Source organism: Pseudomonas sp. B611, from assembly GCF_055407965.1.
Genome location: NZ_JBUZST010000006.1, coordinates 113,628 through 170,961, shown reverse-complemented (window position 1 = coordinate 170,961; position 57,334 = coordinate 113,628). Strand labels below are relative to the sequence as shown.

At 61.1% G+C, this 57,334-nt stretch carries 50 protein-coding genes (2 of these 50 only partly in view); 20 read left to right on the top strand and 30 right to left on the bottom strand.

Features of this window, described 5'->3' with window-relative positions:
* Both mprF and ACZRMO_RS15590 read left to right on the top strand, forming a co-directional pair.
* A protein-coding gene (mprF, locus tag ACZRMO_RS15595) for a bifunctional lysylphosphatidylglycerol flippase/synthetase MprF (RefSeq protein ID WP_463973393.1) crosses the window boundary here: on the top strand, positions 1 to 1,466 show its 3' portion. Its footprint begins 1,177 nt before the window's first position; only the last 1,466 of its 2,643 coding nucleotides appear in the window; the start codon falls outside the window, past its left edge; its stop codon occupies positions 1,464 to 1,466.
* The gene (locus ACZRMO_RS15590; protein WP_463973392.1) at positions 1,466 to 2,752 is read left to right on the top strand and encodes a virulence factor family protein; all 1,287 of its coding nucleotides are present in this window, start codon (positions 1,466 to 1,468) and stop codon (positions 2,750 to 2,752) included. Before mprF ends, ACZRMO_RS15590 begins: the two co-directional genes overlap by 1 nt.
* Before the next feature lie 139 nt (positions 2,753 to 2,891).
* Here ACZRMO_RS15590 and recJ read toward each other — a convergent pair whose 3' ends face one another.
* Positions 2,892 to 4,601 carry a single-stranded-DNA-specific exonuclease RecJ gene (recJ, locus tag ACZRMO_RS15585; RefSeq protein WP_463973391.1) on the bottom strand — a complete coding sequence of 570 codons (1,710 nt, stop codon included), beginning with the start codon at positions 4,599 to 4,601 and terminating at the stop codon, positions 2,892 to 2,894.
* A 189-nt stretch (positions 4,602 to 4,790) separates the two neighbouring features.
* Positions 4,791 to 5,333: a YaeQ family protein gene (locus ACZRMO_RS15580; protein ID WP_016977727.1), complete on the bottom strand. Its 543-nt coding sequence runs from the start codon at positions 5,331 to 5,333 to the stop codon at positions 4,791 to 4,793.
* Between the two features lie 148 nt (positions 5,334 to 5,481).
* Between ACZRMO_RS15580 and ACZRMO_RS15575 the strand changes: the two genes are divergently transcribed.
* Both ACZRMO_RS15575 and ACZRMO_RS15570 read left to right on the top strand, forming a co-directional pair.
* Complete coding sequence (locus tag ACZRMO_RS15575) at positions 5,482 to 6,681, top strand: CaiB/BaiF CoA transferase family protein (protein WP_463973390.1); 1,200 nt, start codon at positions 5,482 to 5,484, stop codon at positions 6,679 to 6,681.
* A complete protein-coding gene (locus ACZRMO_RS15570; RefSeq protein WP_463973389.1) occupies positions 6,681 to 7,568 on the top strand; it encodes a TIGR02285 family protein in 888 nt (295 codons plus the stop codon). The genes ACZRMO_RS15575 and ACZRMO_RS15570 overlap by 1 nt, the downstream gene beginning before the upstream one ends.
* A gap of 170 nt (positions 7,569 to 7,738) precedes the next feature.
* Here ACZRMO_RS15570 and ACZRMO_RS15565 read toward each other — a convergent pair whose 3' ends face one another.
* Positions 7,739 to 8,023: a DUF3509 domain-containing protein gene (locus tag ACZRMO_RS15565; protein ID WP_463973388.1), complete on the bottom strand. Its 285-nt coding sequence runs from the start codon at positions 8,021 to 8,023 to the stop codon at positions 7,739 to 7,741.
* Between the two features lie 312 nt (positions 8,024 to 8,335).
* Here ACZRMO_RS15565 and ACZRMO_RS15560 point away from each other — a divergent pair, with 312 nt between their 5' ends.
* Together ACZRMO_RS15560 and ACZRMO_RS15555 are read left to right on the top strand one after the other, a co-directional pair.
* Positions 8,336 to 8,536 carry a hypothetical protein gene (locus ACZRMO_RS15560; protein WP_124525018.1) on the top strand — a complete coding sequence of 67 codons (201 nt, stop codon included), beginning with the start codon at positions 8,336 to 8,338 and terminating at the stop codon, positions 8,534 to 8,536.
* 149 nt (positions 8,537 to 8,685) lie between these two features.
* Positions 8,686 to 9,339 carry a response regulator gene (locus ACZRMO_RS15555; protein ID WP_124525019.1) on the top strand — a complete coding sequence of 218 codons (654 nt, stop codon included), beginning with the start codon at positions 8,686 to 8,688 and terminating at the stop codon, positions 9,337 to 9,339.
* Here the strand turns inward: ACZRMO_RS15555 and ACZRMO_RS15550 are convergent.
* From ACZRMO_RS15550 to ffh, 12 genes are all read right to left on the bottom strand, one after another.
* Positions 9,308 to 10,552, bottom strand: a complete 1,245-nt coding sequence (locus ACZRMO_RS15550) for an EAL domain-containing response regulator (RefSeq protein WP_463973387.1) — start codon at positions 10,550 to 10,552, stop codon at positions 9,308 to 9,310. The genes ACZRMO_RS15555 and ACZRMO_RS15550 overlap by 32 nt on opposite strands.
* Positions 10,553 to 10,625: 73 nt before the next feature.
* Positions 10,626 to 14,183 carry a transporter substrate-binding domain-containing protein gene (locus ACZRMO_RS15545; RefSeq protein WP_463973536.1) on the bottom strand — a complete coding sequence of 1,186 codons (3,558 nt, stop codon included), beginning with the start codon at positions 14,181 to 14,183 and terminating at the stop codon, positions 10,626 to 10,628.
* A gap of 134 nt (positions 14,184 to 14,317) precedes the next feature.
* A complete protein-coding gene (gene thrC, locus ACZRMO_RS15540; protein WP_463973386.1) occupies positions 14,318 to 15,727 on the bottom strand; it encodes a threonine synthase in 1,410 nt (469 codons plus the stop codon).
* 67 nt (positions 15,728 to 15,794) lie between these two features.
* Entirely contained in the window at positions 15,795 to 17,099 is a 1,305-nt protein-coding gene (locus tag ACZRMO_RS15535; RefSeq protein WP_010207988.1) for a homoserine dehydrogenase, read from the bottom strand.
* Positions 17,100 to 17,228: 129 nt separating this feature from the next.
* Positions 17,229 to 17,960 carry a thioredoxin fold domain-containing protein gene (locus tag ACZRMO_RS15530; RefSeq protein ID WP_124525023.1) on the bottom strand — a complete coding sequence of 244 codons (732 nt, stop codon included), beginning with the start codon at positions 17,958 to 17,960 and terminating at the stop codon, positions 17,229 to 17,231.
* Positions 17,961 to 18,099: 139 nt separating this feature from the next.
* Entirely contained in the window at positions 18,100 to 18,996 is an 897-nt protein-coding gene (gene xerD / locus ACZRMO_RS15525; protein WP_124525024.1) for a site-specific tyrosine recombinase XerD, read from the bottom strand.
* Positions 18,997 to 19,148: 152 nt separating this feature from the next.
* Entirely contained in the window at positions 19,149 to 19,562 is a 414-nt protein-coding gene (locus tag ACZRMO_RS15520) for an acyl-CoA thioesterase (RefSeq protein ID WP_017736774.1), read from the bottom strand.
* Between the two features lie 82 nt (positions 19,563 to 19,644).
* The gene (gene rplS / locus ACZRMO_RS15515) at positions 19,645 to 19,995 is read right to left on the bottom strand and encodes a 50S ribosomal protein L19 (protein ID WP_003175895.1); all 351 of its coding nucleotides are present in this window, start codon (positions 19,993 to 19,995) and stop codon (positions 19,645 to 19,647) included.
* A 45-nt stretch (positions 19,996 to 20,040) separates the two neighbouring features.
* Positions 20,041 to 20,814 carry a tRNA (guanosine(37)-N1)-methyltransferase TrmD gene (trmD, locus tag ACZRMO_RS15510; RefSeq protein ID WP_177413985.1) on the bottom strand — a complete coding sequence of 258 codons (774 nt, stop codon included), beginning with the start codon at positions 20,812 to 20,814 and terminating at the stop codon, positions 20,041 to 20,043.
* Complete coding sequence (gene rimM, locus ACZRMO_RS15505; RefSeq protein ID WP_463973385.1) at positions 20,796 to 21,332, bottom strand: ribosome maturation factor RimM; 537 nt, start codon at positions 21,330 to 21,332, stop codon at positions 20,796 to 20,798. The genes trmD and rimM overlap by 19 nt, the downstream gene beginning before the upstream one ends.
* A gap of 5 nt (positions 21,333 to 21,337) precedes the next feature.
* Positions 21,338 to 21,589 (bottom strand): 30S ribosomal protein S16, encoded by a 252-nt coding sequence (gene rpsP, locus ACZRMO_RS15500; protein ID WP_003238923.1) that lies wholly within the window; start codon positions 21,587 to 21,589, stop codon positions 21,338 to 21,340.
* Between the two features lie 250 nt (positions 21,590 to 21,839).
* A complete protein-coding gene (ffh, locus tag ACZRMO_RS15495; protein ID WP_017736777.1) occupies positions 21,840 to 23,216 on the bottom strand; it encodes a signal recognition particle protein in 1,377 nt (458 codons plus the stop codon).
* Between the two features lie 234 nt (positions 23,217 to 23,450).
* Here ffh and ACZRMO_RS15490 point away from each other — a divergent pair, with 234 nt between their 5' ends.
* The 3 genes from ACZRMO_RS15490 to ACZRMO_RS15480 all read left to right on the top strand — a co-directional run bounded on the left by ACZRMO_RS15490 (position 23,451) and on the right by ACZRMO_RS15480 (position 27,185).
* Positions 23,451 to 24,263 carry a cytochrome C assembly family protein gene (locus ACZRMO_RS15490; RefSeq protein WP_463973384.1) on the top strand — a complete coding sequence of 271 codons (813 nt, stop codon included), beginning with the start codon at positions 23,451 to 23,453 and terminating at the stop codon, positions 24,261 to 24,263.
* 12 nt (positions 24,264 to 24,275) lie between these two features.
* The gene (locus tag ACZRMO_RS15485) at positions 24,276 to 25,514 is read left to right on the top strand and encodes a transporter associated domain-containing protein (RefSeq protein ID WP_463973383.1); all 1,239 of its coding nucleotides are present in this window, start codon (positions 24,276 to 24,278) and stop codon (positions 25,512 to 25,514) included.
* 357 nt (positions 25,515 to 25,871) lie between these two features.
* On the top strand, positions 25,872 to 27,185 hold the full coding sequence (locus ACZRMO_RS15480; RefSeq protein ID WP_463973382.1) for an MFS transporter: 1,314 nt from the start codon (positions 25,872 to 25,874) through the stop codon (positions 27,183 to 27,185).
* Between the two features lie 105 nt (positions 27,186 to 27,290).
* Here the strand turns inward: ACZRMO_RS15480 and purT are convergent, their stop codons facing one another.
* From purT to ACZRMO_RS15455, 5 genes are all read right to left on the bottom strand, one after another.
* Entirely contained in the window at positions 27,291 to 28,472 is a 1,182-nt protein-coding gene (gene purT, locus ACZRMO_RS15475; protein ID WP_124525028.1) for a formate-dependent phosphoribosylglycinamide formyltransferase, read from the bottom strand.
* Positions 28,473 to 28,541: 69 nt separating this feature from the next.
* On the bottom strand, positions 28,542 to 29,009 hold the full coding sequence (locus ACZRMO_RS15470) for a VUT family protein (protein WP_017736782.1): 468 nt from the start codon (positions 29,007 to 29,009) through the stop codon (positions 28,542 to 28,544).
* A gap of 165 nt (positions 29,010 to 29,174) precedes the next feature.
* Complete coding sequence (locus ACZRMO_RS15465; protein ID WP_463973381.1) at positions 29,175 to 29,390, bottom strand: DUF1289 domain-containing protein; 216 nt, start codon at positions 29,388 to 29,390, stop codon at positions 29,175 to 29,177.
* On the bottom strand, positions 29,387 to 29,911 hold the full coding sequence (locus tag ACZRMO_RS15460) for a gamma carbonic anhydrase family protein (RefSeq protein WP_463973380.1): 525 nt from the start codon (positions 29,909 to 29,911) through the stop codon (positions 29,387 to 29,389). Before ACZRMO_RS15460 ends, ACZRMO_RS15465 begins: the two co-directional genes overlap by 4 nt.
* 38 nt (positions 29,912 to 29,949) lie before the next feature.
* On the bottom strand, positions 29,950 to 30,552 hold the full coding sequence (locus ACZRMO_RS15455) for a CoA pyrophosphatase (protein WP_463973379.1): 603 nt from the start codon (positions 30,550 to 30,552) through the stop codon (positions 29,950 to 29,952).
* Positions 30,553 to 30,701: 149 nt separating this feature from the next.
* Here ACZRMO_RS15455 and ACZRMO_RS15450 point away from each other — a divergent pair, with 149 nt between their 5' ends.
* From ACZRMO_RS15450 to ACZRMO_RS15415, 8 genes are all read left to right on the top strand, one after another.
* A complete protein-coding gene (locus ACZRMO_RS15450) occupies positions 30,702 to 31,250 on the top strand; it encodes an NUDIX hydrolase (RefSeq protein WP_124525033.1) in 549 nt (182 codons plus the stop codon).
* A gap of 24 nt (positions 31,251 to 31,274) precedes the next feature.
* Complete coding sequence (locus ACZRMO_RS15445) at positions 31,275 to 31,778, top strand: L,D-transpeptidase family protein (RefSeq protein ID WP_017736787.1); 504 nt, start codon at positions 31,275 to 31,277, stop codon at positions 31,776 to 31,778.
* 263 nt (positions 31,779 to 32,041) lie between these two features.
* Positions 32,042 to 32,800, top strand: coding sequence for a GntR family transcriptional regulator (locus tag ACZRMO_RS15440; protein WP_463973378.1), 759 nt, complete (start codon positions 32,042 to 32,044; stop codon positions 32,798 to 32,800).
* A gap of 9 nt (positions 32,801 to 32,809) precedes the next feature.
* Positions 32,810 to 33,916 carry an N-acetylglucosamine-6-phosphate deacetylase gene (nagA, locus tag ACZRMO_RS15435; RefSeq protein ID WP_124525036.1) on the top strand — a complete coding sequence of 369 codons (1,107 nt, stop codon included), beginning with the start codon at positions 32,810 to 32,812 and terminating at the stop codon, positions 33,914 to 33,916.
* On the top strand, positions 33,909 to 34,919 hold the full coding sequence (locus ACZRMO_RS15430; RefSeq protein ID WP_463973535.1) for an SIS domain-containing protein: 1,011 nt from the start codon (positions 33,909 to 33,911) through the stop codon (positions 34,917 to 34,919). Before nagA ends, ACZRMO_RS15430 begins: the two co-directional genes overlap by 8 nt.
* Positions 34,920 to 34,955: 36 nt before the next feature.
* Complete coding sequence (gene ptsP / locus ACZRMO_RS15425) at positions 34,956 to 37,466, top strand: phosphoenolpyruvate--protein phosphotransferase (protein WP_463973377.1); 2,511 nt, start codon at positions 34,956 to 34,958, stop codon at positions 37,464 to 37,466.
* Positions 37,467 to 37,492: 26 nt separating this feature from the next.
* Positions 37,493 to 39,199 carry an N-acetylglucosamine-specific PTS transporter subunit IIBC gene (nagE, locus tag ACZRMO_RS15420; protein WP_463973376.1) on the top strand — a complete coding sequence of 569 codons (1,707 nt, stop codon included), beginning with the start codon at positions 37,493 to 37,495 and terminating at the stop codon, positions 39,197 to 39,199.
* A gap of 249 nt (positions 39,200 to 39,448) precedes the next feature.
* A complete protein-coding gene (locus ACZRMO_RS15415) occupies positions 39,449 to 39,697 on the top strand; it encodes an EF-hand domain-containing protein (RefSeq protein WP_463973375.1) in 249 nt (82 codons plus the stop codon).
* Between the two features lie 129 nt (positions 39,698 to 39,826).
* Here ACZRMO_RS15415 and ACZRMO_RS15410 read toward each other — a convergent pair whose 3' ends face one another.
* The 3 genes from ACZRMO_RS15410 to purL all read right to left on the bottom strand — a co-directional run bounded on the left by ACZRMO_RS15410 (position 39,827) and on the right by purL (position 44,532).
* Positions 39,827 to 40,111, bottom strand: coding sequence for a hypothetical protein (locus tag ACZRMO_RS15410; protein ID WP_463973374.1), 285 nt, complete (start codon positions 40,109 to 40,111; stop codon positions 39,827 to 39,829).
* A gap of 208 nt (positions 40,112 to 40,319) precedes the next feature.
* The gene (locus tag ACZRMO_RS15405) at positions 40,320 to 40,631 is read right to left on the bottom strand and encodes an NGG1p interacting factor NIF3 (protein WP_463973373.1); all 312 of its coding nucleotides are present in this window, start codon (positions 40,629 to 40,631) and stop codon (positions 40,320 to 40,322) included.
* Positions 40,632 to 40,635: 4 nt separating this feature from the next.
* Entirely contained in the window at positions 40,636 to 44,532 is a 3,897-nt protein-coding gene (gene purL / locus ACZRMO_RS15400) for a phosphoribosylformylglycinamidine synthase (protein ID WP_463973372.1), read from the bottom strand.
* A gap of 286 nt (positions 44,533 to 44,818) precedes the next feature.
* Here purL and mltF point away from each other — a divergent pair, with 286 nt between their 5' ends.
* A complete protein-coding gene (gene mltF / locus ACZRMO_RS15395) occupies positions 44,819 to 46,279 on the top strand; it encodes a membrane-bound lytic murein transglycosylase MltF (protein WP_257780321.1) in 1,461 nt (486 codons plus the stop codon).
* Between the two features lie 155 nt (positions 46,280 to 46,434).
* Here the strand turns inward: mltF and ACZRMO_RS15390 are convergent, their stop codons facing one another.
* From ACZRMO_RS15390 to treP, 5 genes are all read right to left on the bottom strand, one after another.
* Positions 46,435 to 46,707: a PTS transporter subunit EIIB gene (locus tag ACZRMO_RS15390; protein WP_463973371.1), complete on the bottom strand. Its 273-nt coding sequence runs from the start codon at positions 46,705 to 46,707 to the stop codon at positions 46,435 to 46,437.
* Between the two features lie 2 nt (positions 46,708 to 46,709).
* Positions 46,710 to 49,226, bottom strand: coding sequence for a phosphoenolpyruvate--protein phosphotransferase (gene ptsP / locus ACZRMO_RS15385; RefSeq protein WP_463973370.1), 2,517 nt, complete (start codon positions 49,224 to 49,226; stop codon positions 46,710 to 46,712).
* A gap of 188 nt (positions 49,227 to 49,414) precedes the next feature.
* Positions 49,415 to 50,635, bottom strand: coding sequence for a maltoporin (locus tag ACZRMO_RS15380; RefSeq protein ID WP_124525044.1), 1,221 nt, complete (start codon positions 50,633 to 50,635; stop codon positions 49,415 to 49,417).
* A 69-nt stretch (positions 50,636 to 50,704) separates the two neighbouring features.
* Positions 50,705 to 52,351 (bottom strand): alpha,alpha-phosphotrehalase, encoded by a 1,647-nt coding sequence (gene treC / locus ACZRMO_RS15375; RefSeq protein WP_463973369.1) that lies wholly within the window; start codon positions 52,349 to 52,351, stop codon positions 50,705 to 50,707.
* A gap of 124 nt (positions 52,352 to 52,475) precedes the next feature.
* The gene (gene treP / locus ACZRMO_RS15370) at positions 52,476 to 53,918 is read right to left on the bottom strand and encodes a PTS system trehalose-specific EIIBC component (RefSeq protein ID WP_463973368.1); all 1,443 of its coding nucleotides are present in this window, start codon (positions 53,916 to 53,918) and stop codon (positions 52,476 to 52,478) included.
* A 216-nt stretch (positions 53,919 to 54,134) separates the two neighbouring features.
* On the opposite strand from treP, the gene treR reads away from it, so the two are divergent.
* Positions 54,135 to 54,839 carry a trehalose operon repressor gene (gene treR, locus ACZRMO_RS15365; RefSeq protein WP_463973367.1) on the top strand — a complete coding sequence of 235 codons (705 nt, stop codon included), beginning with the start codon at positions 54,135 to 54,137 and terminating at the stop codon, positions 54,837 to 54,839.
* Positions 54,840 to 55,087: 248 nt separating this feature from the next.
* On the opposite strand, the gene ACZRMO_RS15360 is transcribed toward treR, so the two are convergent.
* Positions 55,088 to 55,342, bottom strand: a complete 255-nt coding sequence (locus tag ACZRMO_RS15360) for a helix-turn-helix domain-containing protein (protein ID WP_463973366.1) — start codon at positions 55,340 to 55,342, stop codon at positions 55,088 to 55,090.
* 160 nt (positions 55,343 to 55,502) lie between these two features.
* Here ACZRMO_RS15360 and ACZRMO_RS15355 point away from each other — a divergent pair, with 160 nt between their 5' ends.
* Positions 55,503 to 56,273, top strand: a complete 771-nt coding sequence (locus tag ACZRMO_RS15355) for an APH(3') family aminoglycoside O-phosphotransferase (protein WP_463973365.1) — start codon at positions 55,503 to 55,505, stop codon at positions 56,271 to 56,273.
* Between the two features lie 67 nt (positions 56,274 to 56,340).
* Here the strand turns inward: ACZRMO_RS15355 and guaA are convergent, their stop codons facing one another.
* Positions 56,341 to 57,334: the 3' portion of a glutamine-hydrolyzing GMP synthase gene (gene guaA / locus ACZRMO_RS15350; protein ID WP_124525050.1), read on the bottom strand. It continues 584 nt past the right edge of the window; the window shows 994 of its 1,578 coding nt (coding positions 585–1,578); its start codon lies off the right edge, out of view; its stop codon occupies positions 56,341 to 56,343.

The window sequence follows — 57,334 nt, the reverse complement described above, 5'->3', positions numbered from 1 at the left end:
GCCTGATTGACGCCTCGCACTTCGGCGCCAGCCTGATCGGTGTGTTGTGCCTGTTGCTGGCCCAGGGTTTGCGCCGACGCTTGTCGGCGGCCTGGATGCTGACCATGGTGTTGCTGCTGGTGGGCGCGCTGCTGTCGCTGCTCAAGGGTTTCGACTGGGAAGAAGCCAGTCTGATGACCATGACCGCGATCCTGCTGGCGATCTTCCGCCGCTCGTTCTACCGCGCCAGCCGCCTGACCGAACTGCCATTCTCGCCGCTGTACCTGGTGGCCAGCGTCTGCGTGCTCGGCGCATCGATCTGGCTGCTGCTGTTCGCCTATCAAGACGTGCCCTACAGCCACCAACTGTGGTGGCAGTTCACCCTCGACGCCAATGCCCCGCGCGGCCTGCGCTCGTTGCTGGGTGCTGCCGTGCTGCTGGTGATCGTGTCACTGACCTGGCTGCTGCGCACCGCACGCCCGATCATCCACCTGCCGACCCCGGAAGAACTGGAGCGCGCCAGCAAGATCCTGATGGCCTCGTCCCAGCCCGACGGCGGCCTGGCGCTGACCGGCGACAAAGCGCTGCTGTTCCATCCCAATGATGAAGCTTTCCTCATGTACGCCCGTCGCGGCCGCAGCCTGGTAGCCTTGTACGACCCGATCGGCCCGACCCAGCCGCGCGCCGAGATGATCTGGCAGTTCCGCGACCTGTGCGACATCCACCATGCGCGCCCGGTGTTCTACCAGGTGCGGGCGGAAAACCTGCCGTACTACATGGACATCGGCCTCACGGCGATCAAGCTGGGCGAAGAAGCCCGCGTCGACCTGAAACGCTTTGACCTGGAAGCCAAGGGCAAAGAGATGAAGGATCTGCGCTACACCTGGAACCGTGGCACCCGGGACGGTCTGTCCCTGGAGATCCATGAACCGGGCACGGCGCCGATGGATGAACTCAAAGTCATCTCCGACGCCTGGCTGACCGGCAAGAACGTGCGGGAAAAAGGCTTTTCCCTGGGACGATTCAGCGACGACTACCTCAAGCACTTTCGCATCGCGATCATTCGCTTCGAAGGGCGCCCGGTGGCCTTCGCCAACCTGCTCGAGACTTACAACCACGACCTGGCCAGCCTCGACCTGATGCGTGCGCACCCGGACGCGCCCAAGCTGACCATGGAGTTCATGATGGTCGGCCTGATTCAACACTATAAGAGTCATGGCTACGCCCGCTTCAGCCTCGGCATGGTGCCGTTGTCGGGCCTGCAACCACGACGCGGCGCCCCACTGACCCAACGCCTGGGCTCGATGGTGTTCCGCCGTGGCGAGCAACTGTATAACTTCCAAGGTTTGCGCCGCTTCAAAGACAAGTTCCAGCCTGACTGGGAACCCCGTTACATGGCCGTGCCCGCAGGACTTGATCCGCTGGTGGCACTGGCCGATACCGCCGCCCTGATCGCGGGCGGCTTGACTGGATTGGTGAAACGCTGATGATTCGACGTTCCTGGCGGTATGTATTGGTCGCTGTAGTGCTGCTCGCCCTGATCGCAGGGGGTGGCTTTGGGTACTGGAACCGCCCTGCCCCGCAGCCGACCCTGGCGCAGTTGCCCCAGGCCGATGGCTCGGTGATGACGCTCGTCACCCCGAACGGCACGCCCAAGGCCCGCGTCGCGGTGGCCGTGATGGCCGACGAAACCCTGACCGACAGCCAACTGATCGCCCTGAGCCAGGGCGGCAAGGCACAAATCGTTCAAGTCGTGTTGCCAAAGGATGACTGCAAGCTGCAGGAACAAGCGCTGCAAAGCGCCCTGGCTCAGCTCAAGGGCCCGGCAACGCTGGTCAGCGGCATCGGCCCTGGCGCAGGCCTTGCCTGGCGCTGGCTGGCCACCCAGAACGACGACAAGGCCAATGCCATCTCCGTCGGTTTCGCCCTGGTGCAGGAAGGCTGCAAGGACCCGCTGCCGAAAACCTCGGCCCATGGCAACTGGCTGGTGGCGTGGAACGACAACCCTGACGATGAAAGCGCCAGTTTCGTACGCGACACACCGCGCGCCACCACCAGCATCAGCGACTACGACATTCACTACCCGCAAGTGCTGAACAACGAACTGCGCAAGCAACTGGTGGGTTCGGACAACGGTGGCCTGGCAATCCCGGTGGTCGAAGTACCCGCCGGCCAAGCCAAGGACACCGTGACGCTGTTCCTCTCCGGTGACGGCGGTTGGCGCGACCTGGACCGCGACGTGGCCGGCGAAATGGCCAAGATCGGCTACCCGGTCGTCGGCATCGACACCCTGCGCTACTACTGGCAGCACAAGACCCCGGAGCAAAGCGCCAAGGACCTCACCGAACTGATGCAACACTACCGGCAGAAGTGGGGCACCAAGCGTTTCGTCCTGACCGGTTACTCGTTCGGCGCCGACGTGCTGCCCGCGATCTACAACCGCATGCCGGAAAACGAACAGCAGCGGGTCGATGCGATCATCTTGCTGGCGTTTGCCCGTACCGGCAGCTTTGAAATCGAAGTGGAAGGCTGGCTGGGCAACGCCGGCAAAGAAGCGGCGACCGGCCCGGAAATGGCCAAGCTGCCACCTGAGAAGGTGGTGTGCATCTACGGTGCGGAAGAAGTCGACGAGAGTGGCTGCACCGACAAGACGGCGGTGGGTGAAGCGTTGAAGCTGCCTGGTGGGCATCACTTTGACGAGAACTACCCGGCGCTGGCGCAGCGGTTGGTGGATATCATCGTGAAGCATCAGGCCAAGGACAAAGCCGAGTAACTTAAGGCCGTACGCGGATCAAAAATGTGGGAGCGGGCTTGCTCGCGAAAGCGGTGAATCAGTCACAGCAACATTGACTGACACTCCGTATTCGCGAGCAAGCCCGCTCCCACATTTGGTTTTGCGGTGTTAGTTAGATTTAGCGTGGCTCGATGTGAGCAATCATCAGTTGCACCGTCTCATTACCCCGAAACTCATTCACATCCAGCTTGTAGGCCAACTCCACCCACTTCACGGTCGGGTTCGGCCACACTTCACGGTCCACGCCAAACGCAATGCCATCGAGCTTCACCGATCCGCATTCGCTCTTGAGCACCACCTTCAGGTGCCGCTCCCCTACCACGCGCTGCTCCACCAACTGAAATACCCCGTGAAACAACGGCTCGGGAAAGTGCTGCCCCCACGGGCCGGCGTGACGCAGGGCGCGGGCCAGTTCCAGGTGGAACTCTTCCACCGCCAGGGTACCGTCGGACAATAGACGACCGGTGAGGTCTTCTTCACGCAATTGCCGACGCACTTCAGCATCAAAGGCTTCGGCAAACAGTGGGAAGTTTTCCTCGTGCAGTGTCAGCCCCGCCGCCATCGCGTGGCCGCCGTATTTGGCGATCAGGTCGGGATGCTGGCTCGCCACCACCGCCAGCGCGTCACGGATGTGAAAGCCCGGCACAGAGCGCCCTGAGCCCTTGAGCAAGCCATCACCGGCGTCGGCGAAGGCGATGGTCGGGCGGAAGTAACGCTCCTTCATGCGTGACGCCAGGATGCCGATCACACCCTGGTGCCATTCCGGGTCGAACAGGCACAAGCCGAACGGCATCGACTCCACCGGCAAGTCCTTGAGCTGGGCCAGGGCCTCGCGCTGCATACCTTGCTCGATGGATTTGCGGTCCTGGTTCATGCCGTCCAGTTGTGCGGCCATTTCCCGCGCTGCGGCGACGTCGGTAGTGAGCAGGCATTCGATGCCCAGGCTCATGTCATCCAGGCGCCCGGCGGCGTTGAGCCGTGGGCCGAGGATGAAACCGAGGTCGGTGGAGGTGATACGCGACGCGTCACGCTTGGCCACTTCAAGGATCGCCTTGATCCCCGGCCGTGCACGGCCGGCACGAATGCGCTCCAGGCCCTGGTGCACGAGGATGCGGTTGTTGGCGTCCAGGGGCACCACGTCCGCCACGCTGCCCAGGGCCACCAGGTCGAGCAAGTCACCGATGTTCGGCTGCGGTTTGTTTGCGTACCAGCCCAGGTCGCGCAAACGCGCACGCAGGGCCATCAGCACATAGAAGATCACGCCCACGCCGGCCAGGGCCTTGCTCGGGAAGCCACAGCCCGGCTGGTTGGGATTGACGATCGCGTCCGCCGCCGGCAATTCATCACCCGGCAAGTGGTGGTCGGTGACCAACACTTGCAGCCCCGCTGCTTTCGCCGCCGCCACGCCTTCGACGCTGGAGATGCCGTTGTCCACGGTGATCAGCAACTGCGGTTCGCGCTGCAAGGCCACGGCGACGATTTCCGGGGTCAGGCCGTAGCCGTACTCGAAGCGGTTGGGCACCAGGTAATCCACATGGGCCGCGCCCAGCAAGCGCAAACCCAGGGTGCCCACGGTGCTGGCGGTGGCGCCATCGGCGTCGAAGTCACCGACGATCAGGATGCGCTGGCGTTGCTCCAGGGCCGTCACCAGCAAGTCCACGGCCGCGTCGATCCCTTTGAGCTGCTGATAGGGAATCAACCGCGCCAGGCTTTTATCCAGCTCGGCTTCTGACTGCACGCCGCGAGCGGCGTAGAGACGGGTCAACAGCGGTGGCAATTCACCGAGAAACGGCAGGACGGCGGGCAACGGGCGGGGATCGATACGCATGGGGTGAGGAAGGCTTCTCTTCGATACAACGGTTAAACAGGAATAGTGAAACGATGCAGATCTAATGGGGGAGCTGGCTTGTGTGGGAGCGGGCTTGCTCGCGAATGCGGTCGATCAGTTAAAAATGCACCGACTGACACACCGCTTTCGCGAGCAAGCCCGCTCCCACAGAAGCCAGTTCCTACAGGGTCAGCCGCGCTCGCCGACCAGCCATTGCAGCTGCACTTCGTGCTGGCCACGGTCGTCGGTGACGAACATGGTGCCTTCGCTGATCATCACATCCCACTTGATCACGCGCGGCATGTCCTTGGCCAGGGTCTCCAGGACCTCCTGCGGCACCGCTGCGATATGCACGTTTTTCAGGTTGTTCGCCACCGGCACCACCTTGCCTTCCCACACGCGCAGGCTGCCGTAGGCCAGCAGGCTGGTGCGCTCGGTACGGCGTGAGCACCAGGTCAGGCGGTCTGCATCCGGCTGGCCGACTTCGATCCAATGCAAAACCCGATCATCCAGGCTTTTTTCCCACAGGGCTGGCTCGTCTACATCTGACAGGCCACGGCCGAACGACAACTGCTCGTTGTACCAGAGGGCGTAGGCCAGCAGGCGCACGGTCATGCGTTCTTCGGTTTCCGAAGGATGGCGGGCGATGGTCTGTTTGACGCTCTCGTACACCGAACGATCGAGGTCGGTGAGGTTGAGTTCGAATTTGTAGGTCGTGGACGGCTGGGCCATGAACGGGCTTCTAGAGACAGGGAAAGGCGGCCAGTCTAACCGATGGCGAGGTCATTCAACGAATACTGCGCTGCATCATCCTTATCCATGGGCCGCTCGCCTATGTTAAAAGGCATCACACCACCGTCCCGTGCTTGTAAGGATCCCCATGTCGCTGAATGCCAAACCACTTGCCGGCCTGAAAGTCATCGAACTGGGCACCCTGATCGCCGGCCCGTTTGCCTCGCGTATCTGCGCCGAGTTCGGTGCCGAGGTGATCAAGGTCGAATCCCCGGACGGCGGCGACCCGCTGCGCAAATGGCGCAAGTTGTATGAAGGCACTTCGCTGTGGTGGTTTGTGCAGGCGCGCAACAAAAAATCGCTGACGCTGAACCTCAAGCACCCGGACGGCCTGGCCATCCTCAAGCAGTTGCTGGCGGATGCCGACATCCTGATCGAGAACTTTCGCCCCGGCGTGCTGGAAAAGCTCGGCTTGAATTGGGAGACCCTGCACGCACTGAACCCGAAACTGGTCATGGTGCGCCTGTCGGGGTTCGGCCAGACCGGGCCGATGAAGGACCAGCCGGGGTTTGGCGCGGTGGGCGAATCCATGGGCGGGCTGCGCTATATCACCGGTTTCGAGGACCGCCCGCCCGTGCGCACCGGGATCTCCATCGGCGACTCGATTGCCGCGCTGTGGGCAGTGATCGGCGCGTTGATGGCCCTGCGGCATCGCGAGGTCAACGGCGGATTGGGCCAGGTGGTGGATGTGGCGTTGTATGAAGCCATCTTCGCCATGATGGAAAGCATGATTCCCGAGTTCGACGTGTTCGGGTTTATCCGCGAGCGCACCGGCAACATCATGCCCGGCATCACGCCGTCCTCGATCCACACCAGTGCCGACGGCAAACATGTGCAGATCGGCGCCAACGGTGATGCGATCTTCAAGCGTTTCATGCTCGCCATCGGTCGCGAAGACCTGGCCAACGACCCGACACTGGCCAGCAATGACGGGCGCGATAGCCGTCGTGACGAGCTGTACGGGGTGATTGATCGCTGGGTCAGTTCATTGCCGCTGGAGCACGTGGTCGAGGCCTTGAATAAAGCCGAGGTGCCTGCCAGCCGGATCTACAGTGCCGAAGACATGCTGGGCGACCCGCAATTTCTCGCCCGGGAAATGTTCCTCAAGGCGCAACTGCCCGGCGGCAAGGACTTCAAGATGCCCGGCATCGTGCCCAAGCTGTCGGACACCCCGGGCAGCTGCGAGTGGGTGGGCCCGCAGTTGGGTGAGCACAATGGCGTGCTGCTGGACAGCCTGGGTTACGACGCCGCCGCCATTGCCCGTTTGCGTGAGGAAGGCGCGATCTGATGGTGCTTCGGTGCAAACGCGTGTGGGTGCACTGCTGCCTTGTCGCCTCGATGCTCAGCGGCTGGCACCAGTCGGCCCACGCCGGCGAGACGTTGACCTGGTTGTTGCGCGACCTGCCACCGCTGACCATTTTCGACGGGCCGCGCAAAGGCCAGGGCGCACTGGACCAACTGTTACCGATCCTCATCGAACACCTGCCGGACTATCAACATCAGGTCCTGCACGTCAATCGCGCGCGTGGCATACAGATGATGCGCGAGCCAACAACGCTCACCTGCGATCCCTCATTGCTGTGGACGGCGGAGCGAGCCAAATACGTTGTGTTCTCCAGCCAGGCGTTTGTGGTCGCCAGCAACGGCATCATGATCCGGCATAGCCAGGAGGACACGATGGCGCCCTATATCGTCGATGGCCAGTTTGACCTGCAAGCCTTTTTCGACGCCCCTAAAGCACGGGCGGGCGCCATCGCCGAACGCAGCTACGGGCCGGTCGTCGATCAACAACTCAAGCAGGCCGATGCGCATAAGCTCGCCCTTCATTACGGCAACGATGCCCTGGGCAGCCTGCTGCAAATGCAACGCCTGGGGCGACTGGAGGCGGTGTTGGGTTATTGGCCGGAAATCCGCTATCACGCCATGCAACAGGGCATCCCGGCTGCGGACCTGAGCTTTTATCCGATCAAAGGCTCTGCGCCCTACCAACGCATCCATATCGGTTGCTCGGATACCCCTCGGGGGCGTCAGGTCATTCAGCGCATCAATCAGGTGCTGCTGGACATCCCACTGGAACAGGTGCAGCAGTCCTACGCTTCATGGCTGGACCCGGTGATGCGCGAGCATTATCTGCGGGATAACCCAAGCTTCTTCCAGGATTCGCCGCAACCCTGACAAATCTCAGGCAAAAAGAAACCCCGAAGAGTGGGGAGACACTTCGGGGTTAAACGTGGCCTACAAAGACCAGTACAACAAGGCACAAACACCGGAGCACAATGTTTGCTCTTGCTGTTACAAAATCTGACCGGCCATGCTGTAGGAAGTTTCCATGATTAAACAATTCTTCATGCAGCGGCGGCGCTGCGGGTCTGGGCAGCGTTGCGCAACGCCGCAATGACCGAGGGTTCCAGACGCCCTTCGGCAATCTTGATGTCACGCAGCAGGCAATCCACCACATCCACCAGCACGCGTTTATCCATCAACTGCGCGCGGTCCACTTCTCGCTCGACCACGATGGCGCCAGCAGGGTTCTTCACGGTGACCAGGCACTCGTCCTGCACACCGGAGGTGGTCAGCGTAACCTGATAAGGGCTCAGTGCTTCTTCGAGCAATAGGCTGATACTTTCCATCTCGATCACCACTCAATAGTTCAGGAACAATCGGTTCAACGGGAGCTGCATCTATCCTAAGTGACTGTTTGTGACGTAGGAAAGTTCGCTTTATCGTCTTTATGGGGCCGTTAGGGGTGACGGATTCCAGCATGCGCTTGCAACATGACAAGCAAAAAACGGCGCACATAAACGCTTACGCAATGGGCGACTGTTTTGCGGGTTGCCGACGGCTCGGATCAGAGGTGAATCCTATACTCGGTGAGCGCTGGAGACGCGGCTACGCAGATGAAAGCGCATGTCAAAAGGCCCTTATTGCGAAGGATGAAGACGATGTTGGAACACGACAAAGAGCAGGCAGCATTAGAGAAGATTCATGCTGACATATCACGCATCTATGCGGAGCAACGCAAACTCAACGCCGAAGCACACAAGATAACCCGTGAAAATTTCTGGTATCCCTTGGGTGTCGTCATGGCTATGTTTACAGTTTTCACCAGTGTTGTGGCCCTGGCAGTAAAAATACTCGCATAGCTCATTCGCGCCGCCCGGGCCTGCCAAAAACAAAAAACGCCGCTAACCCAAGGAAGGCAAAGCGGCATTTTTGTGCAGCGTTAAAACCCTACGTTCAACCATCCCAGGGTTAACAGGCTAGAATCCCCGAATTGCCCGGGGAACCTATCTTGAGAAGCGCACCTGAAAAACCCTTGCGCATCATCCTGGCCGACGACCATCCGATTTTCCTGATTGGTCTGCGGGCGGTCCTGGAGCGCGATGAACAACTGGAAATTGTCGGCGAAGCCAACTCTCCCCAATCCCTGACCCAATTGCTGCAACACTGCGCCTGCGACCTGTTGATCACCGACTTCATGATGCCTGACGAACCCCAGGCCGACGGATTGCGCCTGATCGACCAACTGCGCCGCCATCACCCGACGCTGCCCATCGTCGTGGTGACGATGCTCAACAATGCAGGGTTGTTTCACGCCATTCTGGAGCTGGGTGTCATGGGTTTGCTGAGCAAAGCCAGCCTCGCGAATGAACTGCCTGAAGCCGTCCGCCAGGTACGCCAGCAGCGCTGCTATGTGGCCCACACCATTCGCCAGGCGCTGAGCGCGCTGGGCACTGATCGATTGCAGTCCCACGAGCAGCTATCGCCCCGCGAGCTGGAGGTGATTCGCCTGCTGGCGAGAGGGCTGACCGTGGGCGAAATCGCGGCACATCTGCATCGCAGCAAGCAGACCGTCAGCGCGCAAAAAGTCAGCGCCATGCGCAAGCTCGGGCTCAGTACCGACGCGTCACTGTTTATCTACGTGCAGGAGCATGGGTTGGCCTGACCTGGCTGCCGATCCACGCTTTCAATGCCTGAGCGTCCATCGGCGCTGCAATCAGGCAACCTTGCAACCAGGCAGGGCCCAGCAAAGCGACCGCATCACGATCGGCAGGGGTTTCAATGCCCGTCACCACCACGTTCATGCCCATGCGGCTGGCCATGCTCATGGCGCCCGCGACGACAGCCACTTTGCGCTCATCACCGGCCATGCCACAGGCAAAGGCCGGGGGTATTTTCAGCTCCGTGAACGGCAGCTCCAGCAAACGCTGCAAACTGGTGCCGCCGACGCCGAAGTCTCCGATAGACAACTTGCAGCCGATCATCCGTAAACGCAGCAAGCTGCTGACATGCGCGCTGTCGGTGTTCAATCGCGTGGTTTCGACCAACTCCAGCGTGAGGCTATGGGCCGGCACGGCATGGCGTTGCAGCAAGCGCTGCAGCGCCTGGGGAAAATGCGCATGTTCGAGCATCCGCCCGGGAATGTTCACCGCCACCGGCAAGATCTCCCCCGTGTCCCACGCGATCTGGCTGACAAAGCCCAGGGCCTCTTCCAGCACATGCCAGGTAAACGCCTCCTCCATGCCGGCAAACTCCAGCACCGGCAGGAACTCATGGGGCAGTAACACTCCCCCGTCAGGCAGATACCAGCGCGCCAGCACCTCAACACCCTGCAATACGCCTGCCTGGCAAACGATAGGCTGGAAGCTGGCGCTGGCGTAACGCGCGATGGCCACCTGACAGGCATCCACCGAAGGTGGCAACTCATCCAGCTCATTCAAGCCCAGCAGTTGGCGCACCTTATCCCAGGACACGACCTGCGGCCCCGGACGCAAATGTTGCAGGCAAGCCGTCAGCAGTTGCCCAACCAACTGCGCCGAGGCTGGCTTGGGCAAGCACCGGAGGACATTCAGCCCAGCCTGGCGCGCCATGCTGGCGACCCCTTCCAATACGTCAGGTTGAGCACTGCTTAACAGGATCAGCACCTGAGCCTGGCGCAGTTCGCCCAATTCGCGAATCAGTTCAAGGGCATCGCCCTGTTCCAGATAGAGGTCGCAAATGGCAATGTCCACCGGCCCCTTGCTCGCCAACGACTGCCGGGCGGCCTCTACGGTTTCGGCGGTTATTACATTGAATACACCGTTGGCATTGAGCATCTGGTGCAGGGCCATCAGTTGGAATGGGTGATCTTCGAGGATCAAGACATTGAGGGAGCGCATGGCGAACTCTGAGACGCAGAAGCAAGACTGCGCAGGCTACGCAAAAGGTCATGCGCGCCCCATAGGACACGTCCTATTCTTGCGGACTCAAATGGGTGCCCAGCTCAACCCTGAAGGCTGCCAGCGCTTCATTCAGCACGCGCCACAGCGCTTCAACCTCGTCAATGCGCTGCTCACGCAGGCAGCCCTCAAGCCCCACGCACGCCTTGGCCAGCGGCAGCGCATCCACCAGGCAGCAAATCCCCTTGAGGCGATGCAGCGAGGCCATCACCCCTGGAAAGTCCTGACACGCCAACGCCGTCTTGATCCCATCGTGCTCATGTTCAAGACTCTTCGCCAACTCCTCCAGCATGCGCTGCAGGACCGGCCCATCGGCCTGGGTCATCGCCTGCAAGGTCTGGATATTGAAGGTGCGCAATGGGGCCACGCGGGCGAGGACCGTGGCCCACTGTTCAAGGGTCACCGGTTTGACCAGCAACTCATCCATTCCCGACGCCAGGCAACGCTGGCGCTCATCCTCCATGGCATTGGCGGTGCACCCCACCAGCGCAGTGCGCGATCGTTGCTCTTGGGTTTCAATACCGCGCACGGCTTCGCTCAAGGCGTAGCCGGACATGCCCGGCATGTTGCAATCCGTCACCAGCACGTCGAAGGCGTCATCGCGCCAGCGCTGCAAGGCTGACTCGGCCGAGTCGAAGGCCACCACCCGGTGGCCGAGGAATTGAAGTTGCTGAGCCAGCACCAGGCGGTTGGCCGGCAGGTCATCGACGATCAGCACCGACAAACGGCGACCGGCAGCCGGCAGGACCGCCGCAGGCTCAGTTGGCCTGTCGTCGCCTCTGACCCGCTGCAGATACAGGTCAATGCAAATCGTCGTGCCCTCACCTGCCGCACTGCTCAGGGAGATCGTGCCGCCCATCAACTCCACCAGTTGTTGGCAAATGCTCAAGCCCAAGCCGGTCCCGCCATGTTGAGCCGCCGTTAGCGGGCTGACCTGGACAAACGGCTTGAACACCCGAGCCTGTTGTTCAACACCAATCCCTGGCCCGCTGTCTTCGACACACAGGTGTAGGTATTCAGCCCCGCAGGCGTCACGCTGAGTCACGACGCTGAGGCGGACCTCACCACGCTCGGTGAACTTCAACGCATTGCCCACCAGGTTATGCATGACCTGCCGCAAGCGCAGCGGGTCGAACCAATAATCCCCTTGCGCCGCCGGGTCAAACGCCAGGGTCAAACCCAGGCCTTTTTTACTCGCCATCGCCGCAAACAGCCGCTGGATACCTTCGAAAAAAACCTTCAGGTCTGTGGTCTGCGGCACCAGTTGCAAATGACCTGCTTCGATCTTGGCCAGGTCCAGGCTATCGCCCATCAACTCAATCAGCTCACGTGCCGAACGATGGGCCACCTGCAAGGCTTCGGAGACGCGCGTGCCTTCAGCCTGGGCGCGTTCTTGTTCCAACTCAAGCAGGCCGATGATGGCGGTCATCGGGGTGCGAATTTCGTGACTGAGGGTTGAGAGAAACGCACTTTTTGCGTAGTTCGCGTCATCGGCGGCCTGGCGTGCGTCCATCAATTGATGTTCCAGGACTTTGCGCTCATTGATGTCGATCCAACCGCCCAGCAGCCCCTGCAATTGGCCGCGCGCATCGAAAAACGGCACCGTCCATTGGTAAACGTGGAAAGTCCCACCGTTGAACTCCAGTTGCCGATCAACAAACAACGATTGCTGTGTCGCCAACTGCTCCATGTGCCCGGCATGCAGGCGTGCGGCCGTGGCTTCTGGCAGCAAGCCGCTTTCCATCAAAGTCAGGCCCTGGATCAGCTCCCGTCGGGTGGCCAACTGCTGTTCGTAACGGGTGTTACAGGTCACCAACCGGCCAGCCAAGTCCCGTACGAAGACGGGGTTGGGCATGCCATCCAGCAGGGCACGCTTAAAGGCCAACTGGTCGCTCAACCGTTGCTCGGCCACCAGGCGCTGCTGGATCTGCCGCTTGAGCCGGCTATTCCAGACCAACGACACCAATACACACAACAGCGCCATGGCGACCGTCCAATAGGCCCATGGCGGCACACGCTGCCAAGCCGACGTCGGGATCGGCACCGTGCCCAGCCAGCGCAAACGCAACGCGCTCAACTCTGCCACCGGCATCGCTTCCAACGCCTTGTTCACAATGCTCAACAGCTCGGGCTGGTCTTTGCGCACCACCAGGCTGTTGGACGACCACTTGCCCTCCACACTGCGCCCGATGCGCAAGCCGTCGGCGGGGTAGCTCTGCACCTCCACTTCATTCTGGATCGTCGCCGCCGCACGCCCCTGGATCACCTGGTCACGGGCCTGGGTATAGTTATCGACGGCGAGAATCTCGATGTCCGGGTGTTCACGGCGAATGAAATTTTCCAGCACATGCCGTGCCGGCAACGCCAAGACCTGGCCAGAGAGCTCACTCAAACTGGCCACTAACGGCGTGTCGCTGCGCTGGACAAACACCCAACCGGCGCCGCCAAAACCATGGCTGAAATCCAGGAATTGCCTGCGCTCCCGATTCTCCGCCAGCGTGGTGTTCATATCCGCCCTGCCCGCTGCCAGTAACTCCAGGGTCTGCGCGGTGGAAGACACCTCCTCCATCACGAACTGCAAGCCCGTCATGCGGGAAATCCGGTTAAGCAGGTCGACGTTCAAGCCGACCCATTGACCGTCCTTGTCTTTGAAGATGTACGGCGACTGTTGCTGGGACACCACCACCACATGGGGATGCTGCAACAACCAGGCTTGCTCCTGGGCCGACAACACAATGTGGTCGGCGGCGATGCCCACTCCCAGGCCGGTGGTCCAGCGCGCGAGGATTTCACGTTGTATCGACTCGTCGATACTCGCCAGGGCCCGGTCCATCATGTCCCCCAACAGCGGGTCGGCCGTACGGGAAGCAAAGGCAAAGCCGATCGGCGCCAGCCGGCTCTCTACGTTGATCTGCAAACCCAGGTAAGGACGCAGTGATTTGTAGGCCCGCACAATCACTTCATTGCCGATAAAGGCGTCTGCATCCCCCTGGTTCAACGCTTCCAGGCCACTGTAGAGGTTCGGAGCCAGCATGATATGGCTGGCGGGATAGGCCCGATGCACGTTGCCGACATTGGCATAGCCCTCCAGCAAGACCACCTTCTTGCCCTCAAGGCCTTCGTTCTGCGTGGTGTCGTCGCGACGCACGACGACTACCGAACGATCCGGCATGTAGTCGCGAGTAAACCGCAACCCAGGCACATCCCGCTCATAGCCGTTGGCGCTGGTCAGAATATCGATGGCGCCACTGCGCAAGGCTTCCACCGCTTGCGCCCGCTCAGCGAAGCCCATCACCTGCATGGGCACATCGAGGCGCGCGCCGACCAGGCTCAGGTAGTCGGCGCTGATGCCCTGGTAGCGATTATGGTCACGGGTGATATCAATCGGCTGGTAATCATCAATGGAAATGCCGACCTTCAATGTTCGATGGCTCGTCAGCCATTGCTGCTCGGCGCCCGTTAAAGGCAAGGGTGCCAGCGGGGTAAACGCCGGCACCAGTTTGAACGGCAGGCTGACGGCGGCCAGGCTTGCCGGGGATTGACCAAGCAAGAGCAAACACAGCAGCCACACGCACCTTCGGCTCAATAAACGCACCGGGTTAGATTCCTCTGTTTTTGTTGTCGATTGCCCACTGGAGTATGGCGTGCCCCAATGAAAAAGCCCGTCACGAAGACGGGCTTGAGCAACCGCGCAAAGCCGTTGAATCAGAGCGGCTTGCCACGATTGCCGTGCTGGCTCACAAACGCCTGCACGGCTTTCAGATCATTGGCCAACACGGTGCAACGCTCTTCACGCTCAAACAGGTCTGCCAAATGCGCTGGCAATTCCAGTGCCTTGCCAACACCCGCCTTCTCCACCGCTTCCGGGAATTTGACCGGGTGCGCGGTGCCGAGGATCACCATCGGGATGTCCAGGCTGCGACGGCATTCGCGGGCGGCCTTCACACCGATAGCGGTGTGTGGGTCCAGCAGCTCGCCAGTCTGGGCGTAGACTTCGGCGATGGTTTCGCAGGTTTCTGCGTCGTCCACGGCCAAGGAGTCGAACAGCTTGCGGGTTTCGGTCCAGCGCTCTTCTTCAACGCTGAAACCGCCACCGCTCTTGAAGGTGTCCATCAAGCCGGCAATCGCCGCGCCGTTGCGCCCGTGCATGTCGAACAGCAGGCGTTCGAAGTTCGACGAGACCATGATGTCCATCGACGGCGACAGCGTGGCGTGCAGGGTTTCCTTGACGTACTGGTTGCCGCTCATGAAGCGGTGCAGGATGTCGTTGCGGTTGGTGGCGACGATCAACTGGTTGATCGGCAAGCCCATGTTGCGCGCCAGATAACCGGCGAAGATGTCGCCGAAGTTGCCGGTCGGCACCGAGAACGACACCGAACGCGCCGGCCCGCCCAACTGCAGCGATGCATGGAAGTAGTAGACGATCTGGGCCATGATCCGCGCCCAGTTGATCGAGTTCACCGCGACCAGACGCGTGCCTTTGAGGAAGCTCTGGTCAGCGAAGCTGTTCTTGACCATTTCCTGGCAGTCATCGAAGTTGCCTTCGATGGCGATGTTGTGGATGTTCTCGCCAAAGATGGTGGTCATCTGGCGACGCTGCACTTCCGACACACGCTGGTGCGGGTGCAGGATGAAAATGTCGACGTTTTCGCAGTGCTTGCAGCCTTCGATGGCGGCCGAACCGGTATCACCGGAAGTTGCACCGATGATCACCACACGCTCGCCGCGCTTTTGCAGCACGTAGTCCAGCAGGCGACCCAGCAGTTGCAGGGCGAAGTCCTTGAACGCCAGGGTCGGGCCGTGGAACAGTTCCAGCACCCACTCGTTGCCGTTCAGTTGGCGCAATGGTGCGATGGCGCTGTGGGAAAACACGCCGTATGTCTCTTCGAGGATCTTCTTGAAATCCGCATCCGGGATGCTGCCGGTGACGAACGGGCGCATCACCCGGAACGCCAGCTCGTGGTACGGCAGGCCGGCCCAGGACGCGATTTCTTCCTGGGTGAAGCGTGGCAGGTTTTCCGGCACGTACAGGCCGCCGTCGGTGGCAAGGCCTGCCAGCAGGACGTCTTCGAAATTCAGGGCCGGTGCCTGGCCGCGGGTGCTGATGTAACGCATGACTGGCTCCTCTAAAACATTCTCGAACAGGGGCCGCCGCACACACGGGGCCCCTGGAACAAATCGGTTAGTTCAAGTGCTCGACGCGGATGCGCACCACTGGGCCGACCACGCCTTGCAGGGCTTCCAGGGCGGCGATGGCATCGTTGATGTGCTGCTCGAGCACGCGGTGAGTCAGCAGGATCATCGGCACCTGGCCGTTTTGCTCCTCGACTTCCTTCTGCATGATCGACTCTATGTTGATACCGCGCTCCGACAGGATGCTGGCAACCTGGGCCAACACGCCCGGGTGGTCCTGGGCCTGGATGCGCAGGTAGTAGGCGCTTTCGCAGGCCTCAATCGGCAGGATCGGGTGGGCCGACAGCGAGTCCGGCTGGAAGGCCAGGTGCGGCACGCGGTTTTCCGGGTCGCTGGTCATGGCACGAACCACGTCCACCAGGTCGGCGATCACCGACGAAGCGGTCGGCTCCATGCCGGCGCCGGCGCCGTAGAACAAGGTCGAACCCGCAGCATCACCGTTGACCATCACGGCGTTCATCACGCCATTGACGTTGGCGATCAAGCGGTCGGCCGGGATCAGCGTCGGGTGCACACGCAGCTCGATACCGGCTGGGGTGCTGCGCGCAACGCCGAGGTGCTTGATGCGGTAGCCCAGGGCTTCGGCGTAGTTCACGTCGGCGGTGGTCAGCTTGGTGATGCCTTCGGTGTAGGCCTTGTCGAACTGCAGCGGGATACCAAAGGCGATGGACGCCAGGATGGTCAGCTTGTGCGCCGCGTCGATGCCTTCCACGTCAAAGGTCGGATCGGCTTCGGCGTAACCCAGGGCCTGGGCTTCGGCCAGCACGTCTTCGAAGGTGCGGCCCTTCTCGCGCATTTCGGTGAGGATGAAGTTGCCGGTGCCATTGATGATGCCCGCAACCCAGTTGATGCGGTTGGCGGACAGGCCTTCACGGATGGCCTTGATCACCGGGATGCCACCGGCCACGGCGGCTTCGAACGCCACGATCACGCCCTTCTCGCGGGCCTTGGCGAAAATCTCGTTGCCGTGCACGGCAATCAGCGCCTTGTTGGCGGTAACCACGTGCTTGCCGTTCTCGATGGCCTTGAGCACCAGCTCGCGGGCCACGGTGTAACCGCCGACCAGCTCGATGACAATATCGATTTCAGGGTTGGTGGCAACGGCGAAGACATCGTTGGTAATCGCAATACCGGTCGTTTCGAACTGAGGCTTTGGCGAACGCGTGGCAATTTGCGCCACTTCAATCCCGCGACCTGCGCGGCGGGAAATTTCTTCAGCATTACGCTGAAGTACGTTGAAGGTGCCGCCACCGACGGTCCCTAACCCACAGATGCCTACTTTGACCGGTTTCACTGAAGAACTCCCCATGAAACGGCCGACGCTAGGTCGGCCGTGGAAAACAGCCGCACGACTGCGGCTTGCAATTAACGACCCGCCGACGTGTCAGCGAGCCTTGATCGTCGATGCTTCGACGATGCTGGTTTATTTGGCACCGAGCGCCAGTTTGGCAACTTGTGGTGCCGGCTGGTAGCCCGGAATCACTTGGCCGTCAGCCAAAACGATAGCCGGTGTACCGTTCACACCGATGGACTGGCCGAGGGCGAACTGCTTGGAAACCGGGTTGGCGCATTTGGCCGCCTTGATTTCCTTGCCATCGACCATCTTGTCCATGGCCGCCTTCTTGTCGGCCGAGCACCACACGGCTTGCAACTGCTCGTCACCCGGCGAGCCCAGGCCCTGGCGCGGGAACGCTACGTAGCGTACTTCCACGCCCAGCTTGTTCAGCGCGGGCACTTCGGCGTGCAGCTTGTGGCAATACGGGCAGGTGGTGTCGGTAAACACGGTGATGTGGGTCTTGGTCTCGCCGATGGCCGGGTAAACCACGGTCTCGGCCACCGGAATACCATTGATCAGCTTGGACACGCCCAGGCGCTCGGCTTTCTCGGTGAGGTTGACCGGCTTGCCGTCTTTCAACTGGAACAGGTAGCCCTGGACGATGTACTGGCCGTCGGCACTGGCGTACAGCACACGACTGCCCTTGAGCTTGACCTCATACAGGCCGGCCATCGGGCTGGCGCTGATGCTTTCGATCGGCGTGTCGAGCTGCAGGTTGGCCAGGCTCTTGCGGATGGTCTGCTCGGCAGCGTCATCAGCGAAGGCAAAGGTGGAAACCAACGCAATGGCTGCGGCGGCAATAATCTGGGTCAAGCGCATGGGAACTCCTGAAGGCAGATGCAGGGACGGGCATAAACGCCGCTTGGAAACACAGGCCTGGGCCGTCCCCTTTGCTAACCGGCAAAGCCTACCACAGTTGGGCGCAAGGGCAGCCCGCAGCGGGACAAATTGGCGGTTTTCAGCCTCGCGGATGGTGCTTGGCGTGCATATCCTGCAAGCGCGCACGTGCCACGTGGGTGTAGATCTGGGTTGTGGATAAGTCGCTGTGACCGAGCAGCATTTGTACGACGCGCAAATCCGCGCCGTGGTTGAGCAAATGGGTGGCAAAAGCGTGACGTAATGTGTGGGGCGACAGGCTCTTGCCGATCCCCGCGACCTTGGCTTGATGCTTGATCCGGTGCCAGAACGTCTGGCGGGTCATCTGCTCGCCACGCTGGCTGGGAAACAGCACATCGCTGGGGCGCCCACCGAGCAACTCACTGCGCCCATCGCGCATGTAACGCTCGACCCATACGATCGCCTCCTCCCCCATCGGCACCAGCCGCTCCTTGCTGCCCTTGCCCATCACCCGCAACACGCCCTGGCGCAGGTTGATCTGTTCCAGGGTCAGGCTGATCAACTCCGTCACCCGCAGGCCGCAGGCGTACAACACCTCCAGCATGGCGCGGTCGCGCTGGCCGATGGCTTCGCTCAGGTCCGGGGCGGCGAGCAACGCATCGACGTCGGCTTCCGACAACGACTTGGGCAACGGCCTGCCGAGTTGTGGCATATCGACTTGTAGGGTCGGGTCGAGGGCGATCAGTTTTTCACGCAGCAGGTAGCGATAGAAGCCACGCACACCGGAGAGGAATCGCGCAGTGGAACGTGGCTTGTAGTTCTGCTCAAGGCGCCAGGCCAGGTGATCGAGGATCAGCTCGCGGCCAGCGTTGAGCAGTTCGAGGTTTTTTTCCTGTAGCCAGCCATTGAACAGGGCCAAGTCGCTGCGGTACGCCTGGCGGGTGTTGTCCGACAGGCCTTTTTCCAGCCAGAGGGCGTCGAGGAAGCGGTCGATCAAGGGGTGGTCGATGGCGGGCATGGGGGCTCAGGCGGGTTTCTGTAGTGTCTGTTAGATCCTATCGCAGGCAAGCCAGCTCCCACAGGGGTTTTGTGTTGGGCCAGTGATTTGTGCCCAACACCAATCAAATGTGGGAGCTGGCTTGCCTGCGATGGCCGCGACTCGGTCTCAAGTCAGTCAACAAACCCAGGCAATACCGGCACCGGCCGCTTATCGGCATCAATCGCCACAAAACTGAACACGCCCTGGATCGCCCTTTCACGGCCATCGGCACTCATGCTCTCGACAAACACTTCCACTTCAACCTTGAGGCTGGTGTTACCCACTTTGATCACACGGCCGATCAGCTCAACGATGGAGCCGGCAGGGATCGCATGATTGAAGTCGATACGGTCGGTGGAAACCGTCACCAGCGGCAATCGGCAAAACCGCGTAGCCGTGATGAACGACACTTCATCCATCCAGGCCAACGCCGTGCCACCGAACAGCGTGTTGTGGTGGTTGGTGGTCGGCGGGAACACCGCCTTGGTCACATGGGTTACGGAAAGGTCGGTGCGGCGCTGGATTTCTTCAAGGCGAGTGGTCATTAACAAATACCGGCAAATAGACAAATTTCAGGCACAAAAAAGCAGCCCGTAGGCTGCTTTTTTCTGCATCGGGAAGCTGGACTTAAGCCAGTTTTTCCTTGATGCGAGCTGCTTTACCGGACAGGTCACGCAGGTAGTACAGCTTGGCTTTACGTACGTCACCGCGACGTTTAACGGCCATGCTGTCGATTTGCGGGCTGTAGGTCTGGAAAGTACGCTCTACGCCAACACCGTTGGAGATTTTACGAACAGTGAAAGCACTGTTCACACCACGGTTACGCTTGGCAATTACCACGCCTTCGAACGCTTGCAGACGCGAACGGTCGCCTTCCTTCACTTTCACCTGAACGACAATGGTGTCGCCCGGGGCAAAGGTAGGGATCTCTTTGGTCATCTGCTCTGCTTCGAGTGCAAGGATGATTTTGTTAGTCATGCTGTGCTCCTAAGGTAAGTCAATGGACCTACCATCGATACGTTGTTAACTATCGTCCCGCGCGAGGATGTATTCCTCGAGCAGCTTCTTCTCTTCTCCAGAAAGCGAGCGGCTTTCCAGAAGATCGGCGCGTCGTTCATAGGTCCGACCAAGGGACTGCTGTAAACGCCAACGCCGGATGTGTGCGTGATTGCCACTTAGCAATACGTCGGGAACACGCTGATCCGCATACACCTCCGGTCGGGTGTAGTGCGGGCAATCCAGCAAACCATCCGTGAAGGAATCTTCCTCCGCGGAGTCCGCATGCCCTAAAGCTCCAGGCAGCAGTCGTGTAACCGCATCTATCAGGACCATCGCCGGCAGCTCGCCGCCAGACAGGACATAGTCCCCAATCGACCACTCTTCATCGACATGAGCATCAATAAAACGCTCGTCAATGCCTTCGTAGCGACCGGCAATCAGGATCAATGCTTCCTCATTCGCCATGTCGCGTACCGCAGCCTGTTTCAGCTGACGGCCTTGAGGGGACAGGTAAATTACCTTCGCCTTCTCCCCGGCTGCGGCCTTGGCCTGGGCCAACGCGTCTTCCAGGGGCTTGATCTTCATCACCATGCCCGGGCCACCGCCAAATGGGCGATCGTCCACAGTGTGATGTCGATCCGTCGTGTAGTCTCGCGGGTTCCAACAGGTGAGCTGCAACAGCCCCTGTTTCACCGCCCGACTGGTGATGCCGTACTCGCTGATGGCGGAAAACATCTCGGGAAACAAACTGATCACTTCAATGCGCAAATTAGCCACGCTTAGAAGTCCGCATCCCATTCCACCTTCATCTCGCCTGAGGCCAGGTCGACGGCCAACACGCATTGCTCCGTATAGGGCAACAGGCGTTCGCGATCATCCAGGCTGCCAGCGCAAGGCTTGACCACCATTACATCATTGGCGCCGGTTTCCAGAAGATGATCGATTTTCCCGAGCAATTGCCCGAGTTGATCAATAACCTTCAGACCTTCCAGCTGGTACCAGTAGTACTCGCCGTCGGTCAATTCAGGGAACAGGTTGCGCGGCACGCAGATCTCATAACCGGCCAGAAGACGAGCTTCTTCACGATCATCAAGACCCTTGAGCTTTGCGACCAGGAACTTGTCGCTCCCGCGTCCACTGACCAGCTCGACCTGTTTCACACTACCTTCGCGCTTGAGCGTCCAGGTTTTGTACTGCAACAGGTTTTCAGTCGGATCAGTAAAGGAATACACCTTCACTTCGCCGCGAACGCCATGAACAGAGTAGATCTTGCCGATAACGATCAAATCATCAGCAACAGCTGGCGTCGCGTTCATATTGCTCAGGCTGCGGCCTTAGCCGAGTCTTTCAACAGCTTGGCAACGCGCTCGGATGGCTGTGCGCCAACGCTCAGCCAGTAGGCTACGCGCTCTTGGTTCACGGACAGACGAACTTCTTGACCACGAGCGATCGGGTTGAAGAAGCCAACTTGTTCCTTGTGAGAGCCGTCACGTGGGTTGCGGCTGTCAGTTACGGTCAAGTGGTAAAACGGGCGCTTTTTGGAGCCGCCAAGGGCAAGACGGATTGTTAGCATGTGAACATCGTTCCTGTAGTCGGTGCTGCAAATCTAAATGCACAGCGGGCATAGGTGCCCGAAAGGCCGCATATTCTAAGGAATATCCGGACTTTTGCAAATGTCTTTTTCTGGCGCCTATCGGCGTGCCATTCAGATCTGCTATAGAGCCGTCGGTTAAAACGGCAAGTCAGCTCCCGCTAACCGCGGGTTTGCTGGAGATCCCACATCCCTGTGGGTCGGAGCAAAAGCAGGCTTTTGCTCGAATTCTTTACATTTTCGGCATGCCGCCGCCGGGCAACATACCGCCCATGCCGCGCATCATCTTGGCCATTCCGCCTTTTGCGGAGAATTTCTTCATCATCTTCTGCATCTGCTTGTGTTGCTTGATCAAGCGACCGATGTCCTGCACCTGGGTGCCGGAACCCATGGCGATCCGACGCTTGCGCGAACCGCTGATCAGCTCAGGGTCGCGGCGCTCGGCCGGGGTCATGGAGTTGATGATGGCTTCCATCTGCTTGAACTGCTTCTCTGCCGCGCCCTGGGCATTGCCCATTTGCGCCAGGTTCACACCGCCGATGTTCGGCAGCTTGTCCATCAGGCCGCCGAGGCCGCCCATGTTCTTCATCTGTTGCAGCTGGTCACGGAAGTCTTCGAGGTCGAAGCCCTTGCCCTTCTTCAGCTTCTTGGCCAGCTTGTCGGCCTTGTCCTTGTCGAGCGTGGCTTCGGCCTGCTCGATCAGGCTGAGCACGTCGCCCATGCCAAGGATGCGCGAAGCGATACGCTCCGGGTGGAACGGCTCGAGCGCTTCGCTCTTCTCGCCCATACCGATGAACTTGATCGGCTTGCCGGTAATGGCACGTACCGACAGCGCGGCACCGCCACGGGCGTCGCCGTCGACCTTGGTAAGGATCACACCGGTCAGCGGCAGTGCGTCGCCGAAGGCCTTGGCGGTGTTGGCCGCATCCTGGCCGGTCATGGCGTCGACCACGAACAGCGTCTCTACCGGGTTGATCGCGGCATGCAGCGCCTTGATCTCGCCCATCATCTCTTCGTCGATGTGCAGGCGACCGGCGGTATCGACGATCACGACGTCGATGAACTTCAGCTTGGCTTCTTTAATAGCTGCGTTGGCGATATCGACCGGCTTCTGGCTCAGGTCGGACGGGAAGAAGGTCACGCCCACTTCGCCCGCGAGCATTTCCAGCTGTTTAATGGCCGCCGGACGGTAGACGTCGGCCGACACCACCATCACGGACTTCTTCTTGCGCTCTTTAAGGAAGCGCGCCAACTTGCCGGCGGTGGTGGTCTTGCCCGCACCTTGCAGACCGGCCATCAGCACGACGGCCGGTGGCACGGCGCTGAGGTTCAGGTCTTCGTTGGCCGCGCCCATCAGGCTTTCGAGTTCGGCCTGGACGACTTTCACGAAGGCCTGGCCCGGCGTCAGGCTGCGGGACACTTCGGTGCCCACTGCGCGCTCTTTGACCGAGTTTACGAAGTCCTTCACCACTGGCAAGGCCACGTCGGCTTCCAGCAACGCCATGCGCACTTCACGCAGGGTGTCTTTGATATTGTCCTCGGTCAGCTTGGCCTTGCCGGTTACGTGGCGCAGCGTCTGCGAGAGACGGTCAGTCAAGTTTTCAAACATGCGCGTTCCTTTCAGGCCCTACTCATCGAAATGCAGTGGTAGACCGAGGTAATGACGGCCCAGGCTGTGGTAAATCGCTATTAAAAACAGCGCTCGGCGAGCCTGCGGCGTGGGCAGGTCGCGGATTATAGCGAAGACTGCCGCCATGCACACCCGCTGTCTGGCCTGAGAGTCTTTCGTGTTACGCGGGGGTATGCCAAACTCAGCGCCTTTCGGGCTTGCCTAACAGGATTTATGCTCCCTTTGTCACCCAGTTTGCTACCCAGCCTCGCCGCCGCCATTTTGTACGCCGCTGCGACTCTCTATCAGGGCACTCGTCTGGCCCAAGGCACCAAGGCGGACAAACGCCTGCTGGTCGGCCTTGGCGTCGCTGCCCTGCTGGCCCACGCTGCCAGCCTGTTTACCCACCTGATGACGCCGGTCGGCCTGGGCCTGGATTTTTTCAGCGCCGCCAGCCTGATCGCCGCGGCCGTGATCGCCTTGACGCTGATCGCCTGCTCGCGCATCCCGGTGGAGAACCTGCTCGTCCTGCTATTCCCCCTGGGCCTGCTGACGGTGCTGCTGTCGCAATTCGCCCCCACCGGCACCGTCCAGGTGATCGATGAGGAGCCGGGCATCCTCGCGCACATTCTGCTGTCGATCCTGGCCTACGGCATGTTCACCATCGCGGTGTTCCAGTCCCTGCTCCTGCTGTTGCAGGACCACCAGCTCAAGCACAAGCACCCGTCCGGGCTGATCAAGAACTTCCCGCCGCTGCAAACCATGGAAAGCCTGCTGTTCGGATTCCTCTGGGCCGGCTGGACGCTGCTGTCGCTGTCACTGATCTCCGGCTGGCTGTTCGTCGAAAACCTGTTTGCCCAGCACCTGGTGCACAAGACCCTGCTGGCGTGCCTGGCCTGGGTCGTGTTCAGTGTGCTGCTGTGGGGCCGCAACCGCCTTGGCTGGCGCGGGCACAAGGCGATCCGCTGGACCCTGGCCGGTTTCTGCCTGCTGATGCTGGCCTATTTCGGCAGCAAGCTGGTCCGCGAATACATCCTGCATATCTGACGGGCAGCGATCATGGACAACTTGCCCCTGGGGCCGATGCTCGCGGTAGTCGCCTTGCTGGTGTTATGGGCGGCGCTGTTTACCGCCATCGAAGCCGCACAACAACACCTGCTGGCCCTGCGCCCCGGTACACGCCAGGGTGACAAGGCGGCGGCGCGCCTGAACTTCCCGCGCAACAGCCTGATCCTGTGCAACAGCTTGTGCCGCGCCGCGGTGGTGATCCTCTGCACTCTGCTGGCGATCTACGCCTGGGCGCAAAACGGCCCCTGGCTGGGCTGGATGATTTCCTGCGCGATCCTGCTGATCCTCGCCGACTACCTGCCCCGTGCCCTCGCCACGCGCTATCCGCAGGCAGTGCTGGGCTTTGGCAATACGCTGCTGGGCGTCCCCCTGAAAATCCTTTACCCCCTGGCCTGGCTGCTCAATGGCATCAGCCTGTTGCTGCTGCGCCCGTTCGCCCGCAAGCCCGGCGTGGTGAAAAAGAGCGACGAGCCGTTGCCCGATCATGACGATGAGCCGGAAGCTGAGTCCGACGACAGCCGCACCCCAGGCATGCCAGGCATCCACGCCCTGGACAACATCACCGTCAACGACATCCTGGTGCCGCGCAGTGAAGTGGACGGCATCAACCTGGATGACTCGATCGAAGAGATCATCGAGCAACTGCGCACCTCACAGCGTACGCGCCTGCCGGTGTTCCACAGCGACATCAACCAGGTCCAGGCGGTGCTCAATACTCGGCAGATCCAACACCTGCTGCCCGACGCCAGCCTGACCAAAGAGGCATTGCTCGCCGCCTGCCACGAGCCCTACTTCGTCCCGGAAAGCACACCCCTGCAACTGCAACTGCTGAACTTCCACAAGCAGCAGCGACGGCTGGGCATGGTGGTGGATGAATACGGCGAAGTGCTGGGCATTGTCACCCTGGAAGATATCCTTGAAGAAATCGTCGGTGAATTCGAGAGCGAACAGGGTGCGGACAACCCGCATATCGAAGCGCAACCCGATGGCCGCTACATTGTTGATGGCGCCGCATCGATCCGCGAACTGAACAAAAGCCTGAACTGGCACCTGCCCAGCGACGGCCCCAAGACCCTCAATGGCTTGGTCACCGAAGCGCTGGAGACAATTCCCGATTGCGCGGTGTGCCTGAAGATCGGGCGTTACCGCCTGGAAATCCTCGAGACCGAAGACAACCGGGTCAGCAAGGTGCTGATCTGGCACACCAGCCGGGTGCCTGTCGCCGCCTGACTATCTGGCACAACGCGGTAAAAATGTGGGAGCGGGCTTGCTCGCGAATGCGGTGTATCAGGCAACTTATCAGCGACTGACCCACCGCTTTCGCGAGCAAGCCCGCTCCCACATTTGATTTGCGGTGCATCAGTCCCTCTTGTTGTATTTCAAAACCCCTTCCTATAATCCCTGCGGCTTACCAAAGCCCCGCCCGTACGCGTGCTACCCGCACTTCAAGCGTCCAGGCACCGCTTTACCGTGTCTGACCGGTGTTCGCTCCCATCCCGAGCCGCCCCGCGCACAACCCATGATCCATGGGTGTTCGACCCATAATAATCCGCGTCCAAACGCGCAATGACCGCTAGGGATACCGCCATGAGCACCACCTATAACGAGGCCGCGACAGACGCCGCCCCGACCAACTCGACCGCACGGGTCGCCACGGCCAGCATCGTCGGCACCGCCATCGAGTTCTACGACTTCTATATCTACGCCACCGCCGCCGCGCTGGTGATCGGCCCTGTGTTCTTCCCGCAGACCTCCGGCACCGCGCAGATGCTGGCGTCGTTCCTGACCTTCGGCATCGCCTTTATCGCCCGCCCGCTGGGTTCGGCGTTGTTCGGCCACTTTGGCGACCGCATTGGCCGCAAATCCACCCTGGTCGCCTCGCTGCTGTTGATGGGCGTGTGCACCACGCTGATTGGTTTGCTGCCAGGCTACGACAGCATCGGGGCCTGGGCGCCGATCCTGTTGTGCATACTGCGCTTCGGCCAGGGCCTGGGCCTTGGTGGGGAATGGGGCGGTGCCGCCTTGCTGGCCACCGAGAACGCGCCGAAAGGCAAACGTGCCTGGTTCGGCATGTTCCCGCAATTGGGCCCCTCGATTGGCTTCCTCGCGGCCAACGGCCTGTTCCTGATCCTGGCCATGAGCCTGAGCGACGAGCAGTTCCGCAGTTGGGGCTGGCGTATCCCGTTCATCCTCAGCGCGGCCTTGGTGATGGTTGGCCTGTACGCCCGCCTGAAACTGCATGAAACCCCGGTGTTCGCCAATGCGGTAGCCAAGGAAGCCCCGGTCAAAGTGCCGCTGGTGGAGCTGTTCAGGCAGCACTGGCTGCCGGTGCTGCTGGGCGCGGCGTCGATGGTGGTGTGTTACGCGCTGTTCTACATCACCACCGCGTTTTCCCTGAGCTACGGCGTGTCGACCCTGGGTTACAGCCGCGAGACATTCCTCGGCTTGCTGTGCTTCGCCGTGTTGTTCATGGGGCTGGCCACCCCGTTGGCGGCCCTGGCCAGTGATCGCTACGGGCGCAGGCCGGTGCTGATCGTCGGCGCGATCCTGGCGATCCTGTCGGGCTTTACCATGGAGCCGCTGCTGACCCACGGTTCAACCTGGGCCGTGGCGTTGTTCCTGGCGCTGGAGCTGTTCCTGATGGGCGTGACGTTTGCGCCGATGGGCGCGATGCTGCCGGAACTGTTCCCAACCCGCGTGCGTTATACCGGCGCATCGGCGGCGTATAACCTGGGTGGGATCGTGGGCGCGTCAGCAGCACCGTTCTTCGCGACCAAGCTGGTGGCGATGGGTGGGCTGAGTTATGTCGGTGGGTATGTGTCGGCGGCAGCGTTGCTTAGTTTGATTGCCGTGCTGTGCCTGAAAGAAACGCGGGATAACGATTTGAACAAGGTCGCCTGATAGACCGCCATCGCGGGCAAGCCCGCTCCCACACTTGACCGAGTTCCAGTATGAGAATGCGGTCAAATGTGGGAGCGGGCTTGCTCGCGAAGGGCGCGACTCGGTTTAAAGTTCTACTACAACAGCCTTCGAAGCACGAGTCGCCTTGGCCCGAGCCGCTTCAATCGACTCATCCCGCGCTAGCGCCACACCCATCCGCCGCTGACCATTCACTTCCGGCTTGCCAAACAAACGCAACGCCGTGTCCGGCTCGCTCAAGGCCGCGCCAAGGTTGGCGAACGCAGTCTGGGTCGACTGCCCTTCCACCAGAATCACCGCCGAAGCCGAAGGCCCGAACTGGCGAATCAACGGAATCGGCAGGCCGAGAATCGCGCGAGCGTGCAAGGCGAACTGCGACAGATCCTGAGAAATCAGGGTCACCAAGCCAGTGTCATGGGGCCGCGGCGACACTTCGCTGAACCACACCTGATCGCCCTTGATGAACAACTCCACGCCAAACAGGCCACGGCCACCCAGGGCCTCGGTCACGGCTTTGGCGACGCGCTCGGATTCGGCCAGGGCAATCGGGCTCATGGCCTGCGGCTGCCAGGATTCCTGGTAATCGCCCTTCTCCTGACGATGGCCAACCGGTGCACAGAAGGTGGTGCCGCCAATGTGGCGCACGGTCAGCAAGGTGATTTCGTAGTCGAAGTCGATAAAGCCTTCGATGATCACCCGGCCTTTACCGGCACGCCCGCCTTCCTGCGCGTAATCCCAGGCTGTCTGCACGTCATCGGCGCTGCGCAGCAGGCTCTGGCCCTTGCCCGACGAACTCATCACCGGCTTGACCACGCACGGGAAGCCCAGGTCTTGCACGGCCTTGCTGTAGTCTTCGAAGGTATCGGCGAAGTGGTACGGCGAGGTTGGCAGGTCCAGTTCTTCGGCAGCCAGGCGACGGATGCCTTCGCGGTTCATGGTCAGCGAAGTGGCACGCGCCGTCGGGATCACGGTGAAGCCTTCGGCTTCCAGTTCCACCAGGGTGGCGGTGGCGATGGCTTCGATTTCCGGCACGATGAAGTGCGGCTTCTCGGCTTCGATCACTGCACGCAGGGCGGCGCCGTCGAGCATGTTGATCACGTGGCTACGGTGCGCAACCTGCATGGCAGGGGCGTTGGCGTAGCGATCCACGGCAATCACTTCAACGCCCAGGCGTTGCAGTTCGATTACCACTTCCTTGCCCAGCTCACCGCAGCCACACAGCAAAACGCGGGTCGCGGTTGGCGACAATGGAGTTCCGATTCGGGTCATCTCAGGTCCTCAGGGGAGCGGATCGTTTGGAGAAAGGCCGGCATTTTACATGAACTGCAAGAATTGGCCTCAGTTGACGACGGCGCGCTTGCGCACGCGCCAGGCCATGATCAGCCACACCACCGTGACCCCGGCGAATTTCGACGCCAACGCAGTGCCGGCCACGGCCGGGGTGAGTGCGCCGATCAGGCCGAAAAAGATAAAGGTATCCAGGGGAATGCTCAGCGCCGAACTGATCCACAAGCGGTCGTGGAGCGGGCGCTTGGTGATGCTGAACACCAGCCAGTCGATGCACTCGGACACCGCGAACGCCGTAGCGCTGGCCAACGCAATGGCCGGGTCGGACGTTACATACGACAACACCAACGCCGCCAGCATGGCAACGATTGCGCCGTGGCCGAAGCGGGTTTGCACCATGTCGCGCAGGATAAAGACCAGGCCACCCCAGGCGGACCAGATGACATCCAGGTGCGGGGCGGTGGAGAAGGCGAAGTTGATCAGCACGACGCTGCTGATGTAGGCGATCAGGAAGAGCATGGGAAAGTGGACCTGTGGGTTATGCCGCACAGGGTACTTCACAAATAGAAATATGTCGTCTGGGAGGGCCCCTTCGCGAGCAAGCCCGCTCCCACATTTTGACCGCATTCCTACAGGATAAACGCGGTCAACTGTGGGAGCGGGCTTGCTCGCGAAAGCGATCTATCAAGCGCCCGATTTCCCAGGAACCATAAACACCATCCCCCCCGCCACCGCCCGCTCATGACACAACCCCAACACCACCCGGCGCTCGGCATTGTCCATGCGCCCCCAACGCGTAATCTCATCCACCGTACGCTGGCAACCGGTGCAGATATCGTCGTCATCCAGCGCGCAAATACTCACGCACGGCGAGGCAACGGGGCGTTCAAGCGGGTTCATGCTTCCTGCTCAACCAAGTCACGCGCGTAACGCTGCGAGTTATGCACATAGTGCGCGGCGCTGGCTTCGAGCATCTTCTTCTGCGCCTCGGTCAACTCACGCACTACCCTGCCCGGCGAGCCCATCACCAGCGAGCCGTCGGGAATTTCCTTGCCCTCGCCGATCAGCGAGTTGGCGCCAATGATGCAGTGCTTGCCGATCTTGGCGCCGTTGAGGATGACGGCGTTGATACCGATCAGACTGTAGTCGTCCACCGTGCAGCCGTGCAGCATGGCGTTATGGCCGATGGTCACGCCGGTGCCCAGGGTCAGCGGGTAGCCCATGTCGGTGTGCATCACGCTGCCGTCCTGCACGTTGCTGTTCTTGCCGATCAGGATCAGTTCGTTGTCGCCACGCAACACCGCGTTGAACCAGACGTTGGCACCCTCCTCCAGCTTGACCTTGCCCACCAGCGTGGCATTGGGGGCCACCCAGCTGTTGGGGTGAGTCTCGACGCGGGCGTCGCCCAGGCGGTATTTCATGGTTTTTCCTCACGGCTCGCCATTCAAACGATGGCTTATTAGATGTTGATGAAGCTTTTCGGTGGCTGGTGCAGGCTGATCTTGGCATCGTCATAGAGCAGGTTGATCAGCTCGACGATCATGATCGCCGTCAGGCCCCAGATCTTGTATTCACCAAACCGATAGCTGGGCACGTACCAACTACGGCCCTGGTAATCGATTCTGTGGGTATGTTCGCGCGGGTCCTGTCGGAAAAACTCCAAGGGCACGCTGAAAACGGCGGAAATCTCGGCATCGTTGGCCAGGTATTCGACGTAATCGGGGATAACGCCTACATAGGGTGTCACCCGAATGCCATGCAGGGAGATCAGTGGACTCAATGGACCGATCACTTCCACCAGGCCGGGCGGCAGGCCGATTTCTTCTTCGGCCTCACGCAGGGCGGTGAAGATCAGGTCCGGGTCTTCGGGGTCGCGGCGCCCGCCGGGGAAGGCCACTTCGCCACCATGGGTCGACAGGCCGCTGGCGCGCAGGGTCAGGATCAGCTCAGGTTCGTCACTGCGGGTAATCGGCACCAGCACCGCGGCCTCGGGGAAACGCCCGTCGGTCTCCAGGGTGTGGGGAGTGTGATTGCTTACCCGGCGAAGTAGCTCGTCCAGCATGAGTCATCTCGGTCTGTTGGCTACCTTGCATCATGCACCAAAGCGTGCGGGCGCCCAACCCCAAAACCCGGGGGGTGTCGCTAAACGACAACTTGTTGCAGCGCCCTGCCCGCCAAGCCAAGATAGACGCACTTTCCAGGAACCCCAGCATGAATTTCTGCAGCCAGTGCGGTAAACCGGTTACCCAACGCATCCCCGAAGGCGACGGCCGCCTGCGTTTTGTGTGTGATCACTGCTCGACCATTCACTACCAGAACCCCAATATCGTCGCCGGCACTGTGCCAGTGTGGGGCGACAAAGTGCTGCTGTGCCGCCGCGCCATCGAACCGCGCCTGGGTTACTGGACCCTGCCCGCCGGCTTCATGGAGAACGGCGAGACCGTCGAACAGGCCGCCGCCCGCGAAACCCTGGAAGAAGCCTGCGCCCGTGTGCGCAACCTGAGCATCTACACCCTGATCGATGTGCCGCACATCAACCAGGTGCACATCTTCTACCGCGCCGAACTGGTGGACCTGGACTTCGCCGCAGGCCCCGAAAGCCTTGAAGTGCAGCTATTCGACGAAGCCGACATCCCTTGGTCCGAGCTGGCTTTCCGCACGGTCGGGCGTACCTTAGAATGCTTTTTCGCTGACCGCCGGCAACAGCAGTTCCCGGTACGCAGCGAAGCGGTGCCGCCGATGATGCCATCGCCCAAATAACACTCCAGGCAGGAAACCGTTTTAATGCGTCTGTTGCTCGCCCTTATCTGCCTGTCGTTCGCTACCTTGTCATCAGCCTCCACGGTGGAAACCCTCGGCGGCAAAACCGTCGAAAAAGTCCTGGTCCTCAAGTCCGCCCACCAGTTACAACTGATCAACGACGGCAAGCCCCTCAAGACCTACCGCATCTCCCTCGGCAAGAACCCCAAGGGCCACAAGCTGATCGAAGGCGACCGCCGCACGCCAGAAGGCCTGTACTGGCTCGACTGGCGCAAGACCAGCGACCGCTTCAACCTGGCCATGCACATTTCCTACCCCAATATCAGCGACGCCGCCCGCGCCCGCCGTGAAGGCGTAAAGCCCGGCAGCATGATCATGATCCACGGCACCCCCGACACCGAGGAATACCCGGAACAGTGGTTCCACACCCTGGACTGGACCGACGGCTGTATCGGCATGCGCAACGTGGACATGCGTGAGGTCTGGAACCTGGTCAAGGACGGCACCCTGATCGAGATTCGTCCGTAATCTCGTACCGTTCGTAAAATAATTCAAAAAAATTCCCCCCTCTCGAACACGCCTGCCGGTGAATACCAGTTCACCGCGCCGGGCTGCACTGTTCTGCGCGCAATAAAGACCTCTCTAATACCACTTGATGCCAGCCCCCATTACAGGGCTATAAAACCTTGGCCTGCACCGTTTTGGCTGCATTGACATGGTATTTAAGTGGTATTAATTTCCGGCCATTACCGGGCGACAACACTCCAATAACCGCATCGGAAACCCAACAGATGAACCCCATCCTGGCCCTGCGCCCCGACGACAAACAATCCACGCCGCTGTACCTGCAACTGGCGCGCAAACTGGAAGCGGCGATACATGCCGGCCAGTGGACGTCCGAACAGGCGCTGCCATCGGAACGTGCGCTGTGCGAGCAGTTGAGCATTTCGCGGGTCACCGCCCGCAAAGCCCTGGAAGTGTTGTTTGCCCAAGGCCTGATCCGCCGCAGCCAAGGCTCCGGCACCTTTATCACACCACGCCTGGAACAGCCGCTGTCGCGCCTCTCGGGTTTCAGCGAGATGCTGCGCCTCAAGGGCTTTGTGCCCAGCTCCCAATGGCTGGAGCGCGACATCACCCCGCCGACCCACGAAGAACTGATCCGCCTGTGCCTGTCGCCCACCGACAAAGTGGCGCGCCTCAAGCGCCTGCGCAAAGCCGACGACACGGTGATGGCAATTGAAATGACCGCCATGCCCGCCGCCATCTTGCCCAACCCACAGGCCGTCGGCAGTTCGCTGTATGAATACCTGGAAGGCATCGGCAAACCCATCGTGCGCGCCCTGCAACATATCCAGGCGATCAACGCCTCGGACGAATTCGCCAAGCTGGTGGGCATCGCCCCCGGCACCGCCATGCTGCTGATGACCCGCGTGGGCTACACCGCCGACAACACACCGATCGAAATCACCGACACCTATTGCCGCAACGACTACTACGACTTTGTCGCAGAGCTGCGCCGCTATGACTTTGCCGCCGAGTTGCGGCCTTAGAGAACTGCCATGTCCGAAGACAATATCCTCACGCCCCACGGCTGGATGCGCGGCCGCCTGGTGCACGAACACGGCAAGGTGATCGCCATCGAAGGCACGCCTTGCGACCCGGCCGACAACGATTTGCCCTACCTGCTGCCGGGCTTTATCGACCTGCACGTACACGGCGGTGGCGGTAAGGACATCATGGAAGGCTTCGCCGCCTTCGAGACTATCACCCGCACCCATGTGCGCTTTGGTACCACGTCACTGCTGGCCACGACCATGACCGCGCCGGTGGACGAGATCTCCAGCGTGCTCGACCAACTTGGCACCTTTTGCGAGCAACGTCCTACAGGCTGCGCTCGGGTTCTCGGCGTACACCTGGAAGGGCCCTACATCAATCCGGGAAAACTCGGCGCCCAACCCAACTTCGCCCACACCGCGCTGATGGATGAAGTGGAAGCCTACCTGCGCCTGGCGCCGATCCGCGTGATCACCATCGCGCCGGAAATCGCCGGCCATGACGCGTTGATTCGCGCCCTCAGCCAACGCGGCATTCGCATGCAAATCGGCCACACCCTGGGCAGCTATGAAGAAGGCGTCGCCGCCCTCGCCGCCGGCGCCACCAGCTTCACCCACTTGTACAACGCCATGAGCCCGCTGCATCACCGCGAGCCGGGCATCGTCGGCGCCGCGCTGGCCCACGCCAAGTACGCCGAGTTGATCCCCGACTTGCTGCACGTGCACCCCGGCGCCATGCGCGTGGCCTTGCGCGCGATCCCGTGTTTGTACTGCGTCACCGATTCCACCGCCGCCGCCGGCATGCCCGACGGCGAATACAAGCTGGGCAGCCACACCGTGACCAAATGCCTGGGCGGCGTGCGCCTGGCCGACGGCACCCTGGCCGGCAGCACCCTGACCATGGATCAGGCGTTGCGCAACCTGGTGAAAATCGGCCTGCCGATCAGCGAAGCCTCACAACGCCTGTCGCAATTTCCTGCGGACTACCTGGGCCTGGAAGAACGCGGCCGCCTGCAACCCGGCAGCTTTGCCGACTGCGTGCGCCTGGACCGCTCCCTGCAACTCACCGACGTAATGGTCGAAGGAGAAACCATTGACTTCAAAAATGCTTGAAGAGGCCCTGGCCTCCTGCGACGCCGTCGCGGCACAACTGCAACGCCTGGAACCGACACTGGCAGAAATCGCCGGCCGCCTGCGCCGCCAACCACCGCAAGTGGCGATGACCATTGCGCGCGGCAGTTCGGACCACGCCGCCAGCTACTTTGCCTACCTGGCGATGCAGCACGTGGGCATCCCCGTGGCGTCGTTGCCGATGTCGGTGGTGACCTTGTTGCAGGCGCCGATGAAAGTCAGCGGCCAAGTCGCGTTCGGCTTCTCTCAATCGGGCCAGAGCCCGGACCTGGTCAACAGCCTGCGCCTGCTGCGCAAACGCGGCGCACTGAGTATCTCGATGGTCAACGCCGAAGACTCACCCCTGGAAGCCGCGTGCGAGTTCCACGTACCGCTGTGCGCTGGCCCGGAACAGAGCGTGGCGGCGACCAAGAGCTTTATCGCCACCCTCAGCGCCAGCGCGTTGTTGGTCGGCCACTGGAACGGCGAAGCCGACTTGCTGCAAGCCTGCCAGGCCCTGCCCGACGGTCTGCGCGAAGCCGCCAAGCAAGACTGGAGCGTCGCCATCGACGCCCTGCGCGGCTGCCAGCAACTGATGGTGATCGGCCGTGGCGCCGGGTTTGCCATCGCCCAGGAAGCCGCGCTCAAGCTCAAGGAAACCTCGGCGATCCAGGCCGAAGCCTTCAGCAGCGCCGAAGTGCGCCACGGGCCGATGGCCTTGATCGGCGCCGACTACCCGCTGCTGGTCTTCGCCCCACGCGGCGCCGAGCAGGCCGGCCTGCTGAGCCTCGCCGCCGATATGCGCCAACGCGGCGCCCGCGTGTTGCTGGCCGCACCGGACGATATCGCCGAGCGCGACCTGACCCTGAGCCGAGCCGAACACCCAAGCCTGGACCCGATCCTGGCGATCCAGAGTTTTTACGTCATGGCGGCCGGCCTAGCGGTCGCGCGGGGCATGAACCCCGACCAGCCGCGCCACCTGAGCAAAGTCACCCGCACTCACTGAGTCGGTTGCCGTGTTTTCCTGATGAGTACCGTGCCCATGTCCTACAACAATAATGAATTGACCCTCAGCGCCCCGTTAAGCGGGCCGGTGCTGACCCTGGGCAACGTTCCTGACGAAGTGTTCGCCAGCGGCGCCATGGGCGACGGCATTGCCATCGACCCGCTGAACGATTGCCTGCACGCTCCCTGTGACGGCGTGATCATCCACGTCGCCCGCACCGGGCATGCGCTGACGATTCGCGCCGAAAACGGTGCCGAAATATTGATGCATGTAGGCATCGATACGGTGGAGTTGAACGGCGAAGGGTTCGCGTTGTTGGTCAAGGACGGCGCGCGGGTGAGCCAGGGGCAAGCGCTGGTGCAGTTCGATCTGGACCGGATTGCGCGGCAGTGCAAAAGCCTGGTCAGCCTGATCATTCTCACGAATGGCGAACACTTTGAACTACGGTCGGTGGCGGGAAAAACCGTCAAGGTCGGTGAGCCGTTACTGCAGATCGTCGCGCGCTCGGCGGCTTCGATTGAGGCGCCTGTGGATAACTCCACTGCGCAAGCCAGCGCCCACGTGCGCATCACTCATCGTGGCGGTTTGCATGCGCGCCCGGCGGCGTTGATCCGCAAGACCGCCCAGGGTTTCAGCAGCCAGGCGCAGCTGCATTTCGCCGGCAAGTCGGCCGCGTGCGACAGCCTGATCGGCTTGCTGGGCTTGGGCATTGGCGAAGGCGACGAGGTGCGTGTCACCTGCCGTGGCAAGGATTGCGAGGCGGCGCTGCAAGCCTTGGTCGCCGCCTTGTCAGTGGCCGTTGGCGAAGAACCCCACGCGCCCATCGTGGCCGCACCCCGCCGCGCGAATAGCGAAGCCGGTGTGCTGCAGGGCGTCTGCGCAGCACCCGGCCTGGTGTGCGGGCCACTGGTGCGCCTGACCGGCATCGACCTGCCGCAAGACACCGGCCAGCATTCAGCCGACGAACAACTGCAACAGTTGGACGTCGCCCTGGAACAGGTGCGCAGCGAAATCCGCAGCACCCTCGCCCATGCCCGCCAGCGCAAGAACGTCGAAGAAGAAGACATCTTCGCCGCCCACCTCGCGCTGCTTGAAGACCCGACACTGCTGGACGCAGCCACCCGCGCCATCGAACTCGGCAGCGCCGCCACCCACGCCTGGCGCGATGCAATCCAAGCCCAGTGCGAAGTCTTGCTGGCCCTGGGCAAACCGTTGTTTGCCGAGCGCGCCAACGACCTGCGCGACCTGCAACAACGGGTGCTGCGTGCATTGCTGGGCGAAGCCTGGCATTTCGAATTACCGGCCGGGGCGATTGTCAGCGCCCATGAACTCACCCCATCAGACTTGTTGCAGCTGAGCGCGCAACAGGCCGTCGGCATCTGCATGGCCGAAGGTGGCGCGACGTCCCACGTGGCAATCCTGGCGCGCGGCAAAGGCCTGCCGTGTGTCGTGGCGTTGGGCAGCGAAGTGCTCGATGTGCCCCAGGGCCAACGCGTGGTGTTGGACGCCGCCAATGGCCGTCTGGAACTGGCCCCCAGCGCAGCGCGCCACGCCGAAGTGCACCAGATTCGCGACGCGCAGAAACAGCGGCGCCAACAGCAACAGACCCAGGCACAATTGCCAGCCCGCACGGTCGACGGCGTGACGATCGAAGTGGCCGCCAACGTCGCCTCCAGCAGCGAGGCCCAGGTGGCGTTTGAAAATGGTGCCGACGGCGTCGGCCTGCTGCGCACCGAATTCCTCTTCGTCGACCGCCGCACCGCGCCGGATGAACAGGAACAACGTCAGGCCTATCAAGCGGTGCTCGATGCCATGGGCGACAAGGCGGTGATCATCCGCACCATCGACGTGGGTGGCGACAAGCAACTGGACTATCTGCCGTTACCCGTCGAGGCCAATCCCGTGTTGGGCCTGCGCGGTATCCGCATGGCGCAGGTGCGGCCCGAGCTGCTCGATCAACAACTGCGTGCGCTGCTGCAAGTCTCGCCGCTGGAGCGTTGCCGCATCCTGTTGCCGATGGTCAGCGAAGTGGATGAGCTGCTACAGATCCGCCAGCGCCTGGACGAACTCTGCGTCGAGCTGGAACTGACCCAACGCCCGGAACTCGGGGTGATGATCGAAGTGCCCGCCGCCGCGCTGATGGCCGAACAGTTGGCCAAGCACGCGGACTTCCTCTCCATCGGCACCAATGACCTGTCCCAGTACACCCTGGCCATGGACCGCGACCACGCCGGCCTCGCCGCCCGCGTCGATGCGTTGCACCCGGCGCTGCTGCGGCTGATCGCCCAGACCTGCGCGGGCGCAGCCAAGCATGGCCGTTGGGTCGGCGTGTGCGGCGCCCTCGCCTCCGACCCACTGGCCACGCCGGTGCTGATCGGCCTGGGCGTCAGCGAGCTGTCGGTGAGCCCGCCGCAGATCGGCGAAATCAAGGACCGCGTCCGCCACCTGGACGCGGCGCAATGCCGGCAACTGAGCCAGGGCCTGCTCGACCTGAGCAGCGCCAAGGCCGTGCGCCAAGCCTGTCAACACCACTGGCCGCTGAGCTGAAAACAACAAGAATAGGGAGACACGCCATGTACCAACACTTTATCGAAGGCCTGCAACGCCTGGGCCGCGCGCTGATGCTGCCGATTGCGATCCTGCCCATCGCCGGCCTGCTGCTGCGCCTGGGCGACACCGACCTGCTGAACATCGCGGTGATGCACGACGCCGGGCAGGCGATCTTCGCCAACCTGGCGCTGATCTTCGCCATCGGCATCGCCGTGGGTTTCGCCCGCGACAACAACGGCACGGCCGGCCTGGCCGGGGCGATTGGTTACCTGGTGATGATCTCCACCCTCAAGGTGATGGATACGAGCATCAACATGGGCATGCTCGCGGGTATCGCCAGCGGCCTGATGGCGGGCGGGCTGTATAACCGCTTCAAGGACATCAAGCTGCCGGAGTACCTGGCGTTCTTTGGTGGGCGACGGTTTGTGCCGATTGTCACCGGGTTCTCGGCGGTCGGGCTGGGGGTGATCTTTGGCTTGATCTGGCCGCCGATCCAGCACGGCATCAATAGCTTCGGCGTGTTGCTGATGGAGAGCGGCAGCCTCGGTGCGTTCGTGTTTGGTGTGTTCAACCGCCTGCTGATCGTCACCGGGCTGCACCATATCCTCAACAATATGGCGTGGTTTGTGTTTGGCAGCTTTACCGACCCGCTGACCGGCGCGGTGGTCACCGGCGACCTCACTCGCTATTTCGCCGGCGACCCGAAAGGCGGCCAGTTCATGACTGGCATGTTCCCGGTAATGCTGTTCGGCCTGCCGGCGGCGTGCCTGGCGATGTACCGCAATGCGCTGCCAGAGCGACGCAAGGTGATGGGCGGGATTTTCCTGTCGATGGCGCTGACCTCGTTCCTGACCGGGGTAACCGAGCCGATTGAATTTGCGTTCATGTTCCTCGCGCCGTTCCTGTACCTGATCCATGCGCTGCTCACCGGGCTGTCAATGGCGGTGACCAACCTGCTGGATATCCACCTGGGCTTTACCTTCTCCGGTGGGTTTATCGACATGGTGCTGGGTTGGGGCAAGTCCACCAATGGCTGGCTCGTTTTCCCGGTGGGGTTGGCGTACGCGCTGATCTACTACAGCGTGTTCAGCTACTGCATTCGCCGGTTCAATCTGAAGACGCCGGGTCGCGAGGATATCCAGGTGGTGCAGGCCGAGGTGATGACCGATAACCAGCGGGCCAGCGCGTATATCCGCGCATTGGGCGGTGCTTCGAACCTGTTGAGTGTGGGCGCGTGCACGACGCGCCTGCGCCTGGACATGGTGGATCGCAACAAGGCGGTGGATGCGGAGTTGAAAGCATTGGGCGCCATGGCCGTGGTACGACCGGGGAATGGCGGCAGTTTGCAGGTCGTGGTCGGGCCGATGGCCGATAGCATTGCCGATGAGATTCGCTTGGCGATGCCTTCATTTGTTGCCAGTGCGCCGGTGACGGTTGCGCCTGTGGATAAGCCGGTGGCGGTGAATGTGCAGGAGGCCGAGAAATGGCTGAATGCCTTGGGTGGCCGGGCAAATGTGCGGCAGTTGGAAGCCGTGGCGATGACGCGGTTGCGGGTGGAGTTGGGGGATGATTCGGTACTGTCCGAGGCTGACCTGACTGCATTGGGTTGCCAAGGCGTTAGCCAACTGGATAGCGGTGTTTGGCACTTGTTGATTGGTGACAAGGCTTCGGGGTTGGGTGAAGCGTTGGAGCGGTTGGTCAGTGGTCGGCAGGTTGGGGCTGGGGCTTGATTGATCGTTCCCACGCTCGGCGTGGGAATGCCGCCCCGGACGCTCTGCGTCCCAAGCCCTGCAAAAGGGTGACGCGGAGCGTCACAGGATGCATTCCCACGCAGGAGCGTGGGAACGATCATTAGGCGACTGTCAGTGTTGACAGTAGACGGCTAAAAATTTCCGCCCTAGTGTCACTCGACAAGGCAGAACAAGGACGTTGCGGTCGCCCTGATGTTTTTTCATCGACTTGAAGAAACCGAGGCAGCCATGAGCAAAGCCCTTGAGAAAAAACTGACACCGCAGCAATTGGAGCGCGTACGCGCGGACTTCAAACGCTACGACGCCAATGGCGACGGCACCCTGACCGTCGCCGAGTTCCGCAAGGCGATGGAGCCTTATTTCACGCCGGAGGATTTCAAGAAGTTGTTGAGTGAGATCAATCCAGGCGGTAACAGCACCATCAGTTGGAAGGAGTTTCTGACTGACTATATCCACGACCTGAATGCTGATAATTGAGGTGTCTGGACTGGCCCCATCGCGGGCAAGCCCGGCTCCCACATTTTTGATCTGTGAACACATTCAAAATGTGGGAGCTGGCTTGCCTGCGATTGGCCTTGAGTGGCGACTGAAACTTGAGTTCTGGTACTAGAGAAGCTCAATAACATAACCACTCGAAACGTCACTATCCGAAAGGGCCACGTTAAAAGAGTGCTTCGCCTTCTCTAGCACTGAAACATCTACAGTGATTGTATCCAACCCATTTGAATCGGACTTTCCTTGACCCAACACTCTTTTGGCCGCCCGCAGCATGTACGACTGATTGGAAGAATGGGTTTCAATAGAAAAACTCAGTATTACATCTTGGGTTTGCCCCTGATGAGGAATCGGATTCCCCTGTGAGTCCTCTGCACCTCTGATCTGCAGTGCCATGACCTTGCCCTCTGTCGTGAAGTAGGACGTTAAGTAAACACCTGCGACCTGATCAGCGTAACTGTGAACATTGACAGTTGATGCTCATTGAAAGACGTGCATAAATCAAAGATGGGAGCTGGCTTGCCTGCGATGAGGCCCTCACAGCCAACAAAAAACCCGCCGGCCAAACTGGCCCAGCGGGTTTCTTGTTTTTGCAGCCTGCGAATCAAAAATCCGCCAACTGCCACACTTCATAAGCCGGTGTCTCATACGGGTGACTGAGTTTGAGCGCAGCCACTACAGCCACGATCAACTCATCCGCCACCACCATCTCCACCTTCCACTCTTCAACCACTTCAACCTGACCCACCTGCCCAATAAACGGCTGACTGCCGTCCAACGCGCGGAATTGGCCCTGGCCCAGCACTTGCCAGGCGCAGTTGTCGTAGCTGCCGATGCGCCCGCCGCCAGCGGTGAAGACGGCGGTTTTCACCGTCTCCACATGGCTGTCGGGCACAAAGAAGGCGAGCTTGTACACCGTCTTAGTTCACCCACACACGAGCGTTACGGAACATGCGCATCCAGGCGCCGTCTTCGTTCCACTCTTCCGGGCGCCACGAGTTCTGCACGGCGCGGAATACACGCTCCGGGTGCGGCATCATGATGGTGACGCGACCGTCGCGGCTGGTGAGGCCGGTGATCCCGCGCGGCGAGCCGTTCGGGTTGGCCGGGTAGGTCTCGGTGACCTTGCCGTGGTTGTCGACGAAACGCAGGGCTACGGTGCCGGACAGGTCGGCTTCAAGCAATGCCTCTTCGCTGGCGAATTCGGCATGGCCTTCACCGTGGGCAATGGCGATCGGCATGCGCGAACCGGCCATGCCCTGCAGGAAGATCGAGTTGGACTCCTGCACCTGCACCATGGCGACACGGGCTTCGAACTGCTCGGAACGGTTGCGCACAAAGTGCGGCCAGAACTCGCTGCCCGGGATCAGTTCGCTGAGGTTGGACATCATCTGGCAACCGTTGCACACACCCAGGGTGAAGCTGTCGTTGCGCTCGAAGAAGCCTTGGAACGCGTCACGGGCACGGCTGTTGAACAGCGCCGACTTGGCCCAGCCTTCACCGGCACCCAGCACGTCGCCGTAGGAGAAACCACCGCAGGCCACCAGGCCTTTGTACTCGTTGAGGTCAACGCGACCGGCGAGGATGTCGCTCATGTGCACGTCGATCGCATTGAAACCGGCGCGGTCGAACGCGGCCGCCATTTCCACCTGGCCGTTGACGCCCTGCTCACGCAGTACCGCCACTTGTGGGCGAATGCCTTTCTTGATGTAAGGTGCGGCGATGTCCTGGTTGACGTCGAAGCTGAGCTTGGTGCTCAGGCCCGGGTTGTCTTCTTCCAGGATCACGTCGAATTCCTGCTCGGCGCACTCAACGTTGTCGCGCAGACGCTGGATCTGGTAGCTGGTCTCGGCCCACTGGCGTTGCAGCAGACGGCGCTGGCCGACAAACACGGTGTCGCCGTTGAACGAGATATTGACCTCGCCGTTGTTGATCGGCTGACCGATCACCGCCACGCAGTCATCCAGGCCGGCAGCGCTGAACTGTGCAAGTACGTCCGGGGTAGCGTCTTGGCGAACCTGGATCACCGCACCCAACTCTTCGTTGAACAGGATGCCGTTGATCTCGGAAGCATCCTCGGCAACGCTGTCGAGTACGATGTTCAGGCCGCAGTGACCGGCGAAGGCCATCTCGACAACGCTGGTCAGCAAACCACCGTCGGAACGGTCGTGGTAAGCCAGCAGGTGGCCGTCGGCGTTGAGGCCCTGGATCACGGCAAAGAAGGCCTTGAGGTCTTCAGCGTCATCGACGTCCGGTGCCTGGCTGCCGAGCTTGCCGTGGGTTTGTGCGAGGATCGACGCGCCCATGCGGTTCTGGCCACGGCCCAGGTCGATCAGGATCAGATCGGTGGTGCCCTTGTCCATGCGCAGTTGCGGGGTCAGGGTCTGACGGATGTCGGTGACCGGCGCGAAACCGGTAACGATCAGCGACAGCGGCGAGGTGACGCTCTTGTCGGTGCCGTCTTCGTTCCAGCGGGTGGCCATGGACATGGAGTCCTTGCCCACCGGAATGGTGATACCCAGCTCCGGGCACAGTTCCATGCCGACCGCTTTGACGGTGTCGTACAGACGCGCGTCTTCACCCGGGTGGCCGGCAGCGGACATCCAGTTGGCCGACAGTTTGATGTCAGACAATTTACCGATACGCGAAGCAGCGATGTTGGTGATGGTCTCACCAATAGCCATGCGGCCCGACGCCGGGGCATCCAGCAAGGCCAGCGGGGTACGCTCGCCCATGGCCATGGCTTCACCGGTGTAGACGTCGAAGCTGGTGGCGGTGACGGCAACGTCGGCCACTGGAACCTGCCACGGGCCGACCATTTGGTCACGGGCAACCAGGCCGGTGATGGTGCGATCGCCGATGGTGATCAGGAAGCTTTTGCTCGCCACGGCTGGGTGGTGCAGCACGCGCTCGATGCTGTCGGCCAGTTCCAGCTTGCTTGGGTCGAAGTCATCGCCCAGCTCGGCTTCACGCACGGCGGATCGGTGCATGCGCGGGGCTTTGCCCAGTAGCACTTCCAGCGGCATGTCCACCGGGCTGTTGCCGAAGTGGCTGTCGGTGACGGTCAGTTGCGGCTCGGCAGTGGCTTCGCCGACCACGGCGAACGGGCAGCGCTCGCGTTCGCAGATGGCCTGGAAGCGTGCGAAATCTTCAGCACCGACGGCCAGAACATAACGTTCCTGGGATTCGTTGCTCCAGATTTCGTGCGGGGCCATGCCCGGCTCGTCGTTTGGAATGTTGCGCAGTTCGAAACGGCCACCGCGGTCGCCATCGTTGACCAGTTCCGGGAAGGCGTTGGACAAACCACCCGCGCCGACGTCGTGGATGAAGCTGATCGGGTTCTTGTCACCCAACTGCCAGCAACGGTCGATCACTTCCTGGCAGCGACGCTCCATCTCTGGGTTTTCGCGCTGTACGGAAGCGAAGTCCAGGTCCGCCGAGCTGGTGCCGGTGGCCATGGAGGAAGCGGCGCCGCCGCCCAGGCCGATCAACATCGCCGGGCCGCCGAGCACGATCAGCTTGGAGCCGACCAGGATCTCGCCTTTCTTGACGTGTTCTTCGCGGATGTTGCCCATGCCGCCAGCCAACATGATTGGCTTGTGGTAGCCGCGCACTTCATCGCCACGCGGGGTGGTGATGGACTGCTCGAACGTACGGAAGTAGCCGGTGAGGGCCGGACGACCGAACTCGTTGTTGAACGCGGCGCCGCCCAGCGGGCCTTCGATCATGATGTCCAGCGCGGTGACGATGCGCTCAGGCTTGCCGTACGGCACTTCCCACGGCTGTTCGAAGCCCGGGATCTGCAGGTTGGACACGGTGAAACCGGTCAGGCCCGCCTTTGGCTTGGCGCCACGGCCGGTGGCGCCTTCGTCGCGGATCTCGCCGCCGGAACCGGTGGCTGCGCCCGGGAACGGGGCAATCGCGGTCGGGTGGTTGTGGGTCTCGACCTTCATCAGGATGTGCACCGGCTCCTGCACCGCGCCGTACTGGCGGGTTTCAGGGTCCGGGAAGAAACGGCCGGCGACGGAGCCGACGATGACCGAGGCGTTGTCCTTATAAGCCGACAGAACGCCTTCGCTGTGCATCACGTAGGTGTTCTTGATCATGCCAAACAGGCTTTTTTCCTGGCTTTCGCCGTCGATGTCCCAACTGGCGTTGAAGATCTTGTGACGGCAGTGCTCGGAGTTGGCCTGGGCGAACATCATCAGTTCGATGTCGTGCGGGTTACGCTTCAAGCCGTTGAAGGCGTTGACCAGGTAGTCGATCTCGTCGTCGGCCAGGGCAAGGCCCAACTCGGTGTTGGCCTTCTCGAGGGCGGCGCGACCGCCACCGAGCACGTCAATCGCGGTCAGCGGCTTGGGCTCGGCGTGGCTGAACAGGCCGGCAGCCTGTTCCAGCTGGCTGACGATGATCTGGGTCATGCGGTCGTGCAGGCTGCTGGCGATCAGCTCGGCTTCGGCATCGCTGAACTGGCCGGCGACATAGAAGGCGATACCGCGTTCCAGGCGCTGGATTTTTTCCAGGCCGCAGTTGCGGGCGATATCGCTGGCCTTGCTCGACCAGGGCGAGATGGTGCCGAACCGTGGCAGAACCAGGAACAAGCGGCCGGTCGGCTCTTGAACGGGAACGCTTGGGCCGTACTTCAGAAGGCGTGCCAGCACTTGCTGTTCGTCGGCGGTCAAGACGCCGGTGGTTTCGGCGAAGTGAGCAAATTCAGCATACAGGCCTGTAACCGCTGGAACCTTCTGGCTCAGTTGCTCAAGGAGTTTGCTGTGGCGAAAGGCAGAAAGGGCAGGAGCGCCGCGCAGGATCAACATCTTCGGGACAGCCTCGGGAAGGGGTGTGCTTTGAGGCCGTGCATTCTAGCGTAAACCGTCGCCAACGGCACCCGAAACGGCACCGCTGGCCGCTGCCGAACGTCAGTTGGCCGGCTTTGCACGCTATCGGGGCAAAATCCGCGGTAGGTCGCGCAGTTATTTTAACCGTCACAATCCCTCGCCAAGCCCCATTTCTGCGGGCTGCAGCACGCTTTGCCGGCGTCTAGCAGACAACGCCAATGCTGTCGAGATATGGCGCCGTGGGCCGTTTGCGTATACTGCGCAGATGTTCTCCCCAACTGCTTTGCGCCCGCGATGTGCCAAATGGCTCTTCGCAACCGGACTCTTCCTGCTGCTCAGCGCCTGTGTTGATAAACCCAGCACGCTTGAGCGAATCAAGGAGGATGGCGTATTGCGGGTGATTACCCGGAACAGCCCGGCGACTTATTTCCAGGACCGCAACGGTGAAACCGGTTTCGAATACGAACTGGTCAAGCGTTTTGCCGACGACCTGGGCGTCAAGCTGGAGATCGAGACCGCCGACAACCTCGATGACCTGTTCGGCCAGTTGGGCAAGACCAACGGCCCGGTGCTGGCTGCCGCTGGCTTGGTCAGCAGCGAGCAGCGCCAGCAGCAGGTACGTTTCTCCCATCCTTACCTTGAAGTGACCCCGCAGATCATCTACCGCAACGGCCAGTCCCGCCCGACGAACGCGGCGGACCTGGTGGGCAAGAAGATCATGGTGCTCAAGGGCAGCACCCACGCCGAACAACTGGCGGCGCTTAAACAGCAGAATCCTGCGATTGAATACGAAGAGTCCGACGCCGTTGAGGTGGTCGACCTGCTGCGCATGGTGGACGAGGGGCAAATCGACCTGACCCTGGTGGACTCCAACGAAGTGGCGATGAACCAGGTGTACTTCCCCAACGTGCGCGTGGCGTTCGACCTCGGCAACGCCAGCAACCAGAGCTGGGCCGTGGCCGCCGGTGAAGACAACAGCCTGCTCAACGAAATCAACAGTTACCTGGACAAGGTCGAGAAGAACGGCACGTTGCAACGGCTTAAAGACCGCTACTACGGACATGTCGATGTACTTGGCTATGTCGGCGCCTACACCTTCGCCCAGCATTTGCAGCAGCGCTTGCCCAAATACGAGAAGCACTTCCGCGCCTATGCCAAGGAAGAAAAGGTCGATTGGCGCTTATTGGCGGCCATCGGCTATCAGGAATCGCTGTGGCAACCGGCGGTAACTTCCAAGACTGGCGTGCGCGGCCTGATGATGCTGACCCAGAACACCGCCCAGGCAATGGGTGTGTCCAACCGCCTGGACCCCAAGCAAAGCATCATGGGTGGCGCCAAGTACCTGGCCCGGATCAAAAGTGAACTCGACGACAGCATCGCCGAGCCCGATCGCACCTGGTTCGCCCTCGCCGCCTACAACGTCGGCGGCGGCCATCTGGAAGATGCGCGCACCCTGGCCAAGCGCGAAGGCTTGAACCCGAACAAGTGGCTGGACGTGAAGAAAATGCTGCCACGCCTGTCGCAGAAGCAGTGGTACAGCAAGACCCGCTACGGTTATGCCCGTGGTGGCGAGCCGGTGCACTTTGTGGCGAACATCCGGCGCTACTACGACATTTTGACCTGGGTGACCCAGCCGCAGTTGGAAGGCAACCAGGTGGTAGAAGGCAACTTGCATGTGCCGGGTGTGGATAAAACCAAGCCGCCCGAAGACAACCCGAAACTCTAAGACGACTATCTTTCAAACACTGCAAAACCCATGTGGGAGCGGGCTTGTGTGGGAGCGGGCTTGCTCGCGAAAGCGGTGGGTCAGTCAACACATGTAGCGACTGATACACCGCATTCGCGAGCAAGCCCGCTCCCACATTTGAATCTCCATTGGGCTTAGAGGCCGGTGAGCAGATGCACCACCCCGCCCGTCAGCACCATCACCCCCGGCACACCCGCCGCCTGCAACGCCGCATCATCCAACTTCGCCCCATCCAACAACTGCACCCTCACCCGCGTCAGCGCAACCCGCTGCTGCGACTTGAGGTTATCCGCGCCACCCAATGCCTTCAGCACCTCAGCCGACAACAACCCCGGCGCTGCCACAGTCTCGGCCACCAGATCCGGGGTCAGGGCCTTCCAGAACGCCCGCTGTAATTTCTCGAACATGCTCATAGCTCCACGACAGATGAGGTTTCAACGGTAGCCGCGTGGTACTGGCGCAGGGCCTCACGCACTTGGGCGGCTTCTTCCAGGCCCAGCACCTGGCGGGCGATGATCTGGCAGTCGGTCAGGTCCAGCTCGCGCACGGTGGCCTTGATGGTGGGGATCAACGGCACGCTGACCGACAACTCATCCACCCCCAGCCCGATCAACACCGGCACCGCCAGCGATTCGGAGGCCAACGCGCCACACACACCGACCCACTTGCCGTGGGCATGGGCGGCCTTGACCGTGGTGGCGATCAGGCGCAGCACCGCCGGGTGAAAGCTGTCGGCCTGGCTGGCCAGGCGCGGGTGGTCGCGGTCCATCGCCAGGGTGTATTGGGTCAGGTCATTGGTGCCGATGGAGAAGAAATCCACATGGGGCGCGAATACATCCGCCATCAGGGCGGCGGACGGGACTTCGATCATGATGCCCAGCTTGGGCAGCTCGGCAAGCCCCAGCGCCAGCGCTTCCTCCTGAAGAATTGCGCGTGCCTGGTGCAGCTCAGACAGCAGGCTGACCATCGGCAACATGATGTGCAGGCGCGCAAAACCCGCGCTGGCGAGGATCGCGCGGAATTGTTCGCGCAACAGTTGCGGGCGTTCCAGGCACAGGCGAATGCCGCGCAGGCCAAGGAAGGGGTTGGTCTCGGCGTCCATCGGCACATAAGCCAGTGGCTTGTCGCCACCGACGTCCAGGGTGCGCACCACCAAATTGCGCTCGCTGCCCAGGGCGCGGGCGATATCGGTGTAGGTCGCCGCTTGTTCTTCGGGGCTTGGCGCGCGATTGCGGTCCAGGTAGAGGAATTCGGAGCGCAGCAGGCCGACGCCCTCGCCGCCCAACGTCAACGACTGCTCGACTTCTTGTAGCGAGGCAACGTTGGCACTGACGTCGACATGATGACCATCGCGCGTGGTGGCCGGTAAAGCAGCGTGCGCCACCTCGCGTTGACGTCGCAGGATCTGCTGTTGACGTGCCGTTTCCAGCTGTTCGATTTCCGCCAGGTCGGGGTCCAGGTGCAGTTCGCCTTTGTCGGCATCCAGCAGCACCTGCTTACCGTTGGCCAGTTCCAACACCTGCACCGGCACGCCGCAAATTGCCGGCAAGCCCAGGGCACGGGCAAGGATCGCGACATGGCTGGTGGCACCGCCACCGACGGTGACAAATCCCAACACCTTGTGCGTATCGAGGCTGGCGGTTTGCGAGGGAGTGAGTTGTTCAGCGATCAGGATCGCCCGCTCCGGCAAATCCCAGGCGCTGTCTTGAAGGCCAAGGATCAGCTTGAGCACACGCTGGCCGACATCGGCCAAGTCCGCCGCACGTTCGGCAATCAGCGCATTGCCCAGGCCCTGGAACAGTTTGACGGTGGCGAGCGTGGCGCTGTTCCAGGCAAAGGCGGCGCTCTTGCCTTGCGCCAGCAGGTCGTGGGCATGTTCCAGTAAGGTCGGGTCTTCGAGCAATTCTTGATGAGCGCGGAAAATCTGCGCCTGGGCGCTGCCGCTGGCCTTGTCTTGCAAGGCTTGCAGGGCTTCGCTTGCCGCCAGCAGGCCGCGCTGCAAAGCGCCACGCTCAGCCGCTTCACCGCTGCCCGGTTCCGTGATGTTCAGCACGGGTTCGGTCACTTGCACCACTTGGCCAAACGCCGAGCCCGGCGATGCGCACACGCCGCGCAATAACGTCGACGACGATACCGGCTCAATCACTTCAGCCGGTGCCGCAACCGTCTCACCGCAGCCTTGCGCCAGCAATTCGACCAAGGCCTTGATCGCGGCGTCGGCATCCGTTCCCGCCGCGCTCACTTGCAGGGTGTCGCCGTGCACGGTTTGCAGGGCCATGATCGCCACCAGCGACTTGGCGTTGGCGCTCTGGGTTTGCTTGTGCAGGTAGATGCTCGCGCTGAAGCCTTTCGCCGCCTGGGCCAATACCGCGGCCGGACGCGCGTGCAGGCCGTTGGCGTTGGGCAGCGTCAAGGGTTTGGAGAACAATGCATCGCCCTCCTCCTCATCCACTGCGTCAACCGGCGCGCCTGGGGATAACTGCATCAATGGCTGGCCCACTTCGACCAGACCGTTCGCCAGCAAGGTAAACGGCTCGCCGCTGACCACCAGCATCAACGTCAACAAACTGCGGGCATGCAGCGCCACGTAGTCGGCGTCGAATTCAATCAGCGCTTGCCCGGCCTCCACCTGCTGGCCTTCCTGCACCAAGCGGGTGAAGCCTTTGCCTGCGAGGCTCACGGTGTCCAGGCCGATATGCAGGAGCACCTGCACGCCGTGGTCGTTGGTGATGCTGACGGCATGCCCACTGTCCTGGATATTGCTGATCACTCCGGCCAGCGGCGCGCAGAGGGTCTGCGAAGTCGGGTCGATGCACAGGCCGTCGCCAATCAGGCGGCTGGAGAATACCGGGTCGGGCACCGAGTCCAGCGCCAGCAGCACACCGGACAACGGTGCCAGCAGTTCCAGGGGGTTGGATGGGGTCATGACTTCACCTGTTGTTGTGTTCTGTAAAAATCATAGGGTGGATACAAATCTCTGGGGCGGCGGAGATCAACATGTGGGAGCGGGCTTGCTCGCGAATGCGGTGTGTCAGGCGACACATGCATTGGCTGATCGACCGCCTTCGCGAGCAAGCCCGCTCCCACATTTTTAGTCCGTGTACACCCACATACTTATTTCCACCAGTATTCGACTTGCACACCAAAATTCGACCCATGCCGCGCCGTTCCGTACGAACCCGTGTCGGACAACGCCGAACCCGCCGCCAGCTCATTCGCCGCGCGCTTGGCCGCTTCGTTCCAGGTTGCATAGGTGTAGTACAAACGCACTTCCGGGCGCGCCCAGAAATCCGGGCCTTTGGGCGACCAGGTCGGGGCAAAGGTAAATTTGCTCAGCTTGCGCGTACCGCCGCTGGCATCGACCTGGTCATGGCCCAGCTCGGTGACCAGCTTGAACTGCTCGCTGATGGCATACGCCGGGCGCACGCCGAGGGACATCCAGGTCTGGTCCTGGCTGCCGGGGCGAATATCCTTCTGGTACACCGCCTCGATCTGCCCGCCAAAACGCGGGGTCACCTGCCAGTCGAAAAACTCCACGGCGCGATAACTTTTGCTGCTCTTGTCCAGGAAGGTATCGCCGGTATAACCGAGCCCGGTGCCGGGGCCTTCGCCGTACTGCAAGGCGAACTTGTTCTTGCCGCCAAGGAAGGGTTTTTGTACGTGCTGTGCCGTGATCGCCCAACCGCTGTTGGTGTCGCGCCCGCCGGCTTTTTCGATGTAGCTCAAGCCCAGTTCCAGCTCGCCGCCGGGGTTGGTCTTGAAGCCGGCAACGTTGAAGTCGTGACGGGTGGCGTATTCCTTCTGGTACAGGTTGTCCTTGCGGGAAATCGCGTAGCTGTACTTGAGGTCGCCGATCAGCACGTCCTCGATACCGCCGCCCGTGGCGCTCTGGTTCCAGTAGTAGAAGTCGGAGATATGGATGTCGTTACGCTTGTAGTAACGTCGCCCGGCCCAGATCGAGCCGCCGTTGAGGCTGGGCAGGTTGGACCATTGCGCATACATCTGCGGCATGCGCGCCGAGCCGTTGTTCTCGCCCTGGAACTTCAACTCGCGGTCGTACTTGTTGTACAGCGACGCCATCGCATCGACGCTGAGCACCGAACCGTCGTCGAGGGTCAGCAGGTCCTGGCGCAATTCCAGCTCGGCGTATTGCTCACATTCGTTACCCAGGCGGTATTTGGATTGCGCCCCCGGCAACTGGAAACATTGCTGCGGGCCGCTGCCCGTTGACGTCCCCGCGCCACTGCGCAAATAACCGGCAAATTCCAGGGCCTGAGCGCCGAAGGGCAGGCTCAGACAGGATGCAACGAGGCCCAGCTTTATAGTTGTTTTCATGAAGCACTCCGATATTTTTATTATGGTTTTTGCAGCGCCCCGTGCTCCCACACGGGGGTACAACGGGTCTCAATCCTTGAGGTGCAGCACAAACGATTCGTACGGGCGCAACACCACCGTCGCGGTTTGCTGCGGGCAATCGCGGTAGTTGCTGATCAACAGGCGTTGCTCGGTTGCCGCGTTGATCACGTCAGCGGGCAGTTGGATTTCGCACGGCGTGCCGTAGAAGTTGTTCAACACCAGCAGGCGCTCGCCGTGGCCTTCGCGCAGGTAGGCCCAGACCTGAAGGTGGTCTGCCAGAAGTTGGCGGTAAACACCGTGCTGGATCAGCGGTTCATGGCGACGCAAGGCAATCAGCGCGCGGTAGTGATGCAGCACCGAATCCGGGTCATCCAGTTGGTTTTCGACATTGATGGTCGAGGCGTTGGCCGGGATACCAATCCACGGCTCGCCACTGCTGAAACCCGCATTGGGCGCGGCATTCCACTGCATCGGCGTACGCCCGTTATCCCGCGATTTCTGCATGATCGCGGCCATGCTCGACGCCTCGGACTCACCCGCATCACGCTTGAGGCGGAAGATATTCAGGGTCTCCACATCGCGGTACTGCTCGATGCTGTCGAAGCCCGGGTTGGTCATGCCCAACTCTTCGCCCTGGTACACATACGGCGTGCCCTGGAGGAAGTGCAGCGCGGTGGCGAGCATCTTGGCCGAGACCACGCGGTACTCGCCGTCATCGCCAAAGCGCGAGACCACCCGTGGCTGGTCGTGGTTGCACCAGAACAACGCGTTCCAGCCGCCGCCGGCCTGCATGCCCAGTTGCCAGTCGGAAAAGATCTGCTTGAGCTGGAGAAAATCGAAGTCGGCTTTCACCCACTTTTGCAGGTTCGGGTAATCGACTTTCAGGTGATGAAAGTTGAAGGTCATCGACAGTTCTTTCGACGCTGGATTCGAATAACGAATGCAGTGTTCCAGGCTGGTGGACGACATCTCGCCGACGTTGATCAGGTCGTGGCCTTCGAAGACTTCGCAGTGCATTTCCTGCAAGTATTCATGCACATTCGGACCGTCGGTGTAGAAGCGCCGGCCGTCGCTGTTGTCTTCGGGGAAATCGGCGGGCTTGGAGATCAGGTTGATCACGTCCAGGCGGAAACCGCCGACGCCCTTGTCACGCCAGAAGCGCATCAGCTTGAACACTTCGGCGCGCACCTTGGGGTTGTCCCAATTGAGGTCGGCCTGGGTGTGGTCGAACAGGTGCAGGAAATACTGGCCGGTTTGCGCCTCGTATTCCCAGGCCGAGCCGCCGAACTTGGATTCCCAGTTGTTCGGCTGGTCGCGCCAGATGTAGAAATCGCGGTACGGGTTGTCGAGGCTGCTGCGCGCCTGCTGGAACCATTTGTGTTCGATGGAGGTGTGGTTGACCACGATGTCGAGCATCAGCTTGATACCGCGTTTGGCGGCTTCGCTGATCAGCAAATCGCAGTCGGCCATGGTGCCGTAGCTGGGGTCGATGGCGTAGTAGTCGCTGATGTCGTAGCCGTTGTCGCGCTGCGGCGAGCGCAGGAACGGGGTGATCCACAGGCAATCGACGCCCAGCCATTGCAGGTAGTCGAGTTTGTCCACGATGCCCAGCAAGTCACCGGTGGCGTTACCCGCGTGGCTGTGGAAGCTTTTGGGGTAGATCTGGTAGATCACCGAGTGTTGCCAGTTTTGCATGGGGATTCCTTCAGTTGATTTTTGTGCTGGCTTTGCGGGCCTCATCGCAGGCAAGCCAGCTCCCACCTTTGAGTGTGTTCGCAAATCAAAATGTGGGAGCGGGCTTGCCCGCGAAAGCGATAGATCAGGCAACCCTGTACCCAGGCCGAACAATCTTCATGCTCAACCCACAGGTCAAAACAAACGGCACCACGATCGCAATCACCATCCCGATCACAAAACTCGGGATGTACTGCGGAATGATCGAGATAAACCCAGGCAAGCCACCGACACCAATGGCCGACGCCTGCACCTTGTTCAGCGACAGGAAAATACTGCCCAGCGCCGAGCCCAGCAGCGCGGCGTAGAACGGAAACTTGAAGCGCAGGTTCACGCCGAACATCGCCGGCTCGGTGATGCCGAAATACGCGGAAATCGCCGAGGTGGACGCCATGCTTTTGTCCCGCGCATTGCGGGTCATGTAGAACACCCCGAGTGCGGCGCTGCCCTGGGCCAGGTTGGACATGACGATCATCGGCCAGATAAAGGTGCCGCCCTGGGTGGAGATAAGTTGCAGGTCCACGGCGAGGAACATGTGGTGCATGCCGGTAATCACCAGCGGCGCATACAGCAGGCCGAAAATCGCCCCGCCGACCATTGGCGCCAGGTCGAACAAGGTGACCACGCCTTCGGTGATGAGGATGCCGAGGTGACGGGTCACCGGCCCGATGATCGCCAGCGCCAGCACACCGGTGACCACGATGGTGGTGATGGGCACGACCAGCAGCTGGATCGCATTGGGCACCCGCGCCCGCAGGTATTTTTCGATGACGCTCATCACATAGGCGGCCATCAGAATCGGCAGGATTTGCCCCTGGTAGCCGACTTTTTCGATCTTGAACCAGCCGAAGATATCGAAGTACGGCAGGCTCTGGCCGTCGAGGCCGGCGACCGCCTTGCCGTAGTTCCAGGCGTTGAGCAGGTCCGGGTGCACCAGCATCAGGCCGAGCACGATGCCGAGGATTTCACTGCCGCCAAACCGCTTGGCCGCCGACCAGCCCACCAGCGCCGGCAGGAACACAAACGAGGTGTTGGCCATCAGGTTGATCAGGCTCCACAGGCCGTCCAGGTTCGGGTACGCCTCCAGCAGCGTCTTGCCCTCGATGAACATGCCCTTGGCGCCCATCAGGTTGTTCACGCCCATCAACAGGCCGGCGATGATCAGCGCGGGCAGGATCGGCATGAACACGTCGGAAAATACCCGCACCAGGCGCTGCATGGCGTTGGTCTTGTCGGCGCCCTTCTTCTTCACGTCGGCGATGGTGGCGGCGGCGAGGCCGGTCTGTTCGCGCAGGGCGGCGTAGACCTTTTCCACTTCACCGGGGCCGATGACCACCTGGAACAGGCCGCCGGTAAAGAACGAACCCTTGACCAGATCGACCTGGTTCAGCGCACTGCTGTTGACCCGACTCGGGTCCTTGAGCGCCAGGCGCAGGCGCGTCACGCAGTGGGCGGCTTGCTCAAGGTTGTCGCTGCCCCCGAGGTGTTCGAGGATCTCGCGGGCAATATTCGAATAGTCGTGGCTCATGCTTGGTTTCCACTTTGATTTTTTTATTTGGGGGCAGTCATTGGCAGCACGCCGTGGGCAAAAGTACTCGTCTGTACGAGTTAAAGCAACAACTCGTACAGACGAGTTTGAAAAAGTTTATTCCGTGTAGGACCTGACTGACTGTAGGTCGAATGGACAAACCCCACCCATGCCACTAAGGTTCCTGCCTGAACGCAAAGGCACAGAGCCATCCCCATGAGCAAATACAACCAGATCTACACGGATCTGCTTGCCAGCATCACCACTGAACGCCTGCAACGCGGCACGCGCCTTCCCTCCGAAACCGAACTGATGCACAGCTACCAGGCCAGCCGTGGCACCGTGCGCCGGGCCATCGAGCAATTGCAGGAGCGTGGGTTCGCGCAAAAGATCCACGGCAAGGGCACCTTCGTGTTGTCGCCAAACCCCATCGAGTTCCAACTGGGCGGCATCGTCAGCTTCTACGAAACCCACGCCGACCTGGGCGATGACGTACGCACCGAAGTGGTGGAATTTACCCAGTTCCCGCTGGAAGGTTCGCTGCAGCAACATATCGAAGCCGAGCCGGGCACCCTGATTACCCGCATCAAACGGGTACGGCGCATTGGCGGCAAACGGGTGATCCTCGACATCAACCACTTCGTCGCCGAGCTGATTCCGGGGCTGGACCGCGAGATTGCCGAGCGGTCGATCTACGCGTTTATCGAACAGACCCTGCAACTGCAAATCGCCTACGCCCAACGCACCATCGAGGCCCTGCCCCGCAGCAAGGACGACCAGGCGCACCTTGACCTGGAAGGGCAAAGCCATGTGATCGTGGTGAGTAACCAGACGTTTTTGCAGGATGGGCGGCAGTTTGAGTACACCGAGTCGCGGCATACGTTGGATAAGTTTTACTTTTCGGATATTGCGCGGCGGTGAGCATGAGTCGGGAAGATCATTGCACTGAGATGCTCTTCGCCAGTCCTGCTGCCCAGGCAGCGGTCATCTTTTCCCCAACCGCTTCGAACTCTGGGTGAGTGCTTCGGTATTCTGAAAGCTCCGCCGTCGCGCGGGTCATGCTGTCTTGCACTCTGGCAAGCAGTTCGTTACAGCGAACTTCAGTCAAGCTGCATGCACTGCGCCCGAGTATTCCTGCTGGCACACCGCCTGCACCGATATACAGCCGCTCACTTTGACTCGTCATGGATGTTTCCCGATTTCAGCTCATCAAGGGTCTTGCGCCGACGCATGGGAATGGCAGTCAACCCATATCCCAAGCCCTCAAGAATCGCTGCGACCTTTCGAATACCCACTTCTGGAATGGTATTGTTTTCAATCCCCGAGATGGTCGCTCGGCTCATGCCATGCCGTTGCGCGAGCTGGCTCTGTGAAAGGCCGGCGGCCTTGCGCAGGCCCTTGATCAATGCTCCCAAATCGCCCATGCAAAATGCATCCCATACAATGCAAAACATATAAAAATCAACTTATGCACCATATACAATGCATTTAAGCTTGAATAGTCTTTTATCTGCATACGACGCCAGGCTGAGGGTTTCGGCTTGAAGTAGAGCTTGTACGGGTATCAATAGGAAAGAAAGCACCGTGAACATTCCGAAAAAATGGCGCAACCAATACCCCCATGCACTCATCGAACAGCAAACCATCGGCGAGTCGCGCGCCGACGTCTTCCGTCTGCGCCTGGACGACGGCACGGATCTGTTCCTGAAGTCCGAGCCCGTTGACGAACTCGGTGAGCTGGCAGATGAAATCGCGCGTCTTCGCTGGCTGCGGCAAATGAATCTGCCTGCACCCGTGGTTATCGATGAAGTGACAGAACACCATCGCCATTGGCTGCTGATGACCGCCGTGCCCGGACAGGACCTGGCCAGCGCCAGTGAGCTTTCTGCCGCGCAGATCATCAGTGTCCTGGCGACGGCGCTGCGGACATTGCACCAGGTCCCCGTTGCGCTTTGCCCATTCAATCATTCCCTTGAAGTACGTATCCCACGCGCTCAGGAGAATATTCGTGCAGGATTGGTGGACGGCAGCGACTTCGACGACGAGCGACTGGGGCAAAGCGCGGAGGTTGTGTTTGCAGAACTGTTGGCGACTCAGCCCACCACCCATGATCGGGTGGTGACCCACGGCGATGCCTATTTGCCGAACTTCATGGCATCAGACGGGCGCTTCAGTGGTTTTATCGACTGTGCACGCCTGGGGATCAGTGACCGCCATCAAGACTTGGCCCTGGCAGCCCAAAGCATCGAACGCGAGCTTGGCCAGGCGTGGGTGAAACCCTTCTTTGAGCTCTACGGTGTCGAGCCCGACGAGCAGCGCATGAAGTTCTACTGCCTGCTGGACGAGTTCTTCTAACCCCAAATGCAAAACCCCGGCACATGGCCGGGGTTTTGTTATTCAGTACTCACCTGCTAGCGCAGGATCATTCCCACTCAATCGTCGCCGGCGGCTTGCTCGACACGTCATAAGTAACGCGCGAAATACCTTCGATCTCATTGATGATACGGCCGCTGACAGTTTCCAGCAGTTCGTACGGCAGGTGTGCCCAACGAGCGGTCATGAAGTCGATGGTTTCTACGGCACGCAGGGCCACGACCCACGCGTAACGACGGCCATCGCCTACAACGCCTACAGACTTGACTGGCTGGAACACCACGAATGCCTGGCTGACCTTGTGGTACCAGTCGGCTTTGCGCAGTTCTTCGATGAAGATGTGGTCGGCGCGACGCAGCAGGTCGGCGTATTCCTTCTTCACTTCACCCAGGATACGCACGCCCAGGCCCGGGCCCGGGAATGGATGGCGGTAGACCATGTCGTACGGCAGGCCCAGTTCCAGGCCCAGACGGCGGACTTCGTCCTTGAACAGTTCGCGCAGCGGTTCTACCAGCTTGAGGTTCATTTCCTCAGGCAGGCCACCCACGTTGTGGTGGGACTTGATCACGTGGGCCTTGCCGCTCTTGGCGCCAGCCGACTCGATCACGTCAGGGTAGATAGTGCCTTGGGCGAGGTACTTGATGTTGTCCAGGTTGTTGGACTGGGCATCGAATACGTCGATGAAGGTGCGACCGATGATCTTGCGCTTTTTCTCTGGGTCGGACTCGCCGGCCAGGTTGTTCAAGAACTGATCTTCAGCGTTGGCGCGGATCACCTTGACGCCCATGTTCTCGGCGAACATGGCCATCACTTGCTCGCCTTCGTGCAGGCGCAGCAGGCCGTTGTCGACGAAGACGCAGGTCAGTTGGTCGCCGATGGCTTTGTGCAGCAGGGCAGCCACTACCGAAGAGTCAACGCCGCCGGACAGGCCCAGCAGTACGTTGTCGGTGCCGACCTGGGCGCGAACCTGGGCGATGGCGTCTTCAGCGATTTTCGACGGGGTCCACAGGGCTTCACACTCGCAGATGTCGAGGATGAAGCGC

Excerpts from the sequence above, each read along its gene's own strand:
- nagA (WP_124525036.1), top strand. The coding sequence starts at position 32,810 with ATGTCCGAAGACAATATCCTCACGCCCCACGGCTGGATGCGCGGCCGC.
- ACZRMO_RS15470 (WP_017736782.1), bottom strand. The coding sequence starts at position 29,009 with ATGCTCTTCCTGATCGCCTACATCAGCAGCGTCGTGCTGATCAACTTC.
- recJ (WP_463973391.1), bottom strand. The coding sequence starts at position 4,601 with ATGCGTATCGATCCCCGCCCGTTGCCCGCCGTCCTGCCGTTTCTCGGT.
- ACZRMO_RS15565 (WP_463973388.1), bottom strand. The coding sequence starts at position 8,023 with ATGGAAAGTATCAGCCTATTGCTCGAAGAAGCACTGAGCCCTTATCAG.
- ACZRMO_RS15450 (WP_124525033.1), top strand. The coding sequence starts at position 30,702 with ATGAATTTCTGCAGCCAGTGCGGTAAACCGGTTACCCAACGCATCCCC.
- mltF (WP_257780321.1), top strand. The coding sequence starts at position 44,819 with ATGTTCTCCCCAACTGCTTTGCGCCCGCGATGTGCCAAATGGCTCTTC.
- trmD (WP_177413985.1), bottom strand. The coding sequence starts at position 20,814 with ATGGGATGCGGACTTCTAAGCGTGGCTAATTTGCGCATTGAAGTGATC.
- ACZRMO_RS15530 (WP_124525023.1), bottom strand. The coding sequence starts at position 17,960 with ATGCGCTTGACCCAGATTATTGCCGCCGCAGCCATTGCGTTGGTTTCC.
- ACZRMO_RS15465 (WP_463973381.1), bottom strand. The coding sequence starts at position 29,390 with ATGAACCCGCTTGAACGCCCCGTTGCCTCGCCGTGCGTGAGTATTTGC.
- nagE (WP_463973376.1), top strand. The coding sequence starts at position 37,493 with ATGTACCAACACTTTATCGAAGGCCTGCAACGCCTGGGCCGCGCGCTG.
- purL (WP_463973372.1), bottom strand. The coding sequence starts at position 44,532 with ATGTTGATCCTGCGCGGCGCTCCTGCCCTTTCTGCCTTTCGCCACAGC.
- rplS (WP_003175895.1), bottom strand. The coding sequence starts at position 19,995 with ATGACTAACAAAATCATCCTTGCACTCGAAGCAGAGCAGATGACCAAA.
- ACZRMO_RS15415 (WP_463973375.1), top strand. The coding sequence starts at position 39,449 with ATGAGCAAAGCCCTTGAGAAAAAACTGACACCGCAGCAATTGGAGCGC.
- ACZRMO_RS15455 (WP_463973379.1), bottom strand. The coding sequence starts at position 30,552 with ATGCTGGACGAGCTACTTCGCCGGGTAAGCAATCACACTCCCCACACC.
- treC (WP_463973369.1), bottom strand. The coding sequence starts at position 52,351 with ATGCAAAACTGGCAACACTCGGTGATCTACCAGATCTACCCCAAAAGC.
- ACZRMO_RS15490 (WP_463973384.1), top strand. The coding sequence starts at position 23,451 with ATGCTCCCTTTGTCACCCAGTTTGCTACCCAGCCTCGCCGCCGCCATT.
- purT (WP_124525028.1), bottom strand. The coding sequence starts at position 28,472 with ATGACCCGAATCGGAACTCCATTGTCGCCAACCGCGACCCGCGTTTTG.
- ACZRMO_RS15480 (WP_463973382.1), top strand. The coding sequence starts at position 25,872 with ATGAGCACCACCTATAACGAGGCCGCGACAGACGCCGCCCCGACCAAC.
- ACZRMO_RS15460 (WP_463973380.1), bottom strand. The coding sequence starts at position 29,911 with ATGAAATACCGCCTGGGCGACGCCCGCGTCGAGACTCACCCCAACAGC.
- ptsP (WP_463973370.1), bottom strand. The coding sequence starts at position 49,226 with ATGACCCCATCCAACCCCCTGGAACTGCTGGCACCGTTGTCCGGTGTG.
- treP (WP_463973368.1), bottom strand. The coding sequence starts at position 53,918 with ATGAGCCACGACTATTCGAATATTGCCCGCGAGATCCTCGAACACCTC.
- ffh (WP_017736777.1), bottom strand. The coding sequence starts at position 23,216 with ATGTTTGAAAACTTGACTGACCGTCTCTCGCAGACGCTGCGCCACGTA.
- ACZRMO_RS15485 (WP_463973383.1), top strand. The coding sequence starts at position 24,276 with ATGGACAACTTGCCCCTGGGGCCGATGCTCGCGGTAGTCGCCTTGCTG.
- ACZRMO_RS15430 (WP_463973535.1), top strand. The coding sequence starts at position 33,909 with ATGCTTGAAGAGGCCCTGGCCTCCTGCGACGCCGTCGCGGCACAACTG.
- ACZRMO_RS15520 (WP_017736774.1), bottom strand. The coding sequence starts at position 19,562 with ATGACCACTCGCCTTGAAGAAATCCAGCGCCGCACCGACCTTTCCGTA.
- ACZRMO_RS15550 (WP_463973387.1), bottom strand. The coding sequence starts at position 10,552 with ATGCGCTCCCTCAATGTCTTGATCCTCGAAGATCACCCATTCCAACTG.
- ACZRMO_RS15380 (WP_124525044.1), bottom strand. The coding sequence starts at position 50,635 with ATGAAAACAACTATAAAGCTGGGCCTCGTTGCATCCTGTCTGAGCCTG.
- xerD (WP_124525024.1), bottom strand. The coding sequence starts at position 18,996 with ATGCCCGCCATCGACCACCCCTTGATCGACCGCTTCCTCGACGCCCTC.
- ACZRMO_RS15590 (WP_463973392.1), top strand. The coding sequence starts at position 1,466 with ATGATTCGACGTTCCTGGCGGTATGTATTGGTCGCTGTAGTGCTGCTC.
- rpsP (WP_003238923.1), bottom strand. The coding sequence starts at position 21,589 with ATGCTAACAATCCGTCTTGCCCTTGGCGGCTCCAAAAAGCGCCCGTTT.
- ACZRMO_RS15440 (WP_463973378.1), top strand. The coding sequence starts at position 32,042 with ATGAACCCCATCCTGGCCCTGCGCCCCGACGACAAACAATCCACGCCG.
- ACZRMO_RS15360 (WP_463973366.1), bottom strand. The coding sequence starts at position 55,342 with ATGGGCGATTTGGGAGCATTGATCAAGGGCCTGCGCAAGGCCGCCGGC.
- ptsP (WP_463973377.1), top strand. The coding sequence starts at position 34,956 with ATGTCCTACAACAATAATGAATTGACCCTCAGCGCCCCGTTAAGCGGG.
- ACZRMO_RS15410 (WP_463973374.1), bottom strand. The coding sequence starts at position 40,111 with ATGGCACTGCAGATCAGAGGTGCAGAGGACTCACAGGGGAATCCGATT.
- treR (WP_463973367.1), top strand. The coding sequence starts at position 54,135 with ATGAGCAAATACAACCAGATCTACACGGATCTGCTTGCCAGCATCACC.
- ACZRMO_RS15445 (WP_017736787.1), top strand. The coding sequence starts at position 31,275 with ATGCGTCTGTTGCTCGCCCTTATCTGCCTGTCGTTCGCTACCTTGTCA.
- ACZRMO_RS15570 (WP_463973389.1), top strand. The coding sequence starts at position 6,681 with ATGGTGCTTCGGTGCAAACGCGTGTGGGTGCACTGCTGCCTTGTCGCC.
- ACZRMO_RS15575 (WP_463973390.1), top strand. The coding sequence starts at position 5,482 with ATGTCGCTGAATGCCAAACCACTTGCCGGCCTGAAAGTCATCGAACTG.
- ACZRMO_RS15390 (WP_463973371.1), bottom strand. The coding sequence starts at position 46,707 with ATGTTCGAGAAATTACAGCGGGCGTTCTGGAAGGCCCTGACCCCGGAT.
- ACZRMO_RS15580 (WP_016977727.1), bottom strand. The coding sequence starts at position 5,333 with ATGGCCCAGCCGTCCACGACCTACAAATTCGAACTCAACCTCACCGAC.
- ACZRMO_RS15560 (WP_124525018.1), top strand. The coding sequence starts at position 8,336 with ATGTTGGAACACGACAAAGAGCAGGCAGCATTAGAGAAGATTCATGCT.
- rimM (WP_463973385.1), bottom strand. The coding sequence starts at position 21,332 with ATGAACGCGACGCCAGCTGTTGCTGATGATTTGATCGTTATCGGCAAG.
- thrC (WP_463973386.1), bottom strand. The coding sequence starts at position 15,727 with ATGCGTTACATCAGCACCCGCGGCCAGGCACCGGCCCTGAATTTCGAA.